The organism is Pseudomonas citronellolis, assembly GCF_029335315.1.
GTDB classification, from domain to species: domain Bacteria; phylum Pseudomonadota; class Gammaproteobacteria; order Pseudomonadales; family Pseudomonadaceae; genus Pseudomonas; species Pseudomonas citronellolis_A.
The window spans coordinates 1-40,635 of sequence record NZ_JARJLT010000216.1; the positions used below are offsets into that span (position 1 = coordinate 1).

The window sequence follows — 40,635 nt, forward strand, 5'->3', positions numbered from 1 at the left end:
GACCCAGTGACTCCGTCACGGCGTTGAACGCAGGAGCGCGTCGCGAAAATGCGGGATACGCCATTCGCTCGCGCCACGAAGACGTTACCAGCCCACGCCGATCCCCAGGGTGTAGCGCCGCTGGTTCACCCCGCCGTCTTCGGCGCTCAGGCGGTCCCACTCGCCCTTCAGGCTCAGCGCCGCCCAGGAGGTCAGCTTGTAGCGGATGCCCGCCTCGCTATCGACTTCGTAGTCGACCTTGGACGACAGCGGCTTGCCCACCTCGCCGTTGGTGAATATCTCGAACTGCTTGGCGAACAGGTAGCGGTTGTAGTCCCACTTCATGCTCGCCGAGTAGAAGTGGTCCTTCTGGTTGTCGACGAACTCGTAGTCGTTGCGGTTGATCAGCCCGGCCAGCGAGAAGGAGCCCAGCTCGTCGTCCCAGAACTGGTAGCCGGGGCCGGTACCGACGGTGCGCTTCTTCTCCAGCTCCTCGACCCAGTCGCGCTTGTACTGGGTCTTGCCCTGCCAGAACCAGTGCTCGTCGATGAAGCGGTCCAGGGCGTATTCCACCGAGTAGTTGTTGACGCTGACCGAGTCGTCCTTCTTCTCGCGGTTGTAGTCGCCCTGCAGGTTGTGCCGCCACATGCCGTGGCGGGCGTTGGTCTTGAAGTCGATGTCGTAATCCTCGACATCGTTCTCGGCCATGGTGTGGTCGACGGAGAAGTCCACCTGGCCCTTCCACACCCAGTCCTGCAACAGCGGGCGTGGCGGCACAATCTGCTCGATGCTGGCCAGCGGCACGGTTTCCTCGCTTCCGTTGACCAGGGTGACCTTGCCCGGCTCGGCGGCCTTCAGGCCCTTGGAGTGCTCGCCAGTGGCGTCCTGGTCATGCTTCACCAGCAGGTTCTGCTCGGTCTGCAGGGTGGCGATCTTGTCGCCGGTGAGGGTGACCTCGCCGGCGTAGTCGGTGGCCAGCACCAGGCGACCGCCGTCGTAGAGCTTGATCTTACCGGTCAGCCGGTCACCGTTCTTCAACCAGACGGTATCGGCCAGGGAAGACAACGGGGCGGCGGCAACGGCGAGGCACAGCAGGGTTCTGGACAGCATGAGCGGCATTCATCTTGGATGGCTGGAAAAAAAGCCGGGCATTATCCCGATACCCGGCACCAGAGCAACGACTGACCGGCCTGCATGCGCGGAGTTCAACTGGATGGATGAAGGGTTCTTCCGACATCATTGCCTCGACGAACGCGGGCGCTATGCTGCCCGACAGGCCCGCCGCCACCGGAAACCCCGCCATGCCCCCGAAAAGCAAAGCCTCGCCGCCGCCCCCCGCCGACCTCGGCCTGGAGAGCCTGCAGGTACGCCGCGAGGCCATCTACCTGGCGCTGGCCCAGGTGCCCGAGGGCCACGTGGTGAGCTACGGCGAGCTGGCCCGCATGGCCGGCCTGGGTCGCGCCGCGCGCCTGGTCGGCAAGGTGCTCAGCCAGCTGCCGGAAGGCTCGAAGCTGCCCTGGCACCGGGTGATCGCCGCCGGCGGGCGGATCAGCCTGCCGCTGGGCAGCCCCGGCGGCGACGAGCAACGGGCACGATTGCGCGCCGAGGGTGTCCGAATCCATAACGATCGGGTGGACATACGTCGGCACGGCTGGCTTCACGGCGGGCTCTGCGAGTAGAGTTCGCGTAATTTTTTGCGCGCTGGAAACCATTCATGAAGAAGCACTCCTGGCGAGAGGCACTGGTTGCCTACAAGTCTCCCGCCAGTCTCGCGCTTTTGCTGCTCGGCTTCGCCGCCGGGCTGCCGACGATGCTGGTCTTCACCACACTCTCGGTGTGGCTGCGGGAGGCCGGCGTAGCGCGGGAAACCATCGGTTTCGCCAGCTGGCTAGGGCTGGTCTACGCGTTCAAGTGGGTGTGGTCGCCGATGCTCGACCAGTGGCGCCTGCCGCTGATCGGCCGGCTCGGGCGGCGGCGCTCCTGGCTGGTGTTCTCCCAGGCGCTGATCGCCGTCGGCCTGCTCGGCATGGCGCTGTGCAACCCGCAGTCTCACCTGCCCTGGCTGATCGGCCTGGCCCTGGTGGTGGCCTTCGCCTCGGCCACCCAGGACATCGCCATCGACGCCTACCGCCTGGAGATCGCCGAGAACACCCGCCAGGCGGCGTTGGCCGCCTGCTACATGACCGGCTATCGCGGCGCCGTGCTGCTGGCCAGCGCCGGCGCGCTGTTCCTCGCCGAATGGCTGGGCTCCAGCAGCCTGCACTACAGCCAGGCGGCCTGGGGCATGACCTACGCGCTGTTCTCCCTGCTGATCCTGCCCGGCCTGCTCACCAGCCTGCTGATCCGCGAGCCGGAAGTGAACGTGCAGCCGCAGACCCTGGGCAACTCCGCCTTCCCCTTCAACCACCAGTTGCTCTCGGTGCTGCAACTGCTGGTGCTGCTGATTTCGCTGCCGGCCATGCTCACCGCGCTGACCAACCAGGCCTGGCCACGGGCGGGGCTCTACGCCCTGTTCATCGCGGTGTGCATGACCCCGCGCGGGCGCAAGCAGATCCGCCCGGTGCGCGAGCTGATCTCGCGGGTGCGCAGGCCTCTGCTGATCGCCGCCCACGGCAAGGGCGTGCCGCAATTCGACTTCGTCCACCAGGCGGTGTCGGTGATCGTGCTGATCATCCTGCTGGTGACCGGCACGGCCATGGCCAACTCGGCCAACGCCGGCAAGTGGTGGCTTGCCAGCCTCTACCTGCTGATCGCCGTGAGCTGCCTGTCGGCGCCCGGCCGCCTGCTGATGGCGCCGGTGCTGACGCCGATCACCGAATTCATCCGCCGCTACCGCTGGCAGGCGCTGTTGCTGCTCGGGCTGATCTCCACCTACCGGCTCTCGGACACGGTGATGGGGGTGATGGCCGGGGTGTTCTACATCGACATGGGCTTCTCCAAGGAAGTCATCGCCACCGTCAGCAAGCTGTTCGGGGTGATCATGACCCTGGTCGGCGCAGCGGCTGGCGGCGTCCTCATCGCCCGCTTCAACATCCTGCCGATCCTGTTCATCGCCGGCGCCGCCTCGGCCGGCACCAACCTGCTGTTCGCCATGCTCGCGCACATGGGCCCGATCACCGACCCGACGGTGCTCGGCCAGGACGTCTTCAGCCTGCTGCGCGAACTGGAACCCCACGTCAGCATGTTCGTGCTGACCATCATGCTCGACAACTTCAGCGGCGGCCTGGCCGCCTCGGCCTTCGTCGCCTACCTGTCGAGCCTGACCAACCTGAAGTTCTCCGCCACCCAGTACGCCATGCTCAGCTCCACCATGCTGCTGCTGCCGCGCTTCATCGGCGGCTACTCGGGCAAGATGGTCGAGCACATGGGCTACGAGCACTTCTTCTTCGTCACCGCCGTGCTCGGCATCCCCACCCTGCTGCTGATCGGCTGGCTGTGGCTGCGCCGCCACAACGGCATGCCCGATGGCGTGCCGAGCGAACCGGAAGAACCGAGCGCCCCTCCGCGCAGCACAAGTTCGTAGGGCGCATAACGCCTACGGCGTTATCCGCCGAATCGCGGACAAAGTCCGCTCCTACAGCGCCAGGAAGCACGAGCGTAGGAGCGGACTCCGTCCGCGATTGGACTTACCGGCCATACCGGACAGCGCGGATAGCGGCGCAGAAACGACAAAGGCCGGCATATAGCCGGCCTTTTTCATGGGCTCGCCCTCAGTCGACGAAGGCTTCCTCCTCGGAACCCCGGACCACCCGCACTACCCGGCCCGGCACGGCCAGGTCGATGCCGCGGTCGCGCAGGCACAGGCGCACCTGCTCGTTGAGCATGAAGGTCACCGCGCCGAAGTCGCCGTTGGCGGTCCACAGGCGCAGCGACAGGGTCACCGAGTTCTCGCCCAGGGCCGCGACCACCACCACCGGCGCCGGGCTCTTCAGCACGCGCGGGTCCTGCGCCAGCTCCAGGAGCATCGCGCGGGCGGCGTCCAGGTCGGCGTCGAAGGCCAGCTTGAGGTCGAAGATCACCTGGCGCGTGGCCTGGCTCGAGACGTTGGTGATGATGCCGTTGGACAGCGCGCCGTTGGGCATGATCACCGTGCGGTTGTCACCGGTGCGCAGCACGGTGTGGAAGATCTGGATGCTGTCCACGGTGCCGGAAACGCCCATCGCCTCGATGGCGTCGCCGATCTTGAACGGGCGGAACAGCAGGATCAGCACGCCGCCGGCGAAGTTCGCCAGGCTGCCCTGCAGGGCCAGGCCGATGGCCAGGCCGGCGGCGCCGATGGCGGCGACGAAACTGGTGGTCTGGATGCCGATCATCGACGCCACGCTGACCACCAGGAGAATCTTCAGGACGATGTTCACCAGGCTGCCGATGAACCCCTGCAGGGTCTTGTCCACCCGCTGGTTGGCCAGCAGGCCGCCGACCCGGCGGGTCACCAGGTTGATCAGCCACCAGCCGATGAGCAGGGTGAGCAGCGCCAGCACGGCGTTGCCCAGGTAACTGAGCACCACCGGCGTCCAGGCCTCCGCGCTCCGTACTATCTGGTCGTAATGCATATCCATGGAATGGGGCCCCCTAGGTATTCGATGCGTGGAAATGCGAACGCCATGGCGAACCATGGCGTTCGGTGTTCGCCGGGCGACACTCTATTGCGACGCCGCCCGGTCGACGAGGTTCCGCTCAATCGCGGAAGTTGTTGAACTGCAGCGGCATGCCCAGGGACTCGCCGCGCAGCAGCGCGATGGCTTCCTGCAGGTCGTCGCGCTTCTTGCCGGTGACGCGCACCTGCTCGCCCTGGATGGCGGCCTGCACCTTGAGCTTGCGCTCCTTGATCAGGGCGACGATCTTCTTCGCCAGCTCCTTGTCGATGCCCTCGCGGAACTCGACTTCCTGCTTGACCACCTTGCCCGAGGCGAAAGCGTCCTTGATTTCCATGCACTGGATGTCGATCTTGCGCTTGACCAGGTTGCCGCGCAGGATCTCGAGCATCTGTTCGAGCATGAAGTCGGCCTCGGCAGTCAGGGTCACAGCCTTGTCTTTCGACTCGAAGCTGCACTTGCCCTTCAGGTCGAAGCGGCGGTCGAGTTCCTTGTTGGCGTTGTCCAGGGCGTTGGTCAGTTCGTGCTTGTCCAGTTCGGACACCACGTCGAACGAAGGCATGTCATCTCTCCAGATGGACGGCGCGACCCGGTTCACAGTCGGGTATGCGCCTGGCTTGACGGTAAAAATGCGCGCTCATTATAACTGAGCCACAAGCACGCGACCGGTCCGGAACCGGCGACGCCCCCTCTCCCCCCTCGAGCACCATCCCATGCCTACCAACCATCTGAGCATCCTGGTGGTCGACGACGCGAAATTCTCCAGCGCCATGATCGGCCGCGCCCTGAGCCAGGCCGGTTACCAGAACGTGCGCTTCGCCAGCAGCGCCAGCGAGGCCCTGCAGCTGCTCGAGCAGGAGCCGGTGAGCGTGCTCCTGGCCGACTGGCTGATGCCGGAGATGGACGGCCTGGAGCTGACCGCACGGGTGCGCCAGCTCGACGAGAGCGGCGACCACTACACCTACATCATCCTGCTCACCGGCAAGGAAGGCGACAACGTGCTCGCCGAGGCCTTCGACCGCGGCGTCGACGACTTCGTCAGCAAGACCGCCATGAGCGAGCAACTGGTGCCGCGCGTGCTGGCCGCCGACCGCCTGTGCAACACCCTGCAGCGCCTGCTGGTGGAAAACCGCCTGCTCACCGAAAACATCAACCGCCTGGAAGAGCGCAACCTGGTGGACGCCGCCACCGGCCTGGGCAACCTGCGCTACCTGCGGCAGAAACTCGCCGACAGCATCCGCCAGGTGGAATCCCGTGGCGGCGCCATGTGCTACCTGCTGATCGGCATTCCGGCGCTGCTGGAGCGCGACGCACAGCGTTTCCCGGGTTTCCACCACGAGCTGCTGCACGGCATCGGCCGGCGCCTGCAGCAACTGGTGCGGCCGCTGGACGTGCTGACGCGCATCGACGAGCAGCATTTCGGCCTCATCACCCTGATCGAAGATCTGCAGGAGTGCTCGCCGAGCAGCTTCCGCCGCCTGCACGAAGGCCTCAACCTCAAGGCCTTCAAGACCAGCCAGGGCTTCGTCAGCCTCAAGGCCGGCATAGCCCTGGTGGGCCTGGACGCCAAATCGCTGCCGGTGCAGGTGGAAGACCTGCTGGAACAGGCCCGCACCCTGCTGCCCGACGCCTACGCCAGCGGGCGGATCAACGCCAGCCGGCTGCCCGGGGTGCGCTAGACTTCGCGGTAAGTCCCCGAACCCCGCGAAGCATCCGCCATGAACTGGACCATCCTCGGCGCCGGCAGCCTCGGCAGCCTCTGGGCCGCCCGCCTGGCCCGCGCCGGCCTCCCCGTGCAGCTGCTGCTGCGTGACCGCCAGCGCCTGGCCGCCTATCGCGCCCGCGGCGGCCTCAGCCTGTGCGAGGACGGCCGCGAAAGCCTCTACCCGATCCCGGCGGAAACCGCCGAGCACCTGAACGCCCCGATCCAGCGCCTGCTCGTGGCCTGCAAGGCCTACGACGCCGAGGAGGCCGCCGCCAGCGTGGCCGCGCACCTGGCCCCCGGCGCCGAGATCATCCTGTTGCAGAACGGCCTGGGTAGCCAGCAGGCGGTCGCCACGCACCTGCCGCGAGCGCGCTGCCTGTATGCCTCCAGCACCGAGGGAGCGTTCCGCGACGGTGATTTCCGCGTGGTCTTCGCCGGCCGTGGGCAAACCTGGATCGGCGACGAACGCGGCGGCCCCGCGCCGGCCTGGCTGGACGACCTGGCCCGCGCCGAGATTCCCGCGCAGTGGAGCACGGACATCCTCGAACGCCTGTGGCGCAAGCTGGCGCTGAACTGCGCGATCAACCCGCTGACCGTGCTGCACAATTGCCGCAACGGCGAGTTGGCCGGGCACGCCGAGGAAGTCGCCGGGCTCTGCGACGAGCTCGGCCAACTGCTCCACGCCAGCGGCCACGACAGCGCCGCCCGGGAGCTGCAAGGCGACGTCGAGCGGGTGATAGCCGCCACCGCCGCGAACTATTCATCCATGTACCAGGACGTCGCCCAGGGCCGTCGCACCGAAGTCGCCTACCTGCTCGGCCATGCCTGCGCGCAAGGCCATCGCCTGGGCCTGGCGTTGCCCGGATTGAACGCCCTGCACCTGCGCCTGCGCGCCCTGCTGCGCCTGCGCGGATTGCCCGAGGCCTGAACGGCGGGCTAACCTGCCCGCCCCGCCTTTCACCACAGAGCGTCTATGCCGTCCTTCATCAACCTGCGCCAGCGCCTGGAAAACCTGCCGGTCGGCCAGAAGATCCTCGCCGCCCTGCTGGTGCTGCTGGCCACGGTGCTGCTGGTGGCCAACCTGGCGTTCATCAGCGCCGCCTACTGGATCTCCCAGGACAGCGTGGCGCCCCAGGCCCTGCAGACCATCGGCCGGCTGATCGCCAACCCGGCGCTGAGCTTCCCGGCGCTGAGCTCGCCGGAGCAGGCCAGCGCCCTGCTCGCCCAGCTCGACGACTACCAGCCGCTGCGCGCCGCCGCGCTCTACGACGCCGACGGCACGCGCCTGGCGCAGTCCCGCGAAGGCTCGCTGCCCAAGCACCTGGAGCAACTGGAGAACTGGCGCGCCCACGAATACCGGCTCAACGCCCTGTTCGAGCTGCCGCAACCCGGCGGACGCAACGGCTACCTGTTGCTGGTGGCCAGCAGCGAACTGCCCGGCGCCTTCTACACCGGCACCCTCACCGCCAGCCTGGTGATCCTCGCGGTCAGCGTGCTGCTGTGGATGCTCATCGCCCAGCAGATCCGCCGCCTCATCACCCGGCCGATCCGCAGCCTGGAGGAGCTCTCGCGCCAGGTCACCCGCGAGGAGAACTACGCGCTGCGCGCCGAGCGCGGCAACGCCGACGAGATCGGCCGCCTGTCCGACGCCTTCAACACCATGCTGACCCGCATCGAGGCCCGCGAGCAGCAGCTCAAGCGCGCCCGCGACGACGCTCAGGACGCCATGGGCCAGGCCCAGGGCCTGGCCGAGGAAACCCGGCGTTCGAACCGCAAGCTGGAGCTGGAAGTCCAGGTGCGCAGCAAGATCGAGAAGAAGCTCACCGGCTTCCAGCACTACCTCAACAGCATCATCGACTCCATGCCCTCGGCGCTGATCGCGGTGGACGAGCAGCTCTACGTCACCCAGTGGAACCAGGAGGCCAGCAGCCTCTCCGGCACCAGCCTGGACGACGCGGTGAACCAGCCGGTGTTCCTCGCCTTCCCCTCGCTCAAGCCGTTCCTCCTGCAGCTCACCCGCGCCGCCGAGCAGCACAAGGTCGAGCGCGTCGAACGCGTCACCTGGGCGCTGACCGACTCGCCCCGCCACTACGCGCTGACCTTCTACCCGCTGATGGGTGGCACCGGCCGTGGCGCGGTGATCCGCATCGACGACATCACCGAGCGCCTGGGCATGGAAGAGCTGATGGTGCAGTCGGAGAAGATGCTCTCGGTGGGCGGCCTGGCCGCCGGCATGGCGCACGAGATCAACAACCCGCTCGGTGCCATCCTGCACAACGTGCAGAACATCCGCCGGCGCCTGTCGCCGGAGCTGCCGAAGAACCTGGAAGTCGCGGGCGAGGTCGGGATCACCCTGGAAGACCTCAACCACTACCTGGAAGCGCGGGAGATTCCCAAGCTGATGGACGGCATCCAGTACGCCGGCTCCCGCGCCGCCAAGATCGTCACCCATATGCTCGCCTTCAGCCGCCGCAGCCACCGGCAGATGGCGCCCAGCGAGCTGCCGGCGCTGATCGAGCAGGCGGTGGAGATCGCCGGCAACGACTTCGACCTCACAGGCGGCTTCGACTTCAAGTCGCTGGAGATCGTCCACGAGTTCGACCCGCGCCTGGGACCGGTGCCGGTGATCGCCAACGAATTCGAGCAGGTCCTGCTCAACCTGCTGAAGAACGCCGCCCAGGCCATCCACCAGCGCGACGACGAGGAAGAAGGCGAGCTCGGCCGCATCATCCTGCGTACGCGGCTGAACCCGCCCTGGGCGGAAATCCAGGTCGAGGACAACGGCTCGGGCATGCCGGAGACGGTGCGCAAACGCATCTTCGAGCCCTTCTTCACCACCAAGGAGGTCGGCCAGGGCACCGGCCTGGGCCTGTCGGTGTCGTATTTCATCATCACCAACAACCACAAGGGGCAGATGGAAGTGCAGTCGGAGCTTGGCCAGGGCACCTGTTTCACCCTGCGCCTGCCGCTGGGCGACGAGCCCGCGCCGCCGCCGGTGCCGCCAGCGCCCCCGCAGAACAAGGAGCTCTGAGGCATGGGCTATCGGCTGTCGAAGATCTACACCCGCACCGGCGATGCCGGCGAAACCGGCCTGGCCGATGGCAGCCGGGTGCCCAAGCACCACCCGCGCATCGAGGCGATCGGTTGCGTGGACGAATTGAACAGCCAATTGGGCCTGCTGCTGGCCGACCTGCAAGAGGCCCGCAGCGCCGCGCTGGACCAGTTGCTGACGGTGCTGGCACCGGTGCAGCATCGCCTGTTCGACCTCGGTGGCGAACTGGCGATGCCGGAATACCGCGCCCTCGACGACCTGGAGATCGCCCGCCTGGAGCAGGCCATCGATGCCTGGAACGAGGAGCTGGAGCCGCTCAAGGACTTCATCCTCCCCGGCGGCTCCCGGCTGGTGGCGCAGGTCCACGTGTGCCGCAGCCTGGCACGCAAGGCCGAGCGCCGCTGCCAGCAGCTCAACGCCGAAGAGCCGTTGCAGGGCGCGGGGCTGCGCTACCTGAACCGCCTGTCGGACCTGCTGTTCGTCGCCGCGCGCATCGCCGCCAAACGCCAGGGCGTGGCCGAGGTGCTGTGGAAGGCGGCGGAAAAACCCGCCTGATCGACCTCACCCCGTAGGAGCGGGCCATGCCCGCGAATCGCGCGCATGGCGCGCTCCTACGATGGGAGTCGGCGCCTAGGCCCCGGCCTTCGGCCAGAACGCGCGGATACCCGCCACGCCCTGGGCGCCGGCCTGCCAGGCGCGTTCCACGTCCTGCGGGCCCAGCCCGCCAAGCAGGAACACCGGCTGGTTGAAGCCTTCGATCAATCGCTGCGCCGCTTCCCAGCCCAGCGCCGGCTCGCCCGGATGGCTCTCGGTGGGCTGCACCGGCGACAGGGTGACGAAGTCCACGCCCATGGCGCTGGCCAAGGCCAGCTCCTCGGCGCCGTGGCAGGAGGCCGCGAGCAGCCGCTCCTGCGGGAACGGCCGGCCCTTTTCCGCGTACTTGCGCAGCTGCTCGGCGGTCAGGTGCCAGCCGGCCGACGGGAAGTCGCCCAACCACTCCAGCGGCCCCTTGAGCATCAGCTGCGCCTTGCCGGCGCACAGGCCCACGGCGTCGACCGCCATGTCGCGGTACTCCGGGCTGTACATGTTCGGCGCGCGCAGCTGGATCAGCCGCACACCGCCCGCCACGGCGGCGCGGATGCCCTGCAGGGTTTCCTGCGGGTCGAGGCCGTCGGGCGTGATCAGGTAGCGCTCGGGCAACCGCGCGGCGTGCACGATCGGTCGGTTGGCGGCGGGAAACTCATAGTCCGCCAGCTCCCGTGGGGCGACCCAGGCCAGTGGCTGGCCCTCGGCGCCATGGGGTTCACCGGCGAACGCCGAGACCTCCCAGACGTCCAGCAGCACCTGCTTGTCCGGGTAGTCATGGGCCACGCGGATCAGCGGCCGGGCACGCTCGACGCGGATGCCCAGCTCCTCCTGCAACTCGCGGCCCAGCGCGGCCTCGACCGGCTCGCCGTCCTCCACCTTGCCACCGGGGAACTCCCAGAGCCCGCCCTGGTGCTTGTCATCCGGCCGCCGGGCGATCAGCACGCGGCCATCGGCCCCTCGGATCACGGCAGCGGCGACATGTACTCGTTTCACGGTCTAACTCCTCGTTACAGGGCCGGCGCTCACTGGCGCTCGGCCAGGGCGGCATTGAGCCAGGGCTGGAAGGCCGCCCACTGGTAGATGGTGTCCACGTAGGCCTTGGCCAGCGGCGGCAGCTCCACGGCGTAGCTGCGCAGGCGGGTGGCCACCGGGGCGTAGAAGGCATCAGCGATGCTGGCGTGGCCGAACAGGAAGGGCCCGTCCTGGCCGAAGCGTTCACGGCACATCGTCCAGAGCTCGATGACCCGGGCGATATCGTTTTCCACCTCGGCCGGCACCTTGGCCAGCGCCTTGTGGCGCTGCAGGTCCATCGGCATGTGCGAGCGCAGCGCCATGAAGCCGCTGTGCATCTCGGCGCATACCGAACGGGCCAGGGCCCGCGCCGCCTCGCCGCGCGGCCACAGGTGCGCCTCGGGGAAGCGCTCGGCCAGGTACTCGGCGATCGCCAGGGAGTCCCAGATCGGCCCGTCCTCGCACTTGAGCAACGGCACCTTGCCGGTGGGCGAGTGCTCGCGGATGCGCCGCGCGGTGTCGACGCCGCCGAGGGGAATCAACACCTCATCGTACGCCGCGCCGGTCAGCTGCATCGCCAGCCAGGCGCGCAGCGACCAGGACGAAAGGTTCTTGCTGCCAATTACCAGGGTCAGGGACATCTCCGCACTCCTCATGGGTTCGCTCGTCATCCAGCGACCATAAGAGCAGAGCCGCGCCAGGGCAAATTCCCGATTTTCATCCAGGGATGAAAACCGGGAATGGCTCGATCAGGTGCGGTATTCCGCGTTGATCTTGACGTACTCGTGGGACAGGTCGGTGGTCCAGATGGTCTCGCTGCAATCGCCGCGGCCCAGCTCGATACGGATGGTGATTTCCTCCTGGGCCATCACCCGCGCGCCCTGGTCCTCGGTGTAGCTGGCGGCGCGGCAGCCGCGGCTGGCGATGCACACTTCGTCGAGGAAGACGTCGATCTTGCTGACATCCAGGTTGGGCACGCCGGCGTAGCCGACGGCGGCCAGGATGCGGCCCCAGTTCGGATCGGAGGCGAACAGCGCGGTCTTGATCAGCGGCGAGTGAGCCACGGCGTAGCCGACGTCCAGGCATTCCTGGTGGGTGCCGCCGCCGTTCACCTGCACGGTGACGAACTTGGTGGCGCCTTCGCCGTCGCGGACGATGGCCTGGGCCAGCTCCATGGACACTTCGATCACCGCCTGCTTCAGGGCGCTGAACAGCGCGCCGCTGGCCTGGGTGATTTCCGGCAGCGCGGCCTGGCCGGTGGCGACCAGGGTGCAGCTGTCGTTGGTGGAGGTGTCGCCGTCGATGGTGATGCGGTTGAACGACTTGTTCGCCGCGTCGCGCAGCAGGTCCTGCAGCACGCCCTGGGCGACCTTGGCGTCGGTGGCGATGTAGCCGAGCATGGTCGCCATGTTCGGCTTGATCATGCCGGCGCCCTTGCTGATGCCGGTGACGGTGACGGTCACGCCATCGTGGCTGAACTGGCGGCTGGCGCCCTTGGGCAGGGTGTCGGTGGTCATGATACCGGCGGCGGCTTCAGCCCAGTTGTCGGCGCCAAGGGCGGCCAGCGCAGCCGGCAGCGCGGCTTCGATCTTGGCTACCGGCAGCGGCTCGCCGATCACCCCGGTGGAGTACGGCAGCACCTGGCTCTCGTCGCCCCCGACCAGCTCGGCCAGCTTGGCGCACACCGCCGAAGCGTTGGCCAGGCCCGGCTCGCCGGTGCCGGCGTTGGCGTTGCCGGTGTTGGTCACCAGGTAGCGCACCGGGCCCAGGAAGCGCTGTTTGCACAGCAGCACCGGCGCGGCGCAGAAGGCGTTGGTGGTGAACACCCCGGCCACGGTGGAGCCTTCGGCGCAGCGCATCACCACGACGTCCTTGCGACCGGGGCGCTTGATGCCGGCGGAAGCGATGCCGAGTTCGAAACCGGGCACCGGGTGCAGGGTGGAGATGGGGCCGAGACCGACAGCCATGGATGTACTCCTCAGGAAAAAGGGTGGATCGAATGAGAAAAACGCCGCGAGCGGCAGAGCCGGTCGCGGCGTTGGTAGTCAGGGCAGGTGGATCAGTTCACCTGGCCATGGCAATGCTTGTACTTCTTGCCGGAGCCACAGGGGCACAGCTCGTTGCGGCCAATCTTGGGCTCGCTGCGTACCGGCTCCAGGGGCACGACTTCGCCGGGGCCGACCGGCTCCTCGCCTTCCTCGACGGCGTCGGCCTGGTCGATGGAGGGCGCCTCGGCATGCTGGAACTGCATGCGCTTGGCCATTTCCTCGGCCTCGCGGCGCAGGCGGGCTTCTTCCTCGGCCGGGTCTTCGCGGCGAACCTGGACGAAGGACAGTACGCGGATGGTGTCGCGCTTGATCGAATCCAGCAGTTCCTGGAACAGGTTGAAGGACTCGCGCTTGTATTCCTGCTTCGGGTTCTTCTGCGCGTAGCCGCGCAGGTGGATGCCGTGGCGCAGGTGGTCCATGGTGGACAGGTGGTCCTTCCACAGGTCGTCCAGCACGCGCAGCAGCATCTGTTTCTCGAAGGTGCGCAGGGCCTCGGCGCCGGCCATGTCTTCCTTCTCGTTATAGGCGCTGACCAGCTCGGCGAGGAGCTTCTCGCGCAGGGTTTCCTCGTAGAGCTTCTCGTCGTCGTCCAGCCACTGCTGGACCGGCAGCTTCAGGCCGAAGTCGCTGTACAGCGAGGCTTCCAGGCCGGAAATGTCCCACTGCTCGGGCAGCGACTGCGGCGGGATGTGCTGGCTGACGGTGGCGTTGAGCACTTCCTCGCGGAACTCGGCGATGGTGTCGCCGATGTTCTCCGCGGCCAGCAGGCTGTTGCGCATGTGGTAGATCACCTTGCGCTGTTCGTTGGCCACGTCGTCGAACTCGAGCAGCTGCTTGCGGATGTCGAAGTTGCGGCCTTCGACCTTGCGCTGCGCCTTCTCGATGGCGTTGCTGACCATGCGGTGCTCGATGGCCTCGCCCGGCTGCATGCCCAGGGCCTTCATGAAGTTCTTCACCCGGTCGGAGGCGAAGATGCGCATCAGGTTGTCTTCCAGCGACAGGTAGAAACGGCTGGAACCCGGGTCGCCCTGGCGGCCGGCACGGCCACGCAGCTGGTTGTCGATACGGCGGGATTCGTGGCGCTCGGAGGCGATCACGTGCAGGCCGCCGGCCTCGATCACCTGCTGGTGGCGCTTCTGCCACTCGGCCTTGATCTGCGCGACCTGCTCGTCGCTCGGGCTTTCCAGCCCGGCGATCTCGGCTTCCCAGTTGCCGCCCAGGAGGATGTCGGTACCACGGCCGGCCATGTTGGTGGCGATGGTCACCGAGCCCGGCGCACCGGCTTGCGCGATGATCTCGGCTTCCTTCTCGTGGTACTTGGCGTTGAGCACCTTGTGCTCGATACCGGCCTGCTGCAGCAGCTGCGAGACGTACTCGGAAGTCTCGATGGAGGCGGTGCCGACCAGGATCGGACGGCCCAGCGCCTTGCTCTGCTGGATGTCGGTGATGATCGCCGCGTACTTCTCTTCCTGGGTCAGGTAGACCAGGTCGTTGAAGTCCTTACGGGCGACCGGGCGGTGGGTCGGGATCACCACCACGTCGAGGCCGTAGATCTGGCGGAACTCGAAGGCCTCGGTGTCGGCGGTGCCGGTCATGCCGGACAGCTTGGCGTAGAGGCGGAAGTAGTTCTGGAAGGTGGTCGAGGCCAGGGTCTGGCTCTCGGCCTGGATCGGCAGGTTTTCCTTCGCCTCGATGGCCTGGTGCAGGCCCTCGGAGAGGCGGCGGCCGGGCATGGTGCGGCCGGTGTGCTCGTCGATCAGCAGGACCTGGTCGCCCTGGACGATGTACTCGACGTTGCGGTGGAACAGGGTGTGGGCGCGCAGCGCGGCGTAGACGTGGGTCAGCAGGCTGAGGTTGTGCGCCGAGTAGAGGCTCTCGCCCTCGCCGAGCAGGCCGGCCTGGGTCAGCAGTTCCTCGACGTAGGCGTGGCCCTGTTCGTTGAGTTCGACCTGGCGGGTCTTCTCGTCGATGCTGTAGTGGCCCTGCTGGGTCACCTGGCCTTCGACTTCCTCGATGTGGCGCTTCAGGCGCGGGATCAGCTTGTTGATCTTGATGTACAGCTCGGAGCTGTCTTCGGCCTGGCCGGAGATGATCAGCGGAGTCCGCGCTTCGTCGATGAGGATCGAGTCCACTTCGTCGACCACGGCGAAGTTCAGCTCACGCTGGAACTTGTCGTCCAGGCTGAACGCCATGTTGTCGCGCAGGTAGTCGAAACCGAATTCGTTGTTGGTGCCGTAGGTGATGTCCGAGGCGTAGGCAGCGCGTTTTTCCTCCGGCGGCTGGAACGGCGTGACCACGCCGACCGACAGGCCGAGGAATTCGTACAGTGGACGCATCCAGTTGGCGTCGCGGCGGGCCAGGTAGTCGTTCACGGTGACCACGTGCACGCCCTTGCCGGACAGCGCGTTCAGGTACACCGCCAGGGTGCCCACCAGGGTCTTGCCCTCACCGGTGCGCATCTCGGCGATCTTGCCTTCGTGCAGCGACATGCCGCCGATCAGCTGGACGTCGAAGTGGCGCATGCCCATGACCCGCTTGCCCGCCTCGCGAGCCACGGCGAAGGCTTCGGGCAGCAGTTGGTCGAGGCTCTCGCCCTTGGCCACGCGTGCCTTGAACTCTTCGGTCTTGGCCTTCAGTTGCTCATCGGAAAGCGCCACCATCTGCGGCTCGAGCGCATTGATGGCCTGGATCTGCTTGGCCATGCGCTTAACTTCACGCTCGTTCTTGCTTCCAAAGAGTTTTTTCAACAAAGGCGCAAACATATCGACTGGGTCATCCGAACTTGGGGAATGGAGGGCTGCCCGACTGGCTGGCCGCGGCTTGCATCGACGGCAAAGGGGGCATTCTACTCGGAAACGTGAACGAAAGAAGTGCCCAGGTCATGCCGGGGAACTTCGCCGCCGGCACGTTGCCCGGCAGAAACTCGGGGAGGACTGGCAGTCCGACTGCTTTATATTGTGTCGTACGGGGAAAGTTCAAGGTTTGCCTGTTGCATCCGTCACGTCCACGCCCGGCGAAAGGGCGCATCTGCTACCATCGGCCCTCATCTCCCCGGGATTTTCCACCATGGCGTTCCGCCCGCTGCCGGCCCAGGCCACTACCAAGCTGCTGCGCGAAGCCAAGCCGTTGCAAGGCCTGTTCAACGAGGCCCAGCGCCTGGCCCAGCTGCAGCAACTGCTCGACAGCCAGCTGCAGCCAGCGGCCCGCCCGCATTGCCGGGTCGCCTCGTGGCGCGGCGGCAGCCTGCTGCTGGTGCTCACCGACGCGCACTGGGCCACCCGCCTGCGCTATCAGCAGAAGCGCCTGCTGCGCCAGCTGCAGATGTTCGAGGAATTCGCCGGCCTGCAGCACATCCTGTTCAAGGTCCAGCCGCAGGTCGAACGCCAGGCGCCGAAGCGCACCCACCACCTTTCCCCCGCCGCCGCCGAGACCCTGCAAGAAGCCGCCGAAGGCATTGCCAACCCGCGACTGCGCGCGGCGCTGGAACGCCTGGCCAGCCGCAGCCGCCAGCAAGACGACTGAGCCGCACCCTACCGCCGGTCCCTTCTCGCCCTTCACCGGAGCGGGCCGATGAACTCGTGAGAACTTTCCCTTTCCAAACTCCAGCCCAGTTGCCTGCCGCGTTTCGCACGCATAAAAAAAGGCCACCCGAGGGTGGCCTTCAATATGTACAGCTTGAAAGGAGGAGGTTTCCTCACACGGCCGCAGCGGGCCGCATGTAGGAGATCGGCGCGGTACTCGCGTCTTCGAAGGTCACCACTTCCCAAGCCTCCTTGTCCGCGATGAGCGTGCGGAGCAGGCGGTTGTTCAGGGCGTGGCCGGACTTGAAGCCGCGGAATTCGCCGATAAGGCTGTTACCAAGCAGGTACAGGTCACCGATGGCGTCCAGGATCTTGTGCTTGACGAACTCGTCCTCGTAACGAAGACCGTCTTCGTTGAGCACGCGATACTCGTCGACCACGATGGCGTTCTCCACGCTGCCGCCGAGTGCCAGGTTCTGCGAACGCAGGTACTCGATGTCGCGCATGAACCCGAAGGTCCGTGCACGGCTGACTTCCTTGACGAAGGAAGTGCTGGAGAAATCCACCGTCGCCTTCTGGGTACGACCACGGAAGACCGGGTGATCGAAATCGATCTCGAAGCTCACCTTGAAGCCGTCGAAGGGAACGAAAGTGGCGCTCTTGTCGCCCTCTTCCACGGTCACTTCGCGTTTGATGCGGATGAACTTCTTGGCCGCGTCCTGCTCTTGCAGGCCTGCGGACTGGATCAGGAATACGAAGGGACCCGCGCTGCCGTCCATGATCGGGACTTCCGATGCGGACAGCTCGACATAGGCGTTGTCGATCCCCAGGCCTGCCATGGCCGAGAGCAGATGCTCCACCGTATCCACTTTGACGTCACCCTTTACCAGGGTGGTCGACATGGTGGTCTCGCCGACGTTCGAGGCGCGGGCAGGAATTTCCACCGCGGGATCAAGGTCGGTACGGACGAACACGATACCGCTGTCCACCGGTGCCGGCTTCAGGGTGAGGTAAACCTTCTCCCCCGAGTGCAGACCGACGCCGGTAGCCCGGATGATGTTCTTCAAGGTGCGTTGTCTGATCATGGCTTTGGCCGCTTTCGCGCAAGTTGCGAACTGTTGTCAACAATGGGCGGCGATGATAGCAGAACCGCCCTTTGCTGAACACCAATCACATTCATACTCCTGATAAATTGCCTCAATCGGCCTGGCGACGCAGGAATGCCGGGATATCCAGGTAGTCCAGGTCGTCCTGCGGGTTGAGCTTGGCCGCGGTGGCAGCGCCGGCGTGAGCCTGGTTGCGCATCACGGTCGGACGGTCGAGGTCACGGTAGTTCACCGACTGCTGCTCGCGCTGTACCGGAGCCTGGCTGCTGACCGACTGGGTCTGCACGGTGTTGTCGACGACCTTGACCGGCTTCTCCAGGCGCGCGCCCAGACCGGTGGCGACCACGGTGACGTGCAGCTCGTCGCGCATGTCCGGATCGATCACGGTGCCCACCTTGACGGTGGCGTGCTCGGAAGCGAACTGCTCGATGATGTTGCCGACGTCGGAGTACTCGCCCAGGGACAGGTCCGGACCGGCGGTGATGTTCACCAGGATGCCGCGCGCGCCCTGCAGGTTGACGTCTTCCAGCAGCGGGTTGCGGATGGCGGCCTCGGTGGCCTCGCGAGCGCGGTTCGGGCCGCTGGCGGCGCCGGTGCCCATCATGGCCATGCCCATTTCGCTCATCACGGTCTTCACGTCGGCGAAGTCGACGTTGATCATGCCCGGACGCTTGATGATGTCGGAGATGCCACGCACGGCGCCGGCCAGCACGTCGTCCGCCTTGGCGAAGGCAGCCAGCAGGCTGGCGTCCTTGCCGAGAATGGTCAGCAGCTTCTCGTTGGGGATGGTGATCAGCGAGTCGACGCTTTCGGCGAGCGAGCGGATGCCTTCATCGGCGATCTGCATGCGCTTGCGGCCCTCGAACGGGAACGGACGGGTGACCACTGCAACGGTCAGGATGCCCATTTCTTTCGCCACTTCGGCGATGATCGGCGCAGCACCGGTACCGGTACCGCCACCCATGCCGGTGGTGATGAAGACCATGTCGGCGCCTTCCAGCACCTCGGCGATGCGCTCGCGGTCCTCGATCGCGGCCTGACGGCCGACTTCGGGGTTGGCGCCAGCGCCCAGGCCCTTGGTCACGCCCGGACCGAGCTGCAGTACGGTGCGCGCCGCGATGTTCTTCAGCGCCTGGGCGTCGGTGTTGGCGCAGATGAATTCCACGCCATCGACGTTGTTCTTGGCCATGTGGTTCACGGCGTTGCCGCCGCCACCACCGACACCGATGACTTTGATTACTGCTGTTTGTGGGACGTTATCGACGAGTTCGAACATTTTCCCCTCTCCTTCCTTTCTAGTTGTGTCGCCTACGTTTTACCGCGCCGGTAAATCAGAAGTTGCCCTGGACCCAGCGTTTCAGCCGTTCCAGCACAGGTGTCTTGGGTTCATCGCTAAAGCTGCCGCCAGCGGACATGGAGACGCCGTCGGACTGTTTCTGCAGCCCGTACATGAGCAGGCCCACGCCCGTGGAATAGATAGGATTGCGCACGACATCGGTCAGTCCCTTGACCCCGTGCGGTACGCCCAGGCGCACCGGCATGTGAAAGATCTCTTCGGCCAGCTCGACAGCGCCTTCCATCTTGGCGGTGCCGCCGGTCAGGACGATCCCCGCGGGGATCAGATCCTCATAGCCGCTGCGCCGCAGCTCGGCCTGGACCAGGGTGAAGAGCTCGTCGTAACGCGGCTCGACGACCTCGGCCAGGGCCTGGCGCGACAACTCGCGAGGCGGCCGGTCGCCGACGCTGGGCACCTTGATGGTTTCCCCCGCGCCGGCCAGTTTGGCTAGCGCGCAAGCATATCGAATCTTGATCTCCTCGGCATACTGGGTCGGGGTGCGCAGGGCCATGGCGATGTCGTTGGTGACCTGATCGCCGGCGATCGGGATCACCGCCGTATGGCGGATCGCGCCTTCGGTGAAGATGGCGATGTCGGTGGTGCCGCCGCCGATGTCCACCAGGCACACGCCCAGTTCCTTCTCGTCCTCGGTGATCACCGAGTAGGCCGAGGCCAGTTGCTCGAGGATGATGTCGTCCACTTCCAGGCCGCAGCGACGCACGCACTTCTCGATGTTCTGCGCGGCGTTCACCGCGCAGGTCACCACGTGCACCTTGGCTTCCAGGCGTACGCCGGACATGCCCAGGGGTTCGCGGACGCCTTCCTGGTTATCGATCACGTAGTCCTGCGCCAGGGTGTGCAGCACCCGCTGGTCGGCCGGGATCGCCACCGCCTGGGCGGCGTCGAGCACGCGGTCGATGTCGGCCGGGCTGACCTCACGGTCGCGGATCGCCACGATGCCGTGGGAATTCAGGCTGCGGATATGGTTGCCGGCGATGCCGACGAACGCCGAGTGGATACGGCACCCGGCCATCTGCTGGGCCTCGTCGATGGCGCGCTGGATGGACTGCACGGTGGACTCGATGTTCACCACCACGCCCTTCTTCAGGCCGCGCGACGGATGGGTACCGATTCCGACGATCTCCAGCTTGCCGTCGGCCGCGACCTCTCCCACCAGTGCCACCACCTTGGAGGTACCGATGTCCAGGCCGACCACCATCTTGCCGCTCTGCACGCTTGCCATGGTTATTGCTGTCTCCTCAAATCACTGCGCGGGCGTGGCCTGGGCCACGTCCGTCTGCGGCAGCGGGTCGCGCCACGCCACGGACAAGCCGTTGGGGTAGCGCATGTCGATGCGCGCGATCTTGGCTATCTGTTCTTTCAACGCCTTCTCGTAGATGGTCACGAAACGGCGGATCTGTTCGACCGTGTGGTCGCGGCCCAGGACGATTTCCACGCCCTGGGCGGTGTTCAGGGTCCAGGCGCCACGCGAGCTCATCTCCAGGCTGGCGATGGTGAAGCCCAGCGGCCGCAGCAATTGGCTGAGGATCTGGTACTGCTGCATCACCTTCTGCTGGGCGAACTGCGGGCCGGACAGGCGCGGCAGGTGCTCGTAGTGCGACACCTCGTGCGGGGCGAAGGCCTGGCCCTGGTTGTTCAGCAGCGCCTCGTCGCCCCAGCGGGCCACCGGCAGCTGTTCTTCCAGGTGGATCACCACCTGGTCCGGCCAGACACGGCGGACTTCGGCGTGGGCGATCCAGGGCATCTGCTCCAGCTCCTGGCGCATGCCGGCCAGGTCGATGGTGAAGAAGCTGGCCGAGACGAACGGCGCGATGCGCTGTTGCACCGCCTGCTGGCTGATGTAGCTGAGGTCGCCCTCGACGTTGATCTTGGCGATCGGGCGGTCGGCGTAGGGCAGCACGTACTGCGCCCCCTGGTAGGCGCCGAAGCCCAGCACGGCCAGCAGCAACGGCCACATCAGGATGCGCAGGAAGCCGAAGCTGGGCCTCGGCAGGCGAGCGCTGATCGGCTCCTTCGCCACCAGGCGGCTGGCGCCGCGCGGCACCGGCTTGCGCGCAGGCACGCGGCCGATTCCGGGTTGCGAGTGGCGGAGCATCGCGCCGTTCATGGTCTTACCCCCTTGCCTCGACGCTGTCGGCGAGGATCGCCAGCACCAGTTGCTGGAAATCCAGGCCGGCCGCGCGCGCGGCCATGGGCACCAGGCTGTGGTCGGTCATGCCCGGTGCGGTGTTGACTTCAAGCAGCCAGAAACGCCCCTCGGCGTCCTGCATCACGTCGGTCCGCCCCCAGCCCTGGATGCCCAGCGCCTCGCAGGCGCGCGCGGTCAGGTCTTGCAGCTCGCGCTCCTTCTCGGGGCTGAGGCCGCAGGGGATGCGGTACTGGGTGTCGTTGGCCAGGTACTTGGCGTCGTAGTCGTAGAAGCTGTGCGGAGTGCCCAGACCGATCACCGGCAGCACCTGGCCGCGCAGGCTGGCCACGGTGAACTCGGGGCCGCTGATCCACTGTTCGACGAGCACTTGCGAGTCGTATTCGGCGGCGCTGCGCCAGGCTTCGATCAGCGCTTCCACGCCGTCCACCTTGGCCATGCCGATGCTGGAACCTTCATGGGCAGGTTTGACGATCAGCGGGAAGCCCAGTTCCGTGGCGGCGCGACGGCAATCGTCTTCGCTGGCCAGGACCGCGTAGGCCGGGGTCGGCAGGCCGAGGCTCAGCCACACGCGCTTGGTGCGCAGCTTGTCCATGGCCAGGGCCGAGGCCAGTACGCCACTGCCGGTGTAGGGAATGCCGGCGACTTCCAGCAGGCCCTGCATGCTGCCGTCTTCACCGCCACGACCGTGGAGGATGATGAAGGCGCGGTCGATCTTCTCGCTCACCAGGCGTTGCAGCAGGTCGTCACCCACGTCGATGCCGAAGGCGTCCACACCGGCGTCCTGCAGGGCCTTGAGGACCATGCCGCCGGATTTCAGCGACACCTCGCGCTCGGCGCTCTTGCCGCCGAACAGCACGGCGACGCGGCCAAAGGCGCGGGGGTCGAGAGTGGATTCGAGTGTGTCGCTCATTACGCCTTCCTCGGGGCGTCGCCGCCGAACATCGGGTTCTTGATCAGGGCCGGAGCCAGGCCGCCGATGTCACCGGCCCCCTGGCAGAGCAGGATGTCGCCGGCGCGCAGCAACGGCTTGAGCAGCGCGGCGAGGTCGCCATCGCGCTCCAGGTAAATGGGATCGAGCTGGCCGCGCTGACGGATGCTACGGCACAGCTGGCGGCTGTCGGCGCCGGGAATCGCTTCCTCGCCGGCCGGGTAGACCTCCATCAGCAGCAGCACGTTGGCCTCGCCGAGCACCTGCACGAAGTCCTCGTAGAGGTCGCGGGTGCGGGTGTAGCGGTGCGGCTGGTAGACCATCACCAGGCGCCGCTCCGGCCAGCCGCCGCGCACGGCCTTGATCACCGCCGCGACTTCGCGCGGGTGGTGGCCGTAGTCGTCGACCAGCATCACGCTGCCGCCGTCGACCTGCAGTTCGCCGTAGACCTGGAAGCGCCGGCCGACGCCCTGGAAGCCGGACAGGCCCTGGACGATGGCTTCGTCGGAGATGCCTTCGTCGGTGGCGATGACGATGGTCGCCAGAGAGTTCAGCACGTTGTGCAGGCCGGGCATGTTCACCGAGACGTCGAGCGGCTCGCGCTCCGGACGCAGCACGGTGAAGAAGGTGCGCATGCCTTCCTGGCGGATGTTGATGGCGCGGACGTCGGCGTCCTCGCTCAGGCCGTAGGTCACGGCCGGGCGCGCCACCTGCGGGAGGATCTCGCGGACCACCGGGTCGTCCACGCACATCACCGCCAGGCCATAGAACGGCAGGTTGTGCAGGAAGTCGACGAAGGTCTTTTTCAGCTTGTTGAAGTCGCCGCCGTAGGTATCCATGTGGTCGGCGTCGATGTTGGTGACCACGGCGACCATCGGCTGCAGGTGCAGGAAGCTGGCGTCGCTCTCGTCGGCCTCGGCCACCAGGTAGCGGCTGGTGCCCAGCTGCGCGTTGGTGCCGGCGGCGTTCAGGCGACCGCCGATGACGAAGGTCGGGTCCAGTCCACCGGCGGCGAACACCGAGGCGATCAGGCTGGTGGTGGTGGTCTTGCCATGGGTACCGGCCACCGCGATGCCGTGGCGGTAGCGCATCAGCTCGGCGAGCATTTCCGCGCGCGGCACCACCGGCACGCGGCGCTCGAGGGCGGCGGCGACTTCCGGGTTGGCCTTGTTCACGGCGCTGGAAACGACCAGCACGTCGGCGCCATCGGCGTTCTCGGCGCGGTGGCCGATGAAGATCTGCGCGCCGAATTTCTCCAGGCGCTCGGTAACGGCCGAGGCCTTGAGGTCGGAACCGGAGACTTCGTAACCGAGGTTCAGCAGCACTTCGGCGATACCGCACATGCCCACGCCGCCGATGCCGACGAAGTGGATGCGACGGATGCGACGCATGGTGCGGGTGATGCCGTTGGGTTCCTTAACCACGGGCCACCTCCAGGCAGGCGTCGACCACCGTGCGGGTAGCCTCGGGCATGGCCAGGCGCCGGGCGCTGGCGGCCATCTGCTTCAGGGATTCGGGATGCATCGATACCTCGGACAGCTGCGCGGCCAGGTCGGCGGCGCCGGTAGACTTTTGCGGCAGCAGGCGGGCGGCGCCCTCCCGTACCAGGAATTCGGCATTGCGGGTCTGGTGATCGTCGATCGCGTGGGGCAGCGGCACCAGGAAGGACGGCAGGCCGGCGGCGGTCAGCTCGCTGACGGTCAGGGCGCCGGCGCGGCAGATCACCAGGTCGGCCCAGGCGTAGGCCGCGGCCATGTCGCCGATGAACGGAGCGACCTCGGCTTCGACACCCGCTTGCGCGTAACGCTCCGCGGTCACCCCGTCATGCTGACGACCGGCCTGGTGGCGGATCGCCGGGCGCTGCTCGGCGGGAATCAGCGCCAGCGCTTCGGGCAACAGCTTGTTCAGCGGCTCGGCGCCCAGGCTGCCGCCCAGCACCAGCAGGTTGACCTTGCGCCCGCCCAGCTCGGCGCGGGCGTTTGCGTCGAGGAACAGCTCGGCGCGTACCGGGTTGCCGGTGGTCAGGCGCTTGGCGCTGGCCGGGAAGGTGTCCGGGAAGGCTTCGCAGACGCGCTTGGCCAGCGGCGCCAGGCCACGGTTGGCGGTGCCGGCGACGGCGTTCTGTTCGTGGATCACCAGCGGCGCGCCGCTCAGCTTCGCCGCCAGGCCGCCGGGGCCGGTGACATAGCCACCCAGGCCGAGCACGCACACCGGCTTCAGCTGGCGCATCAGGCCCAGGGCCTGGAACAGCGACTTGAGCAGGTCGAAGGGCGCGCGCAGCAGCGCCTTGCGGCCCTTGCCGCGCAGCCCGCTGACGTTGATCAGGTGCAGCGGCAGGCCGGCCTTGGGCACCAGCTCGTTCTCGATGCCGCGCGGGGTGCCCAGCCAGTGCACGGCGTAGCCGCGCGCCTGGAACTCGCGGGCGCAGGCCAGCGCCGGGAACACGTGGCCGCCGGTACCGCCGGCCATGATGAGGACGTTACCTTTCATCGGCGAAGTCCTCCTCGGTGAATTCGAATTCTTCGCTGCCCACCGTGGTGCGCCGCTCCCATTCGATGCGCAGGAGCATGCCCAGGGAGCCGCAGCAGATGACCAGCGACGAGCCACCGTAGCTGAGGAACGGCAGGGTCAGGCCCTTGGTCGGCAACAGGCCGACGTTCACGCCGACGTTGATGAGGAACTGGCCGATCCACAGGAAGGCCAGGCCGTAGGCCACGTAGGCGGAGAAATACTGCTTGGCCTGCTCGGCCCAGATGCCGATGTAGAGCGCGCGCAGACCAACGAAGACGAACAGGCAGACGGTGGCCAGGGCGCCGACGATGCCCAGCTCCTCGGCCAGCACGGCGAATACGAAGTCGGTGTGTGCCTCGGGCAGGTAGAACTGCTTCTGGATGCTATTGCCCAGGCCCATGCCCATCCAGCCGCCACGGCCGAAGGCGATCAGCGCCTGGCTGAGCTGGTAGCCGGCGCCGAACTGGTCGGCCCAGGGGTCGCTGAAGTTGGTCAGGCGCGCCATCCGGTAGGGCTGGGTCCAGATCAGCAGCGCCACCGCGCCCACCGCCAGGGCCACCATCAGGCCGAAGCGGAACAGGCCGACGCCGCCCAGGAACAGCATGGCCGCCGCGGCGCCCATCATCACCACGGTGGCGCCGAAGTCCGGCTCGCGCAGCAGCAGGCCGGCGAAGGGCAGCAGCACGGCGAACGGCTTGAAGAAGCCCAGCCAGCTTTCGCGCACCTCGTGCTGGCGTCGCACCAGGTAGCCCGCCATGAACACCACCACGAAGACCTTGGCGATCTCCGAGGGCTGGATGTTGAACAGGCCGAAACCGATCCAGCGCATGGAACCGTTGACCTCGCGGCCGACGCCGGGAGTGATCACCGCCACCAGCAGCACGAAGGCCACGCCGAGCAGCTTCCAGCTGTGGCGCTGCCAGGTCTCCATCGGCGTCATCATGGTCACGCCGCAGGCGACGAAGCCGATGGCCAGGTAGATCAGGTGGCGCACCGAGAAGTACAGCGGGTTGCCGGACTGCGCCGCCGCCACTTCCGAAGACGCCGAGGTCACCATCACCAGACCCAGGCCGAGCAGCGCCAGGCAACCGGCGAGCAGCGGGAAGTCCAGATCGATGCCGTTGCGGCTGATCAGCGGGGACGGATAGGGGCGCAGGAAGGAGAACATCAGGCGAGTTCCCCCACGGCCTTGGCGAAGAGGCGGCCGCGCTCTTCGAAGTTCTTGAACATGTCCAGGCTGGCGCAGGCCGGCGACAGCAGCACGGCGTCGCCCGCCTCGGCCAGCTCGGCGGCCTGGCGCACCGCGTCTTCCAGGGTTTTCACGCGGACCTGCGGCACGCCGTCGCCGAGGGCGGCACCTACCAGCTCGGCGTCGCGGCCGAGCAGCACCACGGCGCGGCAGAACTTCGCCACCGGCTCGCGCAGGGCGCTGAAGTCCGCGCCCTTGCCATCGCCGCCGGCGAGCAGCACCAGCTTGCCATCGATATCGGCGCCCAGGCCCTCGATGGCGGCCAGCGCGGCGCCGACGTTGGTGGCCTTGGAATCGTCGTAGTAGCTCACCCCGGCGCGCTCGCCGACCCACTGGCAACGGTGGGCCAGGCCAGCGAATTCACGCAGGGTCCGCAGCATCGGCTCGAACGGCAGGCCGACGGCGTGGCCCAGGGCCAGGGCGGCCAGGGCGTTGGATTGGTTGTGCGCGCCACGGATCTTCAGCTCGCGCGCCGGCATCAGCGCCTCGAACTGGAAGGCCAGCCACTTCTCACCGCCCTCCTCGACCAGGCCGAATGCCTTGAAGTCGGGCTTGTTGGTGCCGAAGGTCCAGCACGGCACGTTATCGGCGATCAACGGACGGCTCAGGGCGTCGGCGCGGTTCACCACCACCTGGCGGGCGCCGCGGAAGATGCGGTGCTTGGCCAGGTGATAGTCGGCCATGCCGTCGTAGCGGTCCATGTGGTCTTCGCTGACGTTCAGGCAGGTGGCGACTTCGGCGCCCAGGCGCTCGCAGGTCTCCAACTGGAAGCTCGACAGCTCCAGTACGTACAGCTCGACATCATCGGCCAGCAGGTCCAGCGCCGGGGTGCCGAGGTTGCCGCCGACGGCGACGCGCTTGCCGGCCGCCACCGCCATGTCGCCGACCAGGGTGGTCACGGTGCTCTTGGCGTTGGAGCCGGTGATGGCGACGATCGGCGCCTTGGCGTGGCGGGCGAACAGGTCGACGTCACCGGACAGGCGCACGCCACGGGCGGCGGCCTCGATCAGCGCCGGAACCCGCAGCGACAAGCCGGGGCTGACGTACAGCTCGCTGGCGCGGCAGAGGAACTCGGCGTCGAGCTCGCCGCAACGCACTTCCACGCTCGGGTACTCGGCGCGCAGGGTGGCCAGCTCCGGCGGATTCGCGCGGGTGTCGGCGACGGCGAAAGGCACGCCCTGGCGCGCCAGGAAGCGCACCAGCGACATGCCGCTCTTGCCGAGGCCGACAACGATGCGGAAATTGTCCGAAGCGATCAGGCTCATGCTCGCTCTGCCCTCAACGCAGTTTCAACGTGGCCAGGCCGATCAGCACGAGAATCACCGTGATGATCCAGAAGCGCACGATCACGCGCGGCTCCGGCCAGCCTTTGAGTTCGAAGTGGTGGTGGATGGGCGCCATGCGGAACACCCGTTTTCCGGTCAGCTTGAAGGAGGCGACCTGGATGACCACCGACAGGGTCTCCATGACGAACACCCCGCCCATGATGAACAGCACGATTTCCTGGCGGACGATCACCGCGATGGTGCCCAGCGCGGCGCCCAGGGCCAGCGCGCCGACGTCACCCATGAAAACCTGCGCCGGGTAGGTGTTGAACCACAGGAAGCCCAGCCCCGCGCCGACGATGGCCGCGCAGAAGATGATCAGCTCGCCGGCCCCCGGAACGCTGGGGATCAGCAGGTATTCGGCGAATTTGATGTTGCCCGACAGGTAGCAGAAGATGCCCAGGGCGCCGCCGACCATCACCGTCGGCATGATCGCCAGGCCGTCGAGGCCGTCGGTCAGGTTCACCGCGTTGCTCGAACCGACGATGACGAAGTAGGTCAGCACCACGAAGCCGATGCCCAGCGGGATCTCGACGTTCTTCAGCATCGGCACGATCAGAGTGGTTTCCACCGGAGTCTCGGCGGTCAGGAACAGGAAGATTGCCGCGCCCAGGCCGAACACCGACTGCCAGAAATACTTCCAGCGGCTCGGCAGGCCGCGGGAGTTCTTCTCGATCACCTTGCGGTAGTCATCGACCCAGCCGACGGCGCCGAACAGCAGGGTCACGGCCAGCACAACCCAGACGTAGCGGTTCGACCAGTCAGCCCAGAGCAGGGTGCTGATGGCGATGGCGGTGAGAATCAGGGCGCCGCCCATGGTCGGGGTGCCCTTCTTCGACAGGTGCGACTGCGGGCCGTCGTTGCGCACGGCCTGACCGATCTGGCGGATCTGCAGGGTGCGGATCATCCACGGGCCCAGCCACAGCGACAGGGCGAGCGCGGTCAGCACGCTGAGGATGCCGCGCAGGGTCAGGTACTGGAAGACGCCGAAGCCCTTGTAGAACTGTTGCAGGTACTCGGCGAGCAGCAGCAGCATTAATGTTTCTCCTCGGTGGAAGCGCACAGCGCCGCGACGACCTTGTCCATCGCCGCGCTGCGGGAACCCTTGATCAGAATGGTGGTAGTCGATGGTTCGCCGGCCAGGGCCTGGATCAGCCCGGCCTGGTCGGCGAAGTGCCGGCCCGCGGCGCCGAACGCCTCGACGGCGTTGCGCATCAGCGGACCGACGGCATAGAGCGCGGCGACCTTGCCCACGGCGTAGGCGCCCACCTCACGGTGCGCGGCCTCGGCCCAGGCGCCCAGTTCACCCATGTCCCCGAGGACCAGGACGGTCCGGCCGGAAAAGCCGGCGAGTATATCAATGGCCGCGCAGATTGACGCCGGATTGGCGTTGTAGCTGTCGTCGATCACCCGCATGCCGTTGCTCGCCAACTGGGCTACCGCGCGCCCCTTGACCGGCTGCAGTTGTTCCAGGCCCTGGACGATCCCGACCAGCGGCACGCCGAGGGCGTGGGCGGCGGCGGCGGCGGCCAGGGCGTTGGCGACGTTGTGCTCGCCCAGCAGGTTGAGCTGGATGCGGGCTTCGCCGGCCAGCCCTTGCAGGCTGAAGCCGACGCAGCCACGGGCGTCGCGCTGCAGATCGGCGGCGCGGAAGTCGGCGCCGCCGTCGCGCAGGGCGAAGCTCAGCACGCGGCGGCCGGCGGCGCGGGTTTTCCAGGTGTCGAAGGCGCGGTCGTCGAGATTGAGCACGGCGGTGCCGTCGGCATCCAGGCCCTCGAGGATTTCGCCCTTGGCCAGGACGATCTTGTCCTGGCCGCCGAACTCGCCAACGTGGGCGGTGCCGGCGTTGGTAATGATGGCCACCTGCGGCCGGGTCAGGCCGACGGTGTAGGCGATCTCGCCGACCCGCGAGGCGCCCAGTTCGATCACCGCGCTGCGGTGCTGCGCGCCGATCTGCAGCAGAGTCAGGGGCGCGCCCAGGTCGTTGTTCAGGTTGCCACGGGTGGCCAGGACTTCGCCCTGGGTCCGCAGGATGCTGGCGAGCATTTCCTTGACCGTGGTCTTGCCGCTGGAACCGGTCACCGCCGCCACCTTGCCGGTGAAGGCCGCGCGGTTCAGCGCACCCAGGCGGCCCAGGGCCTCGCGGGTGTCGGCCACCAGCAGCTGGGCCAGCGGCGCGCCTGCGACTTCGCGTTGCACCAGGGCGGCGACGGCGCCCTTGGCGGCGACATCGGCCAGGTAGTCGTGACCGTCGAAGCGCGGCCCGCTCAGGGCGACGAACAACTGGCCGGCCTCGATGGCGCGGCTGTCGGTGCTCACCGCGTCGAACCCGACATCGGCACCCAGCACGCGGCCTTCCAGGGCCCCGGCGACTTCACTGAGCAGCAGCGGCTTAAGCATCTTTCTTCACCTCCCAGGCAGCCAGCGCCTTGGCGGCTTCTTGCAGATCGGAGAACGGATGGCGGACGCCGGCGATCTCCTGGTAATCCTCGTGGCCCTTGCCGGCCAGCAGCACCACGTCGTCGACGCCGGCACCGGCGATCAGCTCGGCGATGGCCGCGCCGCGGCCGGAAACGAAACGCACGTCCTGCGGGTTGGCGAAACCGGCGCGGATGTCTTCGATGATCCGCGCGCTGTCTTCGCTACGCGGGTTGTCGTCGGTCACCAGCACGCCGTCGGCGTGCTGCTCGGCCACCTGGGCCATGATCGGGCGCTTGCCGCGGTCGCGGTCGCCGCCACAGCCGAACAGGCACAGCAGCCGGCCGTGGACGTGCGGGCGCAAAGCCAGCAGGACCTTCTCCAGGGCGTCCGGAGTGTGCGCGTAATCGACCACCACCAGTGGCTTGTCGCCGCCGCCCAGGCGCTGCACGCGGCCCACCGGGCCTTCGAGTTGCGGCAACACCTTGAGGATGTCGCCCAGCGGGTAGTCCAGCCCGAGCAAGCCACCGACCACCGCCAGCAGGTTGCTCAGGTTGAAGCGGCCGAGCAGCGAGCTGCGCAGCACGCCTTCGCCCTTGGGGGTGACCAGCAGGGCTTCGACGCCGGCGTCGCTGAAACGCGCTTCGCGGCAATGGATGAAGGCGCTGGGGTCTTCCAGGCTGTAGCCCATCAGCCGCGATTCGTGGGTTTCGGCGGCCAACTGGCGGCCAAAGGCGTCGTCCAGGTTGATCACCCGGCACTTCAGGTTCGGCCAGGCGAACAGGCGGGCCTTGGCGGCGCCGTAGGCCTCCATGGTGCCGTGGTAGTCGAGGTGGTCGCGGGACAGGTTGGTGAACACCGCGACATCGAATTCGAGGGCGGCCACGCGACCCTGCTCCAAGCCATGGGAAGAGACTTCCATGGCCACGGCGCGGGCGCCGGCCTGCTTCAGGCGCGCCAGGGTACCCTGCAGGGCCAGGGCGTCCGGGGTGGTGTGCTTGCCGCTTTCCAGGGCGCCGTGGAAACCGCAGCCCAGGGTGCCGACGATGCCGCAGCGCTCGCCGAGCAGGTCCAGGGCCTGGGCCAGCAGCTGGCTAACGCTGGTCTTGCCGTTGGTGCCGGTCACGCCGATCAGTTCGATGCCACGGCTGGGCTCGCCATAGAAGCGCCCGGCGATGGCCGACAGCTGGCCGGCCAGGCCGCGAATGGCGACCAGCGGCGTATCGCCGGCGGGAGCCACGCTGGCGCCCTCGGCTTCGTAGGCCACGGCGGCGGCGCCCCGCGCGACGGCGTCGGCGATGTGCGCACGACCGTCATGCAAGGCGCCGGGGATGGCCAGGAACAGGTCGCCGGGCTTGACCGCGCGGCTGTCCAGGGTCAGCTCGCGGATCAGCACGCCGGTTTCGGCCTGCGGCAGCAGTTGGTTCAGGCTCATCGGCATCAGCCACGCCCTCCTTTGACGGGCGCAGCAGTGGCGGTTTGCTGCGGGGTAGTCTGCAGGTTGTCCGGCGGAATGTTCATCAGTCGCAGCGTGCCGGACATCACCTTGCTGAACACCGGTGCCGATACCAGGCCGCCGAAATAGCCGGCCTTGCTCGGTTCATCGATGACCACGACCACAACGAAACGCGGGTTGCTCATCGGCCCGAAGCCGGCGAACAGTGAGCGGTAGGAGTTCTCGGCGTAGCCCTTGGTGCCAACCTGGGCCTTGCGCGCGGTACCGGATTTGCCGGCCACATGGTAACCGGGGACCTGGGCCCGGTAGACGCCGTTCGGCGCCTCGACCACCTGTTGCAGCATGCCCTGCATGGTCTTGGCGACCTGCTCCGGGATCACCTGGGTGGCGGTCGGCTGACGGTCGGCGCGAACCATGGTCAGCGGCACGGTCTGGCCATTGTTGGCCAGCGCCGCGTAGGCGTGGGCCAGCTGGATGGCGGTCACCGACAAGCCGTAGCCGTAGGACAGGGTGGCGGTCTCGGCCTTGCGCCACTCGCGGTAGTTGGGCAGGTTGCCGACGCGCTCGCCGGGGAAGCCGAGGCCGGTATCCTGGCCCAGGCCGACCTTCTGCATCACACCGTAGATGGCCTCGCCGCCGATATCGAAGGCGACCTTGCTCATGCCCACGTTACTGGAGCGGATCAGGATGCCGGTCAGGTCCAGCACCGGGCCTTCGGTCCTGGACACGTCGCGAATGGTGTAGCGGCCGATCTGCAGGGTGCCCGGGTAGACCTCGACGGTGTCGCTGGGCTTCCAGCGCCCGGTTTCCAGCGCCGCGCTCATGGAGAACGGCTTCATGGTCGAGCCCGGCTCGAAGACGTCGATCATGGCGCGGTTGCGCATCATCTCCGGCTGCATGTCGCGGCGGTTGTTCGGGTTGTAGGTCGGCTGGTTGGCCATGGCCAGCACTTCGCCAGTCTTCACGTCGAGGATCACCAGGCTGCCGGCCTTGGCGCCGTTCTCGACGATGGCGTTGCGCAGTTCGCGGTTGGCCAGATATTGCAGGCGCAAGTCGACGGACAGCGCCAGGGTCTTGCCGGCCTTGGCGTTGCGGGTCACCTGCAGGTCGCGGATCAGGTGGCCGCGACGGTCCTTGAGCACCTGGCGCTTGCCCGGCACGCCGGCCAGCCAGCTGTCGTAGGACAGCTCGACGCCTTCGCGGCCGCGGTCGTCCACGTCGGTGAAGCCGACCACCTGGGCGGCGACGTCGCCGGCCGGGTAGAAACGACGAAACTCCTCGATGGAGTAGACGCCCGGAATCCTGTTGGCCTTGACCTCGGCCATCACCGCCTCGCCCTGCTCGGGCGTGAGGCCGCGCACCAGGTAGATGAATTCCTTGTCGGCCATCTGCTCCAGGCGCTGGCTCAACGCCTCACGCGTCACCCCCAGGGCGTGGGCCAGGATCGGCCACTTGTCGCGTTCGAGGACGAGTTCCTTGGGGTTGGCCCAGAGGGTCGCGACTGGCGTACTCACCGCCAGCGGCTCGCCGTTGCGGTCGGTGATCTGCCCGCGGTGGGCGGGAATCGAGATGTGCCGCACGCTGCGCGCGTCGCCCTGCTCCTGGAGGAAGTCATGGTCGATCACGTGCAGGTCGACGATGCGCCAGACGATCGCGCTCACCATCACCAGCAGCAGGCCGATGGCGACGCGGAAACGCCAGGGGTAGAGGGCGCCGTCGAGGTGCTTCATGGCGCCACCATGATGATTTCCGACGGATCCGGCACGCGCATCTTCAGTTGCCCGGTGGCCAGGGTCTCGATGCGGCTGTAGGCGGTCCAGGTGCTCTGCTCCAGCACCAGCCGGCCGTACTCGGCCTGCGCCTTGTCGCGTACGTTGAGTTCGGTGTACAGGCTGTTCAGCAACTGGCGGTTCCAGTAGGCGCTGTAGGCCACCGAAATCGAGGACAGCAGCACGCCGATGAACAGCAGCAGCATGAAGAAGCTGCCGGTGGGCAGGCGCTTCGAGAACAGCCTGCTCACTTGAGCTTCTCCGCCACGCGCATCACCGCGCTGCGCGAGCGCGGGTTGGCCTTGAGCTCGGCTTCCGAGGCGTACTGCGGCTTGCCCAGCAGCTTCAGGCTCGGCTCGAAGACCTTGGCGCGGATCGGCAGGTCGCGCGGCAGGTTGTCCGCCTCGCCCTTGGCGTGCTTGCGCATGAACTGCTTGACGATGCGGTCTTCCAGGGAATGGAAGCTGATCACCACCAGGCGACCGCCGACGGCCAGCGCCGCCATGGCGGCGTCCAGGCCGCGCTCGAGGTCACCCAGTTCGTTGTTCACGTGGATACGCAGGCCCTGGAAGGCCCGGGTAGCCGGGTTCTTGCCCTTTTCCCAGGCCGGGTTGGCCTCGGTGATCACGGCGGCCAGGTCGGCGGTGCGCTCGAAGGGCTTCTCCGCGCGACGGTTGACGATGGCGCGGGCCATGCGCTTGGCGAAACGCTCTTCGCCATAATCCTTGAACACCCGGGCGATTTCTTCTTCGCTGGCGCTGGCGATCCACGCGGCGGCGCTGACGCCACGGCTCGGATCCATGCGCATGTCCAGCGGGCCGTCGTTGAGGAAACTGAAGCCGCGTTCCGGGTCATCGAGCTGCGGCGAGGACACGCCGAGGTCCAGCAGCACACCGTCGACCTGCCCGGTCAGACCGCGCGCGGCCAGCTCTTCGCCCATCTCGGCGAACGACCGTTGTACAACGACGAAGCGGCCGTCTTCGGCCGCCAGTGCTTGCCCCGCTGCGATCGCCAGGGGGTCCTTGTCGAACCCGAGCAACCGCCCGCCCGGGTCCAGCCTGCCAAGCAAGGCCCGACTGTGCCCTCCCCTGCCGAAGGTACCGTCCACATAGCAGCGGCCCGACTCCGGGGCCAGCGCTTCGACGGCCTCCTCGAGCAGAACGGTGATGTGTTGGTAGGTGGCGTTCACAGGCAGGCTCACAAAATAAGGTCGCGTAGTTCATCCGGCAGTCCGCCGGGTTGCTTGATGGCGGCCAGGTCAGCCTCGGCCACCGCATTCCACTTGTCTTCGTCCCACAGCTGGAACTTGTTCAGCTGGCCAACGAGCATCGCCCGCTTGTCCAGCCCGGCGTACTCGCGCAAGCGCGGCGGCACCAGGAAACGGCCACTGCCGTCGAGCTCCAGATCCACCGCGTTGCCGATCAGCAGGCGCTGCAGACGCCGCGTCTCTTCACGCAGCGAGGGCAGTTCGCGCAGCTTGGTTTCAATGAGTTCCCATTCGGGCAAGGGGTAGACGGTCAGGCAGGGATCGACGGCATCGATGGTGACGATGAGCTGGCCATTGCAACGCGAAACGAGCTCGTCACGATACCGACTCGGCATCGCGAGGCGCCCTTTGGCGTCGAGACTGATGGCGTTAGCTCCGCGAAACACGTCTGCGTTTCCCCCCGTGGTTGGCTATCCGTGCCAGTTGATCCCACTTTTACCCACTTCGTACCACTTGCGCACACTATAGAAATGCGCACTCCCCACCGTCAAGGCGAGGCCAGAGGGAAAAATCCTTACAGGACCGAGATTTAGCGAGCTTTCAGGAGGGATTTCAGGGTTTTTGACACTGTCTGAGAAAGCAAAAAGCCCAGTGTTTTCAAAACACTGGGCTTTCTTACTTAAAGCAGTTTCTTAAGATTTACACTTCATCCATCGCGCGACAAATGGTCGTTGTGGGATGAAGTGGGGAATTTGAGGAGAGTCGATCTGTAAGCCGGGTTCTGTCGAGGACAGCCATTCCTCTGGGACGTCCATCACTGAACGCCTCAAGCGACCTACCCGAATCCAGCGCGGGCCACGCAACGGATTCCTATTTGGTCTTGCTCCGAGTGGGGTTTACCTAGCCACGAACTGTTGCCAGCCGTGCGGTGCGCTCTTACCGCACCTTTTCACCCTTACCGGCGCTATTGCGCTTAGGCGGTTATTTTCTGTGGCACTTTCCGTAGGCTCGCGCCTCCCAGGCGTTACCTGGCACTCTGCCCTATGGAGCCCGGACTTTCCTCCCCCATGTGGAAACCACACAGCAGCGACTGTCCAATCGACTCTCCGCCGCCAAGGGTAGCGACAGCGGCAGCCAGCCGCAAGGGCAATCCGCCAGCGCGCACCCCGACCTCAGTCGGCCTTGCGCTCCAGCGCCGCCTGGTACAGCAGGTTCTTGCGCACGCCGGTGATCTCCGCCGCCAGCGCCGCGGCGCGCTTGACCGGCAACTCCGCCAGCAGCAGATCGAGCACCCGCAGTGATTCGGAATCGATGCCCTCCTCCTCCGGCGCCTCCCAGCCGGCCAGCAGCAGAACGCACTCGCCGCGCTGCTGATTGGCGTCGGCCGCGACCCAGTCGCGCAACTCGCCCACCGGCAGCCCCTTGAGGGTCTCGAAGGTCTTGGTCAGCTCGCGAGCCAGCACCGCCTGACGTGCCTCGCCGAACACCTCGGCCATGTCCTGCAGGCATTCCAGCAGGCGATGCGGCGCTTCATAGAAGATCAGCGTGCGCGGTTCTTCGCGCAGCGCTTCCAGGCGCGACTTGCGCCCGGCGGTCTTGGCCGGCAGGAAGCCCTCGAAGACGAAGCGGTCGGACGCGAGCCCCGCCGCCGAAAGCCCGGCGATCAACGCGCAGGCGCCGGGCACGGGCACCACCCGCACACCCGCCGCGCGCGCCTGGCGCACCAGGTGGTAGCCGGGGTCGGAGATCAGCGGCGTGCCGGCGTCGGACACCAGGGCCACATCGTCGCCCGCCAGCAGGCGGGTGATGAAGCGTCCACCCTGGTCGCGCTCGTTGTGCTCGTGGCAGGCCGCCAGCGGCGTCTCGATGCCGAAATGCTGCAGCAGGCGCAGCGAGTGCCGGGTGTCCTCGGCGGCGATCAGCGCCACCTCGCGCAGGGTACGCAGGGCCCGGGCGCTGATGTCGTCGAGGTTGCCGATGGGCGTGGCCACCACGTACAGGGTTCCGAGGGTCACTGACCACTCCTTATCGCGGGTCGGAAATACCGCATTGTATCCCGTTTCCGGCGCCCGCCATCGCCTAGCCCAGCCGCCTTGGGTACAATTGCCGACTCTTTGAATGCGTCACGAGAAGCCCGATGATGATCGCTCGACTGCGTCCGCTTTCCGCACTGTGCCTGGCCACCCTGCTGGCCGCCTGCGCCAGCTCGCCCTCTTCCAACCTCGGCGAACTGCCGCGCACGCCGAACGCCAGCATCGAGCAACTGCTGCAGCAGGCCGCCACCGCCAAGCCCGACGAAGCCGTGCTGCTGAAGCTCTCGGCCGCCGACCTGGCCTACCAGCAGAAGGACCTGGCCCGCGCCGCGCAGATCCTCGAGCAGGTGCCGATGGACAGCCTGAAGCCCGCGCAGCAGATCTTCGCCAGCACCCTGGACGCACAGATCGCCCTGGGCCGCAACAAGCCCAAGGCCGCGCTCAAGGCCTTCGAGCACCCGAGCTTCAGCCACCTGGGCGAACTGCCGGTGGAACAGCAGGCGCGCAGCGGCCTGGTCAAGGCCCAGGCCCTGGCCGCCGATGGCCAGGCCCTGGCCGCCGCCCGCGAACGCGTGTTCGTCGACCCGCTGCTCAACGCCGACGCCAGCAAGGCCAACCACGAGGCGATCTGGGGCCTGGTCTCCAGCCTGCCGGTCGAGCAACTGCAGCCCACCCCGAACGAAGGCGACCTGAACGGCTGGCTGGAGCTGGCCAGCGTAGTGAAGAGCGCCTCCACCCTGCAGGAACAGCAGGCCAACATCGACAACTGGCGCAAGCAGAACCCGCAGCACCCGGCGGCCAAGCAACTGCCCGACGCCCTGGAAAAACTCAAGTCGCTGGCTGCCCAGCCGCTGAACAAGATCGGCCTGCTGCTGCCCCAGCAGGGCCAACTGGCCGGCGTCGCCCGCGCCCTGCAGGACGGCTTCATGGCCGCCTACTACCAGGCCCAGCAGAGCGGCGGCCAGCAGCCGGCGATCCAGCTCTACGACAGCAGCCAGGTGCGCTCGCTGGACGACTTCTACCGCCAGGCCCAGGCCGACGGCGTGCAACTGGTGGTCGGCCCGCTGGAGAAACCGCTGGTCAAGCAGCTCGGCGACCGCCCGCAACTGCCCATCACCACCCTGGCGCTGAACTACACCGACGCCGCCCAGGCCGGCCCGGCACAGCTGTTCCAGTTCGGCCTGTCGGCCGAGGACGAAGCCCGCGAAGTGGCGCGCAAGGCCTGGGACGACGGCATGCGCCGCGCCGTGGCCCTGGTGCCGCGCGGCGACTGGGGCGACCGCGTGCTCGCGGCCTTCAGCCGTGACTGGCAGGCCCGCGGCGGCACCCTGATCGCCGCCGAGCACGTCGACCAGCCGGTGGAGCTGGCCCAGCAGATCGCCGATCTGCTCCAGCTGCGCCAGAGCGAAGGCCGCGCCAAGAAGCTGCAGGGCGTGCTCGACAGCAACGTCGACACCCAGCCGTCGCGCCGCCAGGACATCGACTTCATCTTCCTCGCCTCGACTCCGCAGCAGGCGCGCCAGATCAAGCCGACCCTGGCCTTCCAGTACGCCGGCGACCTGCCGGTCTACGCCACCTCCAACCTCTACACCGGGCAGAGCAACCCGGCGCAGGACCAGGATCTCAACGGCATCCGCTTCTGCGAGACGCCCTGGCTGCTGCAGACCGGCAACCCGCTGCGCCAGCAGGTCGTGGCCCAGTGGCCACAGGCCGCCAGCAGCCTCGGCCGCCTCTACGCCATGGGTGCCGACGCCTACCGCCTGGCCCCGCGCCTGCCGGAACTCAAGGCGCTGCCGGGCATGCAACTCGACGGCCTGACCGGCAACCTCAGCCTGGCGCCCAACCAACGCATCCAGCGCCAGCTGCCCTGGGCGGAATTCCGCAACGGCCAGGTGCAACCGCTGGAGAACGGCGGCAATTGATCGATAGGCGCGGCGATGCCCAGGCACTCGGGCGCCGCGCCGAGGAGCTCGCCCGCGAGCACCTGCAAAGCCATGGCCTGCGCCTGCTGGCGCAGAACTGGCGATGCCGGCGCGGCGAGCTTGATCTGGTCATGCTGGACGGCGATACAGTAGTATTCGTCGAAGTTCGCTGCCGCCGAAACCCGGCCTTTGGCGGCGCCCTGGAAAGCGTGGATGCGCGCAAGCGCCAACGCCTGGTCGCCGCCGCCGAACATTTTCTGCAACAGGAAGCCCGCTGGTCCCGGCACCCCTGCCGGTTCGACGTAGTGGCGGTGCAGCCCACCGCGGGAACCCCCGCGCAACCGAACTGGATCACCAACGCCTTTGACACCTGATCAGACGCCCGACGAAAGGTCACACCTGATGGACATGCAATCCCGTATCCGCCAGCTCTTCCATGCCAGCATCGAGACCAAGCAGCAGGCCACCGAGGTGCTGATTCCGCATATCGAACAGGCCAGCATGGTGATGGTCAACGCCCTGCTCAACGAAGGCAAGATTCTCAGCTGCGGCAACGGCGGCTCGGCCGGCGACGCCCAGCACTTCTCCTCGGAGCTGCTCAACCGCTTCGAGCGCGAGCGCCCGAGCCTGCCCGCCGTGGCCCTGACCACCGACAGCTCGACCATCACCTCGATCGCCAACGACTACAGCTACAACGAAGTCTTCTCCAAGCAGATCCGCGCGCTCGGCCAGCCCGGCGACGTGCTGCTGGCGATCTCCACCAGCGGCAACTCGGCCAACGTCATCCAGGCCATCCAGGCCGCCCACGACCGCGAGATGCTGGTGGTGGCCCTGACCGGCCGCGACGGCGGCGGCATGGCCTCGCTGCTGCTGCCCGAGGACGTCGAGATCCGCGTTCCGGCCAAGGTCACCGCGCGCATCCAGGAAGTGCACCTGCTGGTGATCCACTGCCTGTGCGACCTCATCGATCGCCAACTGTTCGGGAGTGAAGAATGACTCGTAGTCCGCTGAAGCTCGCCGGCCTCCTTGCCCTGACCCTGGTCATGGGCGGCTGCAGCAGCTTCCTGAGCGCCACCCGCGAGGAGCCCATCGACGACAACCGCGGCACCCGCACCATCGGCAGCACCATCGACGATTCGCTGATCGAGACCAAGGTGGCGGTCAACGTCGCCAAGGCCGATCCGGACCTCGACCGCAACTCCCACATCGTGGTGATCAGCTACAACGGCGTGGTCCTGCTGGCCGGCCAGACGCCGCGTGCCGATCTGAAGAACAAGGCCGAGCAGGCTGCGCGCAGCGTGCAGAAGGTCAAGACCGTGCACAACGAGCTGCAGGTCATCCAGCCCTCGTCGCTGCTGGCCCGCAACAACGACACCTGGCTGACCACCAAGATCAAGACGCAGATGCTCACCGACGCCAACGTGCCCTCCTCGCGCATCAAGGTGGTCACCGAGAACGGCATCGTCTACATGCTCGGCCTGGTAACCAAGCGCGAAGGCGACCTGGCCACCCAGGTGGTGCAGAACGTCAACGGCGTACAGAAGATCGTCCGCCTGTTCGAATACATCGACTGAGGTTTTCGCAGTCGATAAAAAAGGCGATCCTCGGATCGCCTTTTTCTTTGCCTGAACGCCTGAGGGGTTACTTGACCACCTTCAGGCTGGGCCGGCCGCTGGGGCGCGGCGGCTCGTCGGTCGGGCCACCGTCATCCTGCAGCTCTTCGTCGTCCGCCGGCACCGGCGGCTCCAGGTCGAAGACCATGCCCTGGCCATTCTCCCGCGCGTAGACCGCCATCACCGCCTGGGACGGGATGTACAGGTTCTGCGCGACACCACCGAAGCGCCCTTCGAAGCTCACCGCCTCGTTGTCCATCTGCAGGTGGCGCACCGCGGTGGGCGACACGTTGAGGACGATCTGGCCGTCGCTGGCGTAGCCCGGCGGCACCCTCACCCCGGGGAACTCGGCGTTCACCAGGATATGCGGCGTACAGCCGTTGTCGACGATCCACTCATAGAGGGCTCGCACGAGGTAGGGTCGACTGGAGTTCATCATCAATTTCCTTAACGCACATCACGTTCGATGGTGGACAGACTAGCCTGGAAGCTGTCGCGGGCGAACTGCCGCTCCATGTAGTCGAGCAGCGGCTTGGCCTGGCGCGGCAGCTCTATGCCCAGTTGGGGCAGGCGCCAGAGGATCGGCAGCAGGCAGCAGTCGACCAGGCTCAGTTCGTCGCTGAGGAAGTACGGCTTCTCGGCGAACAACGGCGACACCCCCGTTAGACTCTCACGCAACTCCTTGCGCGCCAAGGCGCGAGCGGCATCCTTCTGACGATCGTCGAGGATACGGTCGACCAGGCTGCACCAGTCGCGCTGGATACGGTGCATCAGCAGGCGGGTGTTGGCCCGCGCCACCGGATAGACCGGCATCAGCGGCGGGTGCGGATAGCGCTCGTCGAGGTACTCCATGATCACCGTCGACTCGTACAGCGCCAGGTCGCGGTCGACCAGGGTCGGCACGCTGGCGTAGGGGTTCACTTCGGCCAGTTTCGGCGGGTAGTGCCCGGCCTTCACCTCGACCACGTCGACCTGGACGTTCTTCTCCGCCAGCACCAGGCGCACGCGATGGCAGTAGTGATCGGCAGGGTCGGAGTAGCAGGTGAGTTTATTGACTGCGGCCATGCCGGGCCTCCTCGCAACAGCATTTTCG

At 67.1% G+C, this 40,635-nt stretch carries 37 protein-coding genes and 1 other RNA gene; 11 read left to right on the plus strand and 27 right to left on the minus strand.

Annotated elements, in window-relative coordinates:
* Window positions 1-84: 84 nt before the first annotated feature.
* Window positions 85-1,089, minus strand: coding sequence for a DUF481 domain-containing protein (locus P3W75_RS17110; protein ID WP_276228504.1), 1,005 nt, complete (start codon window positions 1,087-1,089; stop codon window positions 85-87).
* Window positions 1,090-1,280: 191 nt separating this feature from the next.
* Here P3W75_RS17110 and P3W75_RS17115 point away from each other — a divergent pair, with 191 nt between their 5' ends.
* Together P3W75_RS17115 and ampG are read left to right on the plus strand one after the other, a co-directional pair.
* A complete protein-coding gene (locus tag P3W75_RS17115) occupies window positions 1,281-1,658 on the plus strand; it encodes an MGMT family protein (protein ID WP_276228505.1) in 378 nt (125 codons plus the stop codon).
* Window positions 1,659-1,693: 35 nt separating this feature from the next.
* Window positions 1,694-3,502, plus strand: coding sequence for an MFS transporter AmpG (gene ampG / locus P3W75_RS17120; RefSeq protein ID WP_276228506.1), 1,809 nt, complete (start codon window positions 1,694-1,696; stop codon window positions 3,500-3,502).
* Window positions 3,503-3,689: 187 nt separating this feature from the next.
* On the opposite strand, the gene P3W75_RS17125 is transcribed toward ampG, so the two are convergent.
* A complete protein-coding gene (locus P3W75_RS17125) occupies window positions 3,690-4,538 on the minus strand; it encodes a mechanosensitive ion channel family protein (RefSeq protein WP_276228507.1) in 849 nt (282 codons plus the stop codon).
* 118 nt (window positions 4,539-4,656) lie between these two features.
* On the minus strand, window positions 4,657-5,136 hold the full coding sequence (locus tag P3W75_RS17130) for a YajQ family cyclic di-GMP-binding protein (RefSeq protein ID WP_276228508.1): 480 nt from the start codon (window positions 5,134-5,136) through the stop codon (window positions 4,657-4,659).
* 151 nt (window positions 5,137-5,287) lie between these two features.
* On the opposite strand from P3W75_RS17130, the gene P3W75_RS17135 reads away from it, so the two are divergent.
* Genes P3W75_RS17135 through P3W75_RS17150 form a run of 4 tightly spaced genes read left to right on the plus strand, consistent with a single transcriptional unit; the run spans window position 5,288 to window position 9,886 of the window.
* Window positions 5,288-6,253, plus strand: a complete 966-nt coding sequence (locus P3W75_RS17135; RefSeq protein ID WP_276228509.1) for a response regulator — start codon at window positions 5,288-5,290, stop codon at window positions 6,251-6,253.
* Window positions 6,254-6,292: 39 nt separating this feature from the next.
* Complete coding sequence (locus P3W75_RS17140) at window positions 6,293-7,207, plus strand: putative 2-dehydropantoate 2-reductase (protein ID WP_276228510.1); 915 nt, start codon at window positions 6,293-6,295, stop codon at window positions 7,205-7,207.
* Window positions 7,208-7,264: 57 nt separating this feature from the next.
* Window positions 7,265-9,310, plus strand: a complete 2,046-nt coding sequence (locus tag P3W75_RS17145) for a sensor histidine kinase (protein WP_276228538.1) — start codon at window positions 7,265-7,267, stop codon at window positions 9,308-9,310.
* A 3-nt stretch (window positions 9,311-9,313) separates the two neighbouring features.
* Window positions 9,314-9,886: a cob(I)yrinic acid a,c-diamide adenosyltransferase gene (locus P3W75_RS17150; protein ID WP_276228511.1), complete on the plus strand. Its 573-nt coding sequence runs from the start codon at window positions 9,314-9,316 to the stop codon at window positions 9,884-9,886.
* A gap of 75 nt (window positions 9,887-9,961) precedes the next feature.
* Here the strand turns inward: P3W75_RS17150 and P3W75_RS17155 are convergent, their stop codons facing one another.
* From P3W75_RS17155 to secA, 4 genes are all read right to left on the minus strand, one after another.
* Window positions 9,962-10,912: a Nudix family hydrolase gene (locus P3W75_RS17155; RefSeq protein ID WP_276228512.1), complete on the minus strand. Its 951-nt coding sequence runs from the start codon at window positions 10,910-10,912 to the stop codon at window positions 9,962-9,964.
* Between the two features lie 29 nt (window positions 10,913-10,941).
* On the minus strand, window positions 10,942-11,571 hold the full coding sequence (locus tag P3W75_RS17160) for a glutathione S-transferase family protein (RefSeq protein ID WP_276228513.1): 630 nt from the start codon (window positions 11,569-11,571) through the stop codon (window positions 10,942-10,944).
* 108 nt (window positions 11,572-11,679) lie between these two features.
* Window positions 11,680-12,897 carry a bifunctional glutamate N-acetyltransferase/amino-acid acetyltransferase ArgJ gene (gene argJ, locus P3W75_RS17165; RefSeq protein WP_276228514.1) on the minus strand — a complete coding sequence of 406 codons (1,218 nt, stop codon included), beginning with the start codon at window positions 12,895-12,897 and terminating at the stop codon, window positions 11,680-11,682.
* 92 nt (window positions 12,898-12,989) lie between these two features.
* Window positions 12,990-15,740, minus strand: a complete 2,751-nt coding sequence (gene secA, locus P3W75_RS17170; protein WP_276228515.1) for a preprotein translocase subunit SecA — start codon at window positions 15,738-15,740, stop codon at window positions 12,990-12,992.
* Between the two features lie 304 nt (window positions 15,741-16,044).
* On the opposite strand from secA, the gene P3W75_RS17175 reads away from it, so the two are divergent.
* On the plus strand, window positions 16,045-16,500 hold the full coding sequence (locus P3W75_RS17175; protein ID WP_276228516.1) for a DUF721 domain-containing protein: 456 nt from the start codon (window positions 16,045-16,047) through the stop codon (window positions 16,498-16,500).
* A 172-nt stretch (window positions 16,501-16,672) separates the two neighbouring features.
* On the opposite strand, the gene lpxC is transcribed toward P3W75_RS17175, so the two are convergent.
* The 18 genes from lpxC to rsmI form a co-directional block, all read right to left on the minus strand.
* Window positions 16,673-17,584: a UDP-3-O-acyl-N-acetylglucosamine deacetylase gene (lpxC, locus tag P3W75_RS17180; RefSeq protein ID WP_276228517.1), complete on the minus strand. Its 912-nt coding sequence runs from the start codon at window positions 17,582-17,584 to the stop codon at window positions 16,673-16,675.
* A 112-nt stretch (window positions 17,585-17,696) separates the two neighbouring features.
* Window positions 17,697-18,881 (minus strand): cell division protein FtsZ, encoded by a 1,185-nt coding sequence (ftsZ, locus tag P3W75_RS17185; protein ID WP_276228518.1) that lies wholly within the window; start codon window positions 18,879-18,881, stop codon window positions 17,697-17,699.
* Window positions 18,882-18,936: 55 nt separating this feature from the next.
* Complete coding sequence (gene ftsA / locus P3W75_RS17190) at window positions 18,937-20,184, minus strand: cell division protein FtsA (protein WP_276228519.1); 1,248 nt, start codon at window positions 20,182-20,184, stop codon at window positions 18,937-18,939.
* Between the two features lie 21 nt (window positions 20,185-20,205).
* Complete coding sequence (locus P3W75_RS17195; RefSeq protein WP_276228520.1) at window positions 20,206-21,069, minus strand: cell division protein FtsQ/DivIB; 864 nt, start codon at window positions 21,067-21,069, stop codon at window positions 20,206-20,208.
* A gap of 4 nt (window positions 21,070-21,073) precedes the next feature.
* A complete protein-coding gene (locus P3W75_RS17200) occupies window positions 21,074-22,021 on the minus strand; it encodes a D-alanine--D-alanine ligase (protein ID WP_276228521.1) in 948 nt (315 codons plus the stop codon).
* A complete protein-coding gene (gene murC, locus P3W75_RS17205; RefSeq protein ID WP_276228522.1) occupies window positions 22,021-23,463 on the minus strand; it encodes a UDP-N-acetylmuramate--L-alanine ligase in 1,443 nt (480 codons plus the stop codon). The genes P3W75_RS17200 and murC overlap by 1 nt, the downstream gene beginning before the upstream one ends.
* On the minus strand, window positions 23,456-24,529 hold the full coding sequence (gene murG, locus P3W75_RS17210; RefSeq protein ID WP_276228523.1) for an undecaprenyldiphospho-muramoylpentapeptide beta-N-acetylglucosaminyltransferase: 1,074 nt from the start codon (window positions 24,527-24,529) through the stop codon (window positions 23,456-23,458). Before murG ends, murC begins: the two co-directional genes overlap by 8 nt.
* Complete coding sequence (gene ftsW, locus P3W75_RS17215) at window positions 24,519-25,718, minus strand: putative lipid II flippase FtsW (RefSeq protein WP_276228524.1); 1,200 nt, start codon at window positions 25,716-25,718, stop codon at window positions 24,519-24,521. Before ftsW ends, murG begins: the two co-directional genes overlap by 11 nt.
* Window positions 25,718-27,064 carry a UDP-N-acetylmuramoyl-L-alanine--D-glutamate ligase gene (gene murD / locus P3W75_RS17220; RefSeq protein WP_276228525.1) on the minus strand — a complete coding sequence of 449 codons (1,347 nt, stop codon included), beginning with the start codon at window positions 27,062-27,064 and terminating at the stop codon, window positions 25,718-25,720. Before murD ends, ftsW begins: the two co-directional genes overlap by 1 nt.
* A 13-nt stretch (window positions 27,065-27,077) precedes the next feature.
* On the minus strand, window positions 27,078-28,160 hold the full coding sequence (mraY, locus tag P3W75_RS17225; RefSeq protein ID WP_276228526.1) for a phospho-N-acetylmuramoyl-pentapeptide-transferase: 1,083 nt from the start codon (window positions 28,158-28,160) through the stop codon (window positions 27,078-27,080).
* Entirely contained in the window at window positions 28,160-29,524 is a 1,365-nt protein-coding gene (locus P3W75_RS17230; RefSeq protein ID WP_276228527.1) for a UDP-N-acetylmuramoyl-tripeptide--D-alanyl-D-alanine ligase, read from the minus strand. Before P3W75_RS17230 ends, mraY begins: the two co-directional genes overlap by 1 nt.
* Window positions 29,517-30,983, minus strand: coding sequence for a UDP-N-acetylmuramoyl-L-alanyl-D-glutamate--2,6-diaminopimelate ligase (locus P3W75_RS17235; protein WP_276228528.1), 1,467 nt, complete (start codon window positions 30,981-30,983; stop codon window positions 29,517-29,519). Before P3W75_RS17235 ends, P3W75_RS17230 begins: the two co-directional genes overlap by 8 nt.
* The gene (locus P3W75_RS17240) at window positions 30,983-32,728 is read right to left on the minus strand and encodes a peptidoglycan D,D-transpeptidase FtsI family protein (RefSeq protein ID WP_276228529.1); all 1,746 of its coding nucleotides are present in this window, start codon (window positions 32,726-32,728) and stop codon (window positions 30,983-30,985) included. Before P3W75_RS17240 ends, P3W75_RS17235 begins: the two co-directional genes overlap by 1 nt.
* Window positions 32,725-33,018: a cell division protein FtsL gene (gene ftsL, locus P3W75_RS17245; protein WP_276228530.1), complete on the minus strand. Its 294-nt coding sequence runs from the start codon at window positions 33,016-33,018 to the stop codon at window positions 32,725-32,727. Before ftsL ends, P3W75_RS17240 begins: the two co-directional genes overlap by 4 nt.
* Window positions 33,015-33,956, minus strand: a complete 942-nt coding sequence (gene rsmH / locus P3W75_RS17250) for a 16S rRNA (cytosine(1402)-N(4))-methyltransferase RsmH (RefSeq protein ID WP_276228531.1) — start codon at window positions 33,954-33,956, stop codon at window positions 33,015-33,017. Before rsmH ends, ftsL begins: the two co-directional genes overlap by 4 nt.
* An 8-nt stretch (window positions 33,957-33,964) precedes the next feature.
* A complete protein-coding gene (gene mraZ / locus P3W75_RS17255; protein ID WP_276228532.1) occupies window positions 33,965-34,420 on the minus strand; it encodes a division/cell wall cluster transcriptional repressor MraZ in 456 nt (151 codons plus the stop codon).
* 308 nt (window positions 34,421-34,728) lie between these two features.
* Window positions 34,729-35,080: RNase P RNA component class A (gene rnpB, locus P3W75_RS17260), an RNA gene on the minus strand.
* Between the two features lie 66 nt (window positions 35,081-35,146).
* Window positions 35,147-35,989 carry a 16S rRNA (cytidine(1402)-2'-O)-methyltransferase gene (gene rsmI, locus P3W75_RS17265; protein ID WP_276228533.1) on the minus strand — a complete coding sequence of 281 codons (843 nt, stop codon included), beginning with the start codon at window positions 35,987-35,989 and terminating at the stop codon, window positions 35,147-35,149.
* Window positions 35,990-36,114: 125 nt separating this feature from the next.
* Between rsmI and P3W75_RS17270 the strand changes: the two genes are divergently transcribed.
* The 4 genes from P3W75_RS17270 to P3W75_RS17285 are packed head-to-tail and all read left to right on the plus strand — an operon-like array spanning window position 36,115 to window position 39,503.
* On the plus strand, window positions 36,115-37,929 hold the full coding sequence (locus P3W75_RS17270) for a penicillin-binding protein activator (RefSeq protein WP_276228539.1): 1,815 nt from the start codon (window positions 36,115-36,117) through the stop codon (window positions 37,927-37,929).
* Window positions 37,926-38,303 carry a YraN family protein gene (locus P3W75_RS17275; RefSeq protein ID WP_276228534.1) on the plus strand — a complete coding sequence of 126 codons (378 nt, stop codon included), beginning with the start codon at window positions 37,926-37,928 and terminating at the stop codon, window positions 38,301-38,303. Before P3W75_RS17270 ends, P3W75_RS17275 begins: the two co-directional genes overlap by 4 nt.
* A gap of 28 nt (window positions 38,304-38,331) precedes the next feature.
* Complete coding sequence (locus tag P3W75_RS17280) at window positions 38,332-38,925, plus strand: phosphoheptose isomerase (RefSeq protein WP_043254599.1); 594 nt, start codon at window positions 38,332-38,334, stop codon at window positions 38,923-38,925.
* On the plus strand, window positions 38,922-39,503 hold the full coding sequence (locus P3W75_RS17285; RefSeq protein ID WP_276228535.1) for a BON domain-containing protein: 582 nt from the start codon (window positions 38,922-38,924) through the stop codon (window positions 39,501-39,503). Before P3W75_RS17280 ends, P3W75_RS17285 begins: the two co-directional genes overlap by 4 nt.
* 67 nt (window positions 39,504-39,570) lie before the next feature.
* On the opposite strand, the gene P3W75_RS17290 is transcribed toward P3W75_RS17285, so the two are convergent.
* A complete protein-coding gene (locus P3W75_RS17290) occupies window positions 39,571-39,978 on the minus strand; it encodes a ClpXP protease specificity-enhancing factor (protein ID WP_276228536.1) in 408 nt (135 codons plus the stop codon).
* 11 nt (window positions 39,979-39,989) lie between these two features.
* Complete coding sequence (locus tag P3W75_RS17295; RefSeq protein WP_276228537.1) at window positions 39,990-40,607, minus strand: glutathione S-transferase N-terminal domain-containing protein; 618 nt, start codon at window positions 40,605-40,607, stop codon at window positions 39,990-39,992.
* Between the last annotated feature and the right edge of the window lie 28 nt (window positions 40,608-40,635).

What these genes read in the sequence shown, in the direction of transcription:
- mraY (WP_276228526.1), bottom strand. Translation starts at nt 28,160, where the DNA reads ATGCTGCTGCTGCTCGCCGAGTACCTGCAACAGTTCTACAAGGGCTTC.
- P3W75_RS17290 (WP_276228536.1), bottom strand. Translation starts at nt 39,978, where the DNA reads ATGAACTCCAGTCGACCCTACCTCGTGCGAGCCCTCTATGAGTGGATC.
- P3W75_RS17195 (WP_276228520.1), bottom strand. Translation starts at nt 21,069, where the DNA reads ATGAACGGCGCGATGCTCCGCCACTCGCAACCCGGAATCGGCCGCGTG.
- P3W75_RS17140 (WP_276228510.1), top strand. Translation starts at nt 6,293, where the DNA reads ATGAACTGGACCATCCTCGGCGCCGGCAGCCTCGGCAGCCTCTGGGCC.
- P3W75_RS17110 (WP_276228504.1), bottom strand. Translation starts at nt 1,089, where the DNA reads ATGCTGTCCAGAACCCTGCTGTGCCTCGCCGTTGCCGCCGCCCCGTTG.
- ftsA (WP_276228519.1), bottom strand. Translation starts at nt 20,184, where the DNA reads ATGGCAAGCGTGCAGAGCGGCAAGATGGTGGTCGGCCTGGACATCGGT.
- ampG (WP_276228506.1), top strand. Translation starts at nt 1,694, where the DNA reads ATGAAGAAGCACTCCTGGCGAGAGGCACTGGTTGCCTACAAGTCTCCC.
- P3W75_RS17240 (WP_276228529.1), bottom strand. Translation starts at nt 32,728, where the DNA reads ATGAAGCACCTCGACGGCGCCCTCTACCCCTGGCGTTTCCGCGTCGCC.
- secA (WP_276228515.1), bottom strand. Translation starts at nt 15,740, where the DNA reads ATGTTTGCGCCTTTGTTGAAAAAACTCTTTGGAAGCAAGAACGAGCGT.
- P3W75_RS17115 (WP_276228505.1), top strand. Translation starts at nt 1,281, where the DNA reads ATGCCCCCGAAAAGCAAAGCCTCGCCGCCGCCCCCCGCCGACCTCGGC.
- P3W75_RS17270 (WP_276228539.1), top strand. Translation starts at nt 36,115, where the DNA reads ATGATCGCTCGACTGCGTCCGCTTTCCGCACTGTGCCTGGCCACCCTG.
- P3W75_RS17175 (WP_276228516.1), top strand. Translation starts at nt 16,045, where the DNA reads ATGGCGTTCCGCCCGCTGCCGGCCCAGGCCACTACCAAGCTGCTGCGC.
- P3W75_RS17135 (WP_276228509.1), top strand. Translation starts at nt 5,288, where the DNA reads ATGCCTACCAACCATCTGAGCATCCTGGTGGTCGACGACGCGAAATTC.
- P3W75_RS17285 (WP_276228535.1), top strand. Translation starts at nt 38,922, where the DNA reads ATGACTCGTAGTCCGCTGAAGCTCGCCGGCCTCCTTGCCCTGACCCTG.
- murD (WP_276228525.1), bottom strand. Translation starts at nt 27,064, where the DNA reads ATGAGCCTGATCGCTTCGGACAATTTCCGCATCGTTGTCGGCCTCGGC.
- P3W75_RS17295 (WP_276228537.1), bottom strand. Translation starts at nt 40,607, where the DNA reads ATGGCCGCAGTCAATAAACTCACCTGCTACTCCGACCCTGCCGATCAC.
- murG (WP_276228523.1), bottom strand. Translation starts at nt 24,529, where the DNA reads ATGAAAGGTAACGTCCTCATCATGGCCGGCGGTACCGGCGGCCACGTG.
- ftsW (WP_276228524.1), bottom strand. Translation starts at nt 25,718, where the DNA reads ATGTTCTCCTTCCTGCGCCCCTATCCGTCCCCGCTGATCAGCCGCAAC.
- P3W75_RS17130 (WP_276228508.1), bottom strand. Translation starts at nt 5,136, where the DNA reads ATGCCTTCGTTCGACGTGGTGTCCGAACTGGACAAGCACGAACTGACC.
- P3W75_RS17125 (WP_276228507.1), bottom strand. Translation starts at nt 4,538, where the DNA reads ATGGATATGCATTACGACCAGATAGTACGGAGCGCGGAGGCCTGGACG.
- ftsZ (WP_276228518.1), bottom strand. Translation starts at nt 18,881, where the DNA reads ATGTTCGAACTCGTCGATAACGTCCCACAAACAGCAGTAATCAAAGTC.
- lpxC (WP_276228517.1), bottom strand. Translation starts at nt 17,584, where the DNA reads ATGATCAGACAACGCACCTTGAAGAACATCATCCGGGCTACCGGCGTC.
- P3W75_RS17230 (WP_276228527.1), bottom strand. Translation starts at nt 29,524, where the DNA reads ATGCTTAAGCCGCTGCTGCTCAGTGAAGTCGCCGGGGCCCTGGAAGGC.
- P3W75_RS17160 (WP_276228513.1), bottom strand. Translation starts at nt 11,571, where the DNA reads ATGTCCCTGACCCTGGTAATTGGCAGCAAGAACCTTTCGTCCTGGTCG.
- argJ (WP_276228514.1), bottom strand. Translation starts at nt 12,897, where the DNA reads ATGGCTGTCGGTCTCGGCCCCATCTCCACCCTGCACCCGGTGCCCGGT.
- P3W75_RS17280 (WP_043254599.1), top strand. Translation starts at nt 38,332, where the DNA reads ATGGACATGCAATCCCGTATCCGCCAGCTCTTCCATGCCAGCATCGAG.
- P3W75_RS17235 (WP_276228528.1), bottom strand. Translation starts at nt 30,983, where the DNA reads ATGCCGATGAGCCTGAACCAACTGCTGCCGCAGGCCGAAACCGGCGTG.
- P3W75_RS17200 (WP_276228521.1), bottom strand. Translation starts at nt 22,021, where the DNA reads ATGAGCGACACACTCGAATCCACTCTCGACCCCCGCGCCTTTGGCCGC.
- P3W75_RS17150 (WP_276228511.1), top strand. Translation starts at nt 9,314, where the DNA reads ATGGGCTATCGGCTGTCGAAGATCTACACCCGCACCGGCGATGCCGGC.